This window comes from Mesorhizobium loti CJ3sym (assembly GCF_000472785.1).
Taxonomy (GTDB): Bacteria; Pseudomonadota; Alphaproteobacteria; order Rhizobiales; family Rhizobiaceae; genus Mesorhizobium; species Mesorhizobium loti_E.
Window position 1 is genome coordinate 1 of the sequence record NZ_AXAL01000025.1, and the last position, 56,005, is coordinate 56,005.

Here is a 56,005-nt window from a genome sequence, read left to right on the forward strand (position 1 = left end):
CGGCTCCAGCGGATGAAGCGGTTGTAGATCGTCTTGTGGGGACCATACTCGCTGGGCGCGTCGCGCCACCGAAGGCCGTTCCTGATCACGAAGATGATGCCACTGACGATCCGCCGATCATCGACCCTGGGCACTCCGTGAGACAGCGGGAAATGCCGCTCGATCCGGCGCATCTGCGCCTCCGACAGCCAGATCAAATCACTCATTGCAGCGCCTCCTCGCACCGCCAATGAATCAGCCGTTTGCTGTCTCCGCAAGAACTTTAATAGGTCCTGACCCTAGATCAGGCGGCCAGTACAGCCTTCGGCTCGACCAGCTCGTAGCCGAGTGCCTCGGCGACCGCGCGGTTGGTGATCTTGCCCTTGTGGACATTGAGGCCGTTGCGTAGGTGATGGTCGTCGACCAGCGCCTTCAGGCCCTTGTCGGCGAGTTGCAGGCCGTAGTGCAGCGTCGCGTTGTTGAGCGCATGGGCTGAAGTGACCGGCACAGCGCCTGGCATGTTGGCGACGCAATAGTGGATGACGCCGTCAACCTCGTAGGTGGGGTCAGCGTGAGTCGTCGCGTGCGAGGTCTCGAAGCAACCACCCTGGTCGATGGCGACGTCGACCAGCACGGAGCCCTTCTTCATGCCCGAAAGCATTTCGCGGGTGACGAGCTTGGGTGCCGCGGCGCCCGGGATCAACACGGCGCCAACGACGATATCAGCCGAAAAGCATTCTTCTTCAAGCGCTTCGACCGTGGAATAGCGGGTGTGGACGCGACCGGCGAAGAGGTCGTCGAGCTGGCGCAGGCGCGGGATCGAGCGATCGATGATGGTGACGTCGGCGCCAAGGCCGGCTGCCATGCGCGCCGCGTGCAGGCCGACAACACCGCCGCCGAGCACGGTAACCTTGCCCGGCAGCACGCCGGGCACGCCGCCAAGCAGCACACCGCGGCCGCCATTGGCCTTCTGCAGTGCCGTGGCGCCGGCCTGGATCGACAGGCGGCCGGCGACTTCCGACATCGGCGCCAGCAGCGGCAGGCCGCCGCGGTCGTCGGTCACGGTTTCGTAGGCGATCGCGGTCACGCCGGAAGCGAGCAGGCCCTTGGTCTGCTCCGGATCCGGAGCCAGGTGAAGATAGGTGTACAGGATCTGGCCTTCACGCAACTGCGCCCACTCATTGGGCTGCGGCTCCTTGACCTTGACGATCATGTCCGACTTGGCGAACACGTCGGCGGCGGTCTTGGCGATGGTGGCGCCGGCGACGCGATATGCATTGTCATCGGCGCCGATGCCGGCACCGGCGCCGGTCTCGACCAGCACTTCGTGGCCATGGGCGACGTATTCACGCACCGAGCCCGGCGTAAGGCCGACGCGGTATTCGTGGTTCTTGATTTCCTTGGGGCAGCCGACACGCATTTTCTTCTCCTGATCCGGGCCCTTTTGGGCTCACTCCCTGTATTGATAAAGTGAACCATGAATCGGGCTGCAGGTGTTTGCGAATGCGCTTGCGCAGGAAGGCCGGTTTCGATAATCGTTGCGCAAAATAGCAGAATATCAGCAGGATTCACGAAAAATGCCGCTCGACAGGATCGATATCGCCATTCTTGAGACTTTGCAGAAGGATGGCCGGATACCCAATGCGGCGCTTGCCGAGAAGGTTGGCCTGTCGCAGTCGGCCTGTTCGCGCCGGCTCGACAATCTCGAGAAATCCGGAACCATTCGCGGCTATCACGCCCGGCTGTCCAATGCAGCCCTCGGCCATCAGATGACGGCGATCGTGCACATATCCCTGTCGGGCCAGTTCGAGAAGACGCTGTCGGATTTCGAGGCGGCGATCAAGCGCTGCCCCAACGTGCTGTCCTGCCACCTTATGTCGGGCGAATACGACTATATCCTGCGCATCGCGGCGAAGGACCTCGTCGACTATGAGCGCATCCACAAGGAGTGGCTGTCGGCCATGCCGCATGTGACGAAGATCAACTCGTCATTCGCCTTGCGTGAGATCGTCGACCGCACGGCAATGGGTATGAAGCCGGAAATGGCTTAACGCCAAAGGCCGATCCGGCACCCCAATTTTGACCGCTTAGCTTTACGGCTCCGCTTATTGGTCGAGCGTCATATCTGCTCGGCCAGGGCAGAGGGCATTATATTGCTCAAGGGCCTCGCCATAACTAGAGACGGTAGACCCATTGAGTGGGCCATATTTGCTGCTTACTATGAGGTAATTAGCACCGTATTCTGCAGGATGCTTCCGTTTGCCAAGGAACCGAAGCCGACCCATTCCAATATATAGCATTGTGAACCATCCGCTTACACAGTCACCTTCAATATGATCTGTAAGATACTTTTCGTCTCCTTCGCCAAGTTTTACTTTTATGACCGCGTGGCGCGTGCCTATTCCAGAGCTGCTGACAATATCGACCTCATCCCCGACGCGCGGTCCGGACACCAACTTGCCGCTCGCAAAAGCCGGAGTTGCGATGCTTAATGAAAGCGAAAAAACGAAGATAGTTCTACAGAGATATCGCATCGCATCCTCCTAAAGAGCGAACGGACACTGTTGGATCCGCCCGGAACGCACGTCGAAACGTGCCTTCCGCAGCATGGTCTCCTGGAAGATCATGTTATTTGTCGATCAAGTCGGATTTTTGTCACGAGACATTTGCGCTGCGCGGAAGTATAGATATTTTCCGAAACAGGCCCTCAGGCCTCCGTCACAATCCGATCCATCGGAATGTCATGCGGCTGCGGATAGATGGTCGCTATACGCTGCAGTTCGTAGCCGACGCCGATGACCAGTGGCTTGAACGGCATGGCCGCCAGCGTGCGATCGAAGAAGCCGCCGCCATAGCCCAGCCGATAGTTTGCCGGGTCAACGCCGACGATCGGCGAGATGACGATGTCCGGTAGCACCGGATCGCCCTCAGCCGGGATCGGAATGTTCCAGATACCTTTTTCCAGCCGGTCGCCCGCTTTGTAGGCGCGAAAGATCAGCGGCTGTCCTTTCTCGATGACAATGGGCAGTGCAGTGCGGCCGCCGCGTTCATTGACGGATGCCATCCATGGCCGCAAATCCGGCTCACCCCTAAACGGCCAGTAGAGGCTCACCATGCGGCCGGCGATCTCGCCGATGATCGCATTGAGGCCTTCGGCAATGCGTTGCGACATGGCGGTGCGCGCGTCCGCCGGCACTGCGAGACGCGCCGCGATCAGTCGCTCGCGCTCGGCCTTGCGCCAGCGCCTGACGTCGGCCCAGTCCTTGGCGTCGTCATGATCGTTGGCCATGCCTCACTCCCGTGATTTCGTTTCGGGGAGGCTATACCCCCCATGAGCCCGCCAACATGTGCATTCACGACATGGGAAGGCGAGCTCTGGCAGCCCTCGGTGCAGGGCAGCCTTGCGCGCCACGACGTTGTTGCGATGCACAAAAACCACTACATAACCGGCAGACAAACCGGGGTGAATGAGATGAGTGAAGCCAGCCATCATGTCGTCGTTGTCGGCGCGGGTTTCGGCGGTCTCGAATGCACCCGCGCGCTTGCCGGCGCCCCGGTGCGCATCACCATGATCGACAAGCGCAACCATCATCTTTTCCAGCCGCTGCTCTACCAGGTGGCGACGACCGCGCTGGCAACCTCCGAAATTGCCTGGCCGATCCGCCATCTCCTGCGCAAGCGCAAGGACGTGACGACTCTGCTGGCCAATGTCACCGGCGTCGACCGTGCCGGCAAACGGGTGCTGCTCGATGACGGCAGCGCCGTCGCCTACGACACGCTAGTGCTCGCCACCGGTGCGCGCCACGCCTATTTCGGCCATGATGAATGGGAGCCTTTCGCGCCGGGCCTGAAGACGCTGGAGGACGCCACCACCATTCGGCGGCGCATTCTGCTGGCCTTCGAGCAGGCCGAGCGGGAAACCGATCCCGTCAAGCGCCAGGCGCTGCTGACCATTGCGATCGTCGGCGGCGGGCCGACCGGCGTGGAACTGGCCGGCACCATCATCGAACTGGCGCATGAGACGCTGCGCGGCGAGTTCCGCAACATCGATACGCGGCAAACGCGCGTGGTGCTGATCGAGGCCGGCGACCGCATCCTTGCCAATTTCGCGCCAAAACTCTCCCACTATGCCAGCAAGGCGCTAGAACGGCTCGGCGTGACGGTCGAGCTCGGGCGGGCGGTCACGCGCTGCGATGCCGAGGGCGTCGTCTTTGGCGACAAGCAATTGGCGGCCCGAACGATCCTGTGGGCAGCCGGCGTTGCCGCTTCGCCCGCCGCCGAATGGCTGGGAGCCAAGGCGGACCGCGCGGGCAGGGTGCTCGTCGAGCCTGACCTCAGCGTGCCCGGCAGTCCGGAGATTTTCGTCATTGGCGACGCAGCCCTCGTGCTGCGGCCAGATGGGCGGCCGGTGCCCGGTGTAGCGCCTTCCGCCAAGCAGGAAGGCCGACATGTTGCGGCCACCATCAAGGCCAGGCTCGGCGGTGACAATGCCGCGCGGCCATTTCACTACAAACACGCCGGCGATCTGGCGACGATCGGCCAACGCGCCGCCGCGATCGATTTCGGCTGGATCAAACTCACCGGCTGGCTCGCCTGGTGGCTATGGGGAATTGCACACATCTATTTTCTGATCGGCTTCCGCAACCGGCTTGCGGTTTCCCTGAGCTGGCTATGGATCTACGTCACGGGCCAGCGCAGCGCCCGGCTGATCACCCAGGGCGACGACGACAAGACCTGACTTTCTTCACTGTCCCATTCATCCGCGCGTCATCTCTGGCTGATGGACTGATGTCAGGATGCACGCGACTTCTTGAGTGGACTTGAGCCGATTTCGGCGCCAAGTTTGCTTCGGGGGCAGGGCGTCACGTCGTCGAAGAGGAGAAAACATGTCACAACTGCTCCATCCCGTCTCTCGCCGCAATTTCCTCGCTGGCGTCGCAGCCACAGGGGCGCTGATCGTGCTTCATCCCTTCTCGGCCCGTGCGCAGGCCAACCAGGCGCATCTTCGGATCATGGAGACCACCGATATCCATGTGAATGTGCTGCCTTATGATTACTACGCCGACAAAGCCAACGACACGATGGGCCTGTCGCGCACGGCATCACTGATTGACGCAGTGCGCAAGGAAGCCGCCAATTCGATGCTGATCGACAATGGCGACCTGCTGCAGGGCAACCCGATGGGCGACTACATCGCCTACGAAAAGGGCCTGAAGGACGGCGATCTCCATCCGATCATGAAGGGCATGAACCTGCTCGGCTACGAGTGCTCGACGCTCGGCAACCACGAGTTCAACTACGGCCTGTCGTTCCTGGACAAGGCGCTGGCCGGCGCCAATTTCCCGTTCGTCTGCGCCAATCTGATCCGCGGCACCGAGCTTGCCGCCAACCCGCGCGACGACAAGCTCTATCTCAAGCCCTATGTGATCCTCGACAAGAAGATCAAGGACGGTTCGGGCGCCGAGCAGCCGATCAGGATCGGCATCATCGGCTTCGTGCCGCCGCAGATCATGGTCTGGGACCTCAAGAATCTCGAAGGCAACGTCAAGACGCGCGACATTGTCGAGGCGGCCAAGGCATGGGTGCCGCAGATGAAGGAGGAGGGGGCTGACATCATCATAGCGCTCTCCCATTCCGGCATCGATGTGAAGCAGGGCGACATGATGGAGAACGCGTCGTTCTTCGTTGCCGGCGTCGATGGCATCGATGCCGTGTTCACCGGCCACCAGCATCTGGTCTTCCCAGGCAAGAAGGATTTCCAGTCGATCGAGGGCGTCGACACGCAAAAAGGCACCTTGCAAGGCAAGCCCACCGTCATGGGCGGTTTCTGGGGCTCGCATATGGGGCTGATCGACCTGATGCTGGAGCGCGACGGATCGAAATGGAGGGTCATTTCCGCTACCTCCGAGGCGCGGCCGATCTTCGAGCGCGTCGACAACAAGAACAAGCCGACGGTTCCCGATGACAATCGCATCGTCGCGGCGCTCGAACAGGACCATCAGGCGACCTTAGCCTATGTGCGCCGCCCGGTCGGCAAGACCTCAGCGCCTCTCTATTCCTATTTCTCGCTGGTTGCCGACGATCCGTCGGTGCAGGTCGTCAACCAGGCACAGACCTGGTACTTGAAGGACATTCTCAAGAGCACGCAGTGGAAGGATCTGCCGCTGCTGTCTGCCGCCGCTCCCTTCAAAGCCGGCGGGCGCAACGGCGCCGACTACTACACCGACGTGCCGGCCGGCGACATAGCCATCAAGAACGTCGCCGACCTCTATCTCTACCCCAACACCGTGCGGGCCGTCGAAATCAACGGTGCGCAGGTGAAGGAATGGCTGGAAATGTCGGCCGGCATCTTCAACAAGATCGAGTTGGGGAAGGCTGACCAAGCGCTCATCAACACCGATTTCCCATCCTACAATTTCGACGTCATCGATGGTGTCACCTACAAGATAGACCTGTCGCAGCCGCCGAAATACGATGCCAAGGGCGGCGTGGCGAATGCCGGCGCCAACCGCATCGTCGACCTGATGTTCGATGGCAAGCCGATTGATACAAATCAGAAATTCGTCGTTGCGACCAACAATTACCGGGCCGGTGGTGGCGGCAATTTCCCCGACATCAATGCCTCGAAGATCATCTACGAGGCGCCGGACACCAACCGCGACGTCATCGTTCGCTATATCGTAAGCCAGGGCACCATCAATCCGTCGGCCGACGACAACTGGTCGTTCGCGCCGCTGCCAGGAGCCAGCGTTGTGTTCGAGACAGGCGTCAAGGCAAAGGATTTTATTGCCCAGGTGAAGTCGCTGAAGATCGAATCGGCGGGAGAGGGCGAAGCAGGTTTCGCCAGATATCGCATCCTGCTCTGATACGGCCGTCCAGAACGGTTCGACGTTTCACCGAAACGCCGAACCGCTCTGTCTGTTTGTTTTGATGCAACGGCTCAGTTGGTCGCAGGCGTCAGCAGCAAGGCAGTCGCGGGAGCTTGCGGGCTGACTGGCTGCGTCGGCTCAAGCGACATGCCAGTCGGGTCGCTGGGCACGGTCAGCGGCGCCATCCCGGCTGGAGCATGGACCTCGTGGATGGTCGAGGTTGGTGTGTTGTCGATGAGATCACTGGCGCCAGGCGTCATGGTTGGGCTGATGCCGTGGCCCAGCGGATCGTTCATGACGGTGGGTGGGGCTGTGCGCCGTGCGTCGGCAGTGGATATGGCGGCAAGCAGCATGGCAATCACGGCAACAGTTCGCTTCAAGGAAGCCTCCTATGGTCAGAGGCGCTCGGCGTAGGGGTATTGGGCACGGGCGTCGGATGCGGCAGAACGCTCGCCATGCGATCGCGGTTTCATCACGTTCGCATGAAGGCGTCGCGATCGGCCGCTTTTGGCGTAGCCGGCAACGCCACTGCTCGGCGCATCCCCCGAAAAGCAGGCCACTGGCGACGCAATGGATGGGTGTGCCGGCTTACGCCTTGTAGACCACCTGGCGCACGTCGATATAGCTGGCGCGGAATCCGGCCTCGCAATAGTGCAGGTAGAATTCCCAGAGCTTCTTGAAGCGATCGTCGAAGCCGAGCGGCACGATCTTCTCCCACGACGCCCAGAAGCGATTGCGCCATTCGGCGAGGGTGCGCGCATAGTCATCGGGAAAAACGCGCTCACGCAGATGCGCGAGGCCATGATCTCTCCCGAGCGCCTTCAGGATCGACGGTGTCGGCAGCATGCCGCCAGGAAACACGTAGCGCTGGATGAAATCCGGCCGGGCGCGATAGGTGTCGTAGGCGGCTTCGTTGATGGTGATGATCTGCAGGCCCGCGGTGCCGCCGGGCTTCAGGCAGGCTTTCATCTTCGAGAAGAACACAGGCCAGTATTTCTCGCCCACGGCCTCGAACATCTCGATCGACGCGATGCGATCGTAAGTCCCTGTTTCGTCCCGATAATCCTGCAGCTTGATGTCGACCTTGTCGGCAAGCCCGGCCTTGGCGATGCGCGCCTTGGCGAAGTCGTGCTGTTCGCGGCTGATCGTCAGCCCGGTAACGCGGCAGCCGATTTCGCGCGCCGCGAATTCAGCAAAGCCACCCCAGCCACAGCCGATCTCCAGCACATGGTCCTTCCGGCTGATCCCTATATCCCGGGCCAGTGCCCGGTATTTGGCGGCTTGGGCGCTTTCCAGGTCGTTGGCGCCGTTGGCGTAGAGTGCCGATGAATAGGTCATGCTCGGGTCGAGCCATTCCTTGTAGAAGGCATTGCCGAGATCGTAATGCGCCGAGATATTGCGTTTCGAACCCGACCGCGTGTTCTCGTTGAACCAGTGGCGGATGCGCTGAACTGTGTTGATCAGCCAGCTCGCTCCGCCGGCAATCTTCTCGCCAAAGGCGGAGTTGACGACGAAAAGTTCGAGGAAACTGGTGACGTCGGGGCTCTCCCAATCGCCGTCCATGTAGGATTCGGCCACGCCGATCGTGCCGCCGGCAAAGGCACGGCCGGGCAGGCGCCAGTTCTTGAGCACCAGCTCGGCATCGGGACCGGGTGCCTTGCCGCCGACAAGGACGGCGCGGCCGTCCGGCATCCTGACCTTGAGTGAACCGCGCGGCAGGTTCATCGCCATCGACAGCACCATGCGCGCCTTGGCCGGCAGGCCCTTGACGATCTCAGCGAAATTGAACTCGTCGAGCCTGACCGCTTCGCCCGGCGTCGTGCCAGAAAGTTCGTTGTGAGCCATGTCACGCCCTTGAATTTTCGCGCTGCCGGCGCAATTGCCAACCGTGCGTCTCACAGTTCATACGCCGGGTTCGAACGTCGTTGCCTATCCGCGGTATTCGGCAGGAGCGGCAACGGGCAGACTCCAAAAACGCTAGCCCACTAACCAGAGTTTCAGCGTTTGCCGGTCAATCCCCGCGACAATCTTCCACATCGTTATGGGGAACTTCAAGAGGCAAGCCGATGGCTGGGCTGTGCCACGTGGCGTTTGGCGGCTGGTCCCTTTGTATCGGCTTGTTGTTGCCATGGCACCGGCATGGCTGATGCATCCTCAACAGCCCGGATATTTCGACGCGTTTGAAGGCGAGTGTCCAGTGGATGCTGGCATATCAAAAAACGCCTATGGTCGTCGCAACGCATGTGCGATAGCGTTAGCCATGCGTTATGTAATCGTCATTGCCGCCATCGCGTTCTTCCTGATCTGGGATGGCCTCTACAATCAGGGCCGGTATCTCGACATGTCTGTCAGGGAACTCTCCCATGTCGTGCGCTACGTCACCGGCAAAGCCTAGAGATATGCTCCAAGGATAGCGGCCAGGCGCCTCATCCAGGATGTTGTGCCCCGAGACGAGGTCCCTGCTGTCCAAGGCGCGTCGCAAGGACGCGTGGCGCCATGGACGGTTGACGCGAAGAGCCCATCGTCACAAAAGACCCCGGCATTCAGATCAGGAGGCGGGATTGATCCGGCATATCGTTTTCTTCAGCGCGAGGTGCAAGGAGGATGTGGAGGCGGTGCACACCGGGCTGTTGGCGCTCGGCAACATTCCTCATTCCAGCCTCTTCGAGGTCACGTTGAACACGAAGGTCGACCCACTGTCGGATGAAGTTGATGTCGTCGTCTATGCCGAATTCGCCAATGACGCGGCGCTCGCGGCTTACAAGGCACATCCGCTCTATGCGCAGACCACGGCCAAGGTCAAACCACTGCGCGAACTGCGCTATTCCGCCGATGTCGTGGCAGGCTGATCCAGGGCTTTTTCCAGCAGGCGCCTTTGCCGGCGCCCCACGAAATAGCCGGGCAGCACATGAAGACCGCCAGGCAGGTTGCCGGCTTTCCGCCAGTCTTTCATTTCAGCCAGTGCGACATCGAAATGACCCTGGGCAAATGCTTTCAGCGCGCCGCGCACCGTCAGATAGCTGAGCATCGATTCATAGTCGGGCGATCGATAGTCGGGACAGCGGGCAACGAAATCATCCAGCCCCCTGATATAACCGGCATGGTTTCGTGAGATCGAGTTCCCGGACCGGTACTTGAGGACGTCGGTGGCCGCGCCGAAGGCAATCCGATGTTGTCGCGCCAGGCGCAGCAGCAATTCCCTATCCTGATGGCGCCACAGGTCCGGATCATAGCCGCCGACCGCGGTGAAGGCCGCGCGGCGGACAGTCACGGTCGAATTGGTCAGCGGGATACAGTGGCAGAGCAGGAGCTGCCGCAGTTTTGCACTATCGGGCGTCGTACGCGGCAGTCGGTGCACCCGTTCGCCGCTGTCCGAAACGTCGCTGAAGCCATCTATGCTGCAGGCGATATCAGGGTTCGCGTCGAAGAAGGCGATCAGCCGGTCCAATCGCCCGGGGCGGAAGGCGTCGTCCGAATCAAGAAAGGCGATGAGTGGTGCGCTGGACAGGGCGGCGCCCTCGTTGCGAGCCCGGTTTGCACCGACTGACGTCGGCCTGCGGCGCCACGCCAGCCGCGGATCGTCGACAGTCGCCAGGTAGTGTTCGGTTCCGTCGGTCGATCCGTCGTCGATCACCACCAGTTCGATATCGGCTCGCCCATTGTCGAGAACAGAAGCCAAGGTGCGCGGCAGGCTGTCACGACGGTTTTTGGTCGGGATAACGACGGCAAGCCGTGGCGCGGCGACGCGAGCGCGCTCCAATGGAAAGGATGTCGGCTGAGCGGTCATAGCCGAAACTCGTGCATGGGGGTGCGGGTGCAGCCGAAGTCGGCCTTGAAGGGTTCGTCGCCGATGGTGAAATCGAAGGCCTTGCCGCCCTCGGCGGCCCATGCCGCCATGACCCGGTCCAGCGCCACGCGACCGGGAGAATGACGGGCGTGGGACGCATAGTTGCAGCCCAGCAGGATGTAGCGAAAGCAGTCGCCTTCGACCAAGCCGAAGACAAAGGCGATCGGATCATGCTTGGAGCCGAGGCGATAGGTTCGTGCAAGGCCGGAGCGCGCGCCGTTGGTGGCGACATCGATGTAGAATTCGAGACCGTGCACCGTCTGCAGCGGATCGTCGGCAAAGCGTCCGGCGCGGAAGTCGCTCGCCGCAACCAGGGCTTGACGCACGCCGTCCGGCTCGACCAGTTCCAGCTTCAGCCCGCCAGCTTCGGCAAGCCTGCGCGCCTTGCGGTCGAGATCAGCCTTGCGACGGGAACCGAGATTGATCCTGCGCCACTCGGCGTAAGGAAAAGCATAGCGCACCGCATGCGCACCGAAGTCGAGGGTGGACGGCTCGACCCCAAGCAGCAAGCGCCACTGGTGCAGATGGCTGTGATGGACAGGGCCGATTCTCAAGCCTGCATGGGCACCAAGCACTTCACGAAAGCGCTGCGCGGTCTTTGCGCCAACGGTGATGCCCTTGGCGATAACAGGACACACGTAGTCGGTGACACCGAGAAAGGCATATTCGATCGAAGCGGCCGCATCGCCGCTTTTGCGCCGGACGAGCGGGACGAGCAACTGGAGTTTGCCGTCGCGGTCCCGGCCGGTGACCACCAGCGGTTCGGCGTCATGCGCCGGAGCGATATTGCGGTAGAAAGCCGCGAGCCAGTCCGGGTGCTGGAAAGCTGATGCGGACGCATCTGAGTACAGCCGCCGGTACTCGTTCGAATCGAAATCGAAGCGATCGCTCGCGCCGAGGAGGATCGGCCTATCGGAACTTCGATGTTCTGGCGTGGCAAGGTCAAGCACGCTTCAGCCCCGTGAAAAGTCTTCTGAACGCCTGTTGCGGGACAAGCGCGGGATCGTCGAGGTCGATGCGGGGCCCAACCGGCAGGTCCACGGCACGCAAGGCTGCGTACAGCCTGTCTTCCGAAAGTCTCTGGGTCTCAACGCGCTGAGGAGGCGTCTCCCGGTAGATCGTGCTGTGGGAACCGTGCGCCGGATTGGTGTTGATCTCAAAGATCTGCGGACGCCCGTCGACCAGCGAGAAGTCGGCGCGTCCATAGTCGATGCCGGCAAGGTCGAATGCCCTGCGCAGCACCTCCTCATACAAATTGCCTTCGACGAACTGGCGCTCGTTTTCGAGGAATGTCTCGAACATCGGATGGGCGAGGAGACGTTTGGTATCCTGCACGTCCTTGGCCACCCAGTGGAAGTCGACGGCATTGTGATGGGCGATCAGCCGATGGCCGACGCGATAGGTGGCAAAGCGCTGCCAGACACCGGGGCTCACTTCCTGCCCGGCATATTCGATCACCATCTTGCCGGCCAGCGGTATCCCGTTCGCTTTCATCCGGCTCAGTGTTGCCTCAAGCGCCGGCTGGTCAGCGATCAATTCGAGGTCGGCCGAAAGGTGATCAAACTCATTGCGGATGAACACGGGAAAGCTATTCGGGCGTGGCTGGCTTTCACAACGCCAGGCCGAGAAGCGGTTGATGCCGGTCACATTCAGGGCTTTCAACAGGTCGTGGCGGCTCAGCACATGGGCGGGATGGTTGAGAACGCGCGCACCTCCGCGCTCAAGCCGGTTGGCGACCCTGGCAGCCAGTGCGATCTCGAAGTTAGAAAGCCGCTCGTGATCGGTGAAGATCCATGTGCCGGAACGCAGTTCTTTCTGCCGGAACAGTCGTTCGTAGCTCCAATGGCGTGCGTTGCCCAACTGGCGGACCAGATGGCGAACGGTATAGGAGTGGCTGCGCGTGGTGACGAGATTGATCAAGCACCATCCGGCGAGTTGCCGTCCTCCTGCAGCGCCAGAATTCCCATCGTGGGTCGCGATCCGTTCTTCGAGCCTGCAAGAACCGAAGCATAAAGGGCGAGGTTGAGCGCGACTGCCGAATCCAGCGAAAAATCCTGTGCGCGCCGACGCCCCCGCGCCACCAGCACATCCCTTGCGTCGCCATCGGCAAGCAACTGCAGCGTTCGCTCGGCGAGTTCTTCCCGCCGTCCTTCTGGCACCAGCGCCAATGCTTCGGGCCGACCGGCCACGTCAACCACCCCACCGACGGCATAGGCGACGACAGGCACGTCTGCCGCCATCGCTTCGAGCAGGATGCTGCCGAACATTTCGCGCCGGGAGGGCAGGATCATCACGTCGGAAATCTTGAGCGCTTTCTTGACCTCGGCCGGTGAGACAAATCCGGTGATGGTCCACCAGCCCGGCCTCGAGATCGCGGCGAGTGCGGTCTCGAGTTTGCGACGGCCGGGACCATCTCCGCAGATGAGCAGGAATATGCCTTCGTCGGACAGTCGCTCGACAAGTGCGGGCAAATCCTGCCAGCCTTTTTCGGCGCTGACACGGCCGATAAAGCTGACGATTGCGCGTCCGTCCGTGATGCCATGCTCGTCGCGAAAGACTTGAAGCGCCTCCGCGGCCGCTGGCTGGCGGAAAGCCTCGACGTCGACAGCATCGGGGATCACGTCGACGCGTGATGCATCAAGTCCCAATTCGTCCGCCGCGCTCCGGCCATATGTCTCCGTCAGCGCAACGATCCGATCCGCCGATTTCAAGGCCGCCCGCTCGATCCAGCGGGTGACGTCGTATGGCTTGCCCCTGAGCCGAAGCGCGCTCTGAAATCCAGACCACAAAGGCGTGTTCATCGAAACGACAAGCGGTATCTTCAGCCTGCCGACAATGATGGCGATGATCCGGCACCAGATCGAATGGTTGAAATGGATGTGGACGACATCGTAACGGCGCCGGGCCCAAAGAAGCTCCGGTATCGCGCCCAGAAACCAGCTGAAGCAAAGCATCGGGCCGGCCAGGAATTCGGGCAGCCAGAAGCCTGTGCATTTTACCCGCATCGTCGCGGACAGTTGCACATGCCTTGGGCTGCCAGGGATGTAGCTGGTGATAACCGTCTGAGCCGCGCCGGCCTTGTCCATGCCTTGCGCGATCGTCCATGTCTGGTTCTGCAATCCGCCGACCGGATCGAACGCAACCGGCCAATTGCCGGGCCGGTAGAAATGCGGCGTGATCCGCAAGATCCTGAGCATGCAGTTGCCCGCCATCCGTGGTTCCAGCCGTGCAAGCAAGGCAATGGGCGCCATTCGACGTCGAATCGCGACGTCGTGACAATTGTCCAAGACGGAATTCCCAACATCCCCCATGCGGGGGATATCCTTACGTCAATTCGCCTGGTGGCAGAAGAAGAAATTGGGACCTTTTCTGGTGGCTGTTGGCACGTGGCTGATTACGGTATCGCGATCAAGTCTTGAACCGATTTGCGGAATGATGCACACCGCGCCTCTATGACCCAAACAACAGCAGGCGGTATCCATCCGCTCGATCATCTGGTGCTGCCGACGCAGAACCTCGATGTGGCGCGAGCGCGGCTCAGTTCACTTGGCTTCGTCGTCGCCCCGACCGGCATCCATCCGTTTGGAACGGAAAACTGCTGCGTTTTCCTCGCCGACGGCACCTATCTGGAACCGCTTGCCATCGGCGACGAACAGGCTGCGAGGAAAGCCATTGCTGATGGCAACGTCTTCGTCGCGCGCGACCGTGCCTATCGCGAAAGCCGCGGCGACGAGGGATTTTCCGCGGTGGTTCTGGGAACCGACCATGCCGATGCCGACCATGCACGCTATGTCGAAGCCGGCCTTTCGGCGGGAGACACGCTGAGCTTTTCGCGCGCTTTCACGGACACATCAGGCAAAAGCGAGGTGGCATCATTCAAACTCGCCTTCGCCTCGGCCGGCGACGCAACCGACGCGTTCCTGTTTGCCTGTCAGCGCATCAATGCGCCAAAAGTGGACCGCTCAGCCTTGCAGGTTCACGCCAACGGCGCCAGCGGGATCCTCGAGGTGGTGGCGGTAAGCGACCAGCCCGCCGAACAGATCAGGCTGATTTCCGTGGCGGTGAACGATCCCGCTGTCGACGGCGAGGTGTTCCGCCTGCCGAATGCAGCCTTGAGCGTGCTTGACGCCAAATCTTTCACCGCTCGCTTTGGCATTCCGGCCGGATCCTCGACGAAACTTCGCTTCGCCGCGATCGTCTTTGCCGTCCGAAGCATCGATGTCACGTCGCGGCTGCTTGCAGCCAATTCCATCCAGCACGATATAGCGGGCAATGACATTGTCGTGCAGCCGGCATCCGGACAGGGCGCGGCTTTCATCTTCCGGGAGATCCAATGAGCAAGCCCCAAGCCCTCAATTCGACGGCACCCAATTCGTCGGTAACGGTCGGCAATGTCGTTTTCGACAACAATGGTGCTTTGGCGCTGATCGCCGGCCCGTGCCAGTTCGAATCACGCCAGCATGCCTTCGACATGGCCGGCGCGTTGAAGGAACTGACAGCCAAGCTCGGCATCGGCCTCGTCTACAAGACAAGCTATGACAAGGCCAACCGCACCTCGCTGTCGGCAACGCGCGGCGCGGGAATGGATGCGGCACTTCCGGTCTTCGACGAACTGCGCGAGGCGTTTTCACTTCCCATATTGACCGATGTCCACACTGAGGAGCAGTGCGCGATCGTCGCGCCGCATGTCGATGTGCTGCAGATTCCGGCCTTCCTGTCGCGCCAGACCGACATGCTGGTCGCGGCCGCCAAGACAGGCAAGGTCATCAATGTGAAGAAGGGCCAGTTCCTCGCCCCCTGGGACATGAAGAACGTGGTCGCCAAGATCACCGGCTCCGGCAACCTCAACGTCCTGACCACCGAGCGCGGCGCGTCCTTCGGCTACAACACGCTGGTGTCGGATATGCGCGCTTTGCCTGTCATGGCCGAGATCGGAGCGCCGGTGATCTTCGATGCCACGCATTCGGTGCAGCAGCCGGGCGGGCAGGGCGGCTCCTCCGGCGGTGAGCGCCGCTTTGTCGAGACCCTGGCTCGCGCGGCAGTTGCCGTCGGTGTTGCCGGCGTGTTCATCGAGACCCACCAGGATCCCGACAATTCGACGTCGTCCGATGGTCCCAACATGCTGCCGTTGAAGGATATGCCAGCGCTTCTGGAAAGGCTGATGGCATTCGACCGCATCGCGAAGGGTCGCTGAGCCAGGCGCATCCTGCCGGCGCTTGTGGTCGGCAACAGCCGGTTGTACGGTTGGCCGGCAAATGAGCGTTTTGGCAGGAGGAAGCCATGTCTGTCGCCCGCGTCACCGAAATAACCTCGTCGTCGAAGAAGAGCTTTCAGGATGCCATCGAAAAGGGTGTCGCCCGCGCGTCGAAAACCCTTAAGAACGTCGAAGGCGCCTGGATTCAGGACCAGAAGATCGTCGTCGAGGATGGCAAGATCGCTGCCTATCGCGTCAACATGAAGGTGACTTTCATCCTCGCGGAGTGATTGGCCGCCGCCGAAAAAGTCGGGAACTTTCGCCCGCGCCCCTCATTGTCAAAGCATAGTTCAACGACAACGAGGAGCATGATCATGACAACCCAGACAGGCCACACCGAGGCCATTGCCGCTTCGCGCGTCATCGGTACATCCGTCTACAATACCGAAGGCGACAAGATCGGCGGCATCGAGGACATCATGCTCGACAAGACGTCGAATGGCATCATGTTCGCGGTGATCGGTTTCGGCGGCTTCCTCGGCATTGGCGAGAAGTACCATGCCATTCCTTGGGCAAGTCTCGACTATGACGAGGACAAGGGCGGCTATATCGTGCCCTTCTCTAAGGATCAGCTGAAGGCGGCGCCCGCTTATTCGATCAACGAACTTGCCGGCGCGGATGGCGAGACAGCGCGAGATGCGTCCTATGACTACTACAAGGTCACGCCGTACTGGCATTGACGCGATCTGAATTAAAAAGGGCCTCGTTTCGACGAGGCCCTTTTGATTCAAGGCAGTGCTATTCCCTGATGTGCAGGGCCGGCAAAGGCGCGAAAGCCTTCGGTGGCGATTGCTGGCTGTCGCACGACGTCAGGAACGCCGCCGCGATCAGGAACAAACTCACGATACCGCTCAACTCCGACATGTTAGCTTAGTCATGGCGAAACTCCTCCCGTTTCGCCCCGCGCATAAAGACCATAACTCGAAATTCGCGTCTTATGGCATGACTTATGATGACAGAAATTTGCGCTTCGTGAATCAGCCGGGCGGCACTATTCGACCAGGGCCGGATTGCCTTTTGCGTCGCTTTGGCTAAGACGGGCGCGACCTTTCGTCAGATCAATCGGGGACATCGCAATGACCGCCATCATCGACATTGTCGGACGTGAAATCCTGGACAGCCGTGGAAACCCGACCGTCGAGGTCGATGTCGTGCTCGAAGACGGTTCGATGGGCCGCGCGGCGGTGCCGTCGGGCGCCTCGACCGGCGCTCACGAGGCGGTCGAGCTTCGCGACGGCGGCGCCCGCTATCTCGGCAAGGGCGTGCTCAAGGCCGTCGAGGCGGTCAATGGCGAGCTGTTCGAGGCGATCGGCGGCATGGAAGCCGAAAACCAGATCCATATCGATCAGACCATGATCGAGCTCGATGGCACGCCCAACAAGAGCCGGCTCGGCGCCAATGCCATTCTCGGTGTTTCGCTGGCGGTGGCCAAGGCCGCCGCCGACGCTGCAGGCTTGCCGCTCTATCGTTATGTCGGCGGCACCAAGGCGCATATCCTGCCGGTGCCGATGATGAACATCATCAATGGCGGCGCGCATGCCGACAACCCGATCGACTTCCAGGAATTCATGATCCTGCCGGTTGGCGCACCGACGCTGCGCGAAGCCGTACGCTGGGGTTCGGAAATCTTCCACACGCTGCGCAAGAAGCTGAAGGATGCCGGCCACAACACCAATGTCGGCGACGAAGGCGGCTTTGCCCCGAACCTGAAGAGTGCGCCGGTGGCGCTCGATTTCATCATGGAATCAATCGAGAAGGCCGGTTTCAAGCCGGGCGAAGAGATCGCGCTCGGCCTTGATTGCGCCGCGACCGAGTTCTTCAAGGACGGCAACTACGTCTATGAAGGCGAGAAGAAGACGCGTGATCCCAAGGCGCAGGCCAAATACCTGGCCAAGCTCGCCGCCGACTACCCGATCATTTCGATCGAGGACGGCCTGGCCGAGGACGATTGGGAAGGCTGGAAATACCTGACCGACCTGATCGGCAAGAAGACCCAGCTGGTTGGCGACGATCTGTTCGTCACCAACACGGCGCGGCTGCGCGACGGCATCCGCATGGGCGTTGCCAATTCGATCCTGGTCAAGGTCAACCAGATCGGCTCGCTGACGGAGACGCTCGACGCTGTCGAGACCGCGCACAAGGCTGCTTATACGGCCGTCATGTCGCACCGTTCGGGTGAAACCGAGGATTCGACCATCGCCGATCTCGCCGTCGCCACCAATTGCGGGCAGATCAAGACCGGTTCGCTGTCTCGCTCCGACCGCATGGCGAAGTACAACCAGCTGATCCGCATCGAGGAAGAGCTTGGCAAGCAGGCGCGCTACGCCGGCAAGTCGGTGATCAAGGGCTGATCCGAAAACGCCAATCCTGGATATTGCGCGAAGGGCGGGAGCATTCCCGCCCTTTTTCATTTTGCTGTCGCCGGGCCGGTCTCCGTAACCGTCCGTTAAGCACAATCGGGTGAAAAAGGGTCCGGGTCGCTTGAGTTTGCGGCCATGGGGAATCGGTCATGTGGACGCGTCAGCACAAGCAGAGAAATACCGGCCGGCTGATCATTCCCTCGCTTTGCGTCCTGTTCCTGGCCTATTTCGGCTTCCATGCCTATCACGGCGAATTCGGCATCAATTCGAAATATCAGCTGGAAGCCCAGACAGTTGCGCTGCAGGCGCAGCTCGATGCGGTCAAGGCGCGTCGGATAGAACTCGAACGACGCGTTCGGCTGATGCATGACGGTACGCTGGAGAAGGACATGCTCGACGAGCAGGCGCGTAGGGCGCTCAACCTGTCCCAGCCTGATGAAATCACCATCATGTTGCCGGCATCGTCGAAATAACTGTCTTTCAGTTAATCGTCAATATTTTCAACGATTTTAAGCGCTTAGGCGCATGCCAGCTATGCAAATTCGTCATGGCGCAACGCTCTGACGCGTGTTAGCCTTGCATAAATCGGTGGGGAGAGCTGATCTTCCCAGGGCAGATTTCATCCTGCCCTAATGTCCGCAAAGAGACGCCAACAGGGAGTGATGCATGGCCACCGCAGCCAGAAAAGCGCCTGCCAAATCGAAATCCGACGGCAAATCAGGGCTTTCCGCGCCCAAGCCCGCTGAATTCACCAAGGACGAAGAGCTCGCTGCCTACAGGCACATGCTGCACATCCGCCGCTTCGAAGAAAAGGCCGGCCAGCTCTACGGCATGGGCTTCATCGGCGGCTTCTGCCATCTCTATATCGGCCAGGAGGCGGTCGTCACCGGCATGAAGATGGCGCTGATCGACGGCGACCAGATGATCACAGCCTATCGCGACCATGGCCACATGCTGGCGATGGAGTTGTCGCCGCGTGGCGTCATGGCCGAGCTGACCGGGCGCCGCGGCGGCCTGTCGAGGGGCAAGGGCGGCTCCATGCACATGTTCTCCAAGGAGAAGCATTTTTACGGCGGCCACGGCATCGTCGGCGCGCAGGTGTCGCTCGGCACCGGTCTGGCCTTCGCCAACCGTTATCGCGACAACAACAACGTCTCGCTGACCTATTTCGGCGACGGCGCGGCCAACCAGGGCCAGGTCTATGAAAGCTTCAACATGGCCTCGTTGTGGAAGCTGCCGGTGATCTACATCATCGAGAACAACCGCTACGCCATGGGCACTTCGGTATCGCGCTCGTCGGCGGAAACCAATTTTTCGCATCGTGGCGCCTCGTTCAAGATTCCCGGCATCCAGGTCGACGGCATGGATGTGCGTGCCGTCAAGTCCGCCGGCGATCAGGCGACCGAATGGTGCCGCGCGGGCAACGGGCCGATCATTCTCGAAATGCAGACCTACCGCTATCGCGGTCACTCGATGTCGGATCCGGCGAAATACCGCTCCAAGGAAGAAGTGCAGAAGATGCGCTCCGACCATGACCCGATCGAACAGGTCAAGGCGCGGTTGACGCAGAAGAAGTGGGCGACCGAGGACGAGCTCAAGTCCATCGACAAGGAAGTCCGCGACATCGTCGCCGACGCCGCCGAATTTGCCCAGAACGATGCAGAGCCGGATCCGTCCGAACTCTGGACCGATATCGTACTGTAAGGGAGGGCCAGGACATGCCGATCGAAATTCTCATGCCCGCTCTCTCGCCGACCATGGAAGAGGGCAATCTTTCCAAGTGGTTGAAGAACGAAGGTGACAAGGTCGTCGCTGGCGACGTCATCGCCGAAATCGAGACCGACAAGGCGACGATGGAAGTCGAAGCCGTCGATGAAGGCACGATTGGAAAGATCGTGGTGCCTGCCGGTACCGAAGGCGTCAAGGTCAACGCGGTGATCGCCATTTTGCTGCAGGAAGGCGAAAGTGCCGCCGATGCCGGCAAGGCTGCGGCGCCCGCCAAGGCAGAAGCGCCGGCAAAGGCGGAAGCCCCGGCCGCGGCTGAAGACGCCACTCCGGCGGCTAAGCCGGCTCCTGTCGCAGCCGCGCCGAAAACGGAAATCGCCGCCGATCCCGACATTCCGGCCGGCACCGAGATGGTCTCGACGACGGTGCGCGAAGCCCTGCGCGATGCCATGGCCGAGGAGATGCGCCGTGACGGCGACGTCTTCGTCATGGGCGAGGAGGTCGCCGAATATCAGGGCGCCTACAAGATCACCCAAGGCCTGTTGCAGGAATTCGGACCGCGGCGCGTCGTCGACACGCCGATCACCGAGCATGGTTTTGCCGGCGTCGGTGTTGGTGCTGCGATGGCCGGGCTGAAGCCGATCGTCGAGTTCATGACATTCAACTTCGCCATGCAGGCGATCGACCAGATCATCAACTCGGCCGCCAAGACGCTCTATATGTCGGGTGGCCAGATGGGCGCGCCGATCGTGTTCCGCGGACCGAACGGGGCTGCCGCTCGCGTCGCCGCCCAGCACTCGCAATGTTATGCCGCCTGGTACAGCCACATTCCGGGCCTGAAAGTCGTGATGCCGTATACGGCCGCCGACGCCAAGGGCCTGCTCAAGGCGGCGATCCGCGATCCGAACCCGGTCATCTTCCTCGAGAACGAGATCCTCTACGGCCAGTCCTTCGACGTGCCGAAGCTGGATGACTTCGTGCTGCCGATCGGCAAGGCGCGTGTCCACAAGCAAGGCAAGGACGTCACCATCGTCTCCTTCGGCATCGGCATGACCTATGCGGTCAAGGCCGAGGCCGAATTGCGTGGCATGGGCATCGACGCGGAGATCATCGACCTGCGCACGATTCGTCCGCTTGACCTCGACACCATCATCGCCTCGGTCAAGAAGACCAATCGCCTGGTCGTGGTGGAAGAGGGCTATCCGCAGAGTTCGGTCGGCGATCATATCGCCAACCAGGTGTCGCAGCGCGCCTTCGATTTCCTCGACGCGCCGGTCATCACCATTGCCGGCAAGGACGTGCCGATGCCTTATGCGGCAAACCTCGAAAAGCTGGCCTTGCCGAATGTCGGCGAGGTCATCGAGGCGGTCAAAGCCGTCGCGTATCGCTGAACCGGGCGGGAGGACAAGAAATGCCAATCAACATCACCATGCCGGCGCTCTCGCCCACGATGGAAGAGGGCAATCTTTCCAAATGGCTCGTGAAAGAGGGTGACAAGGTTTCGCCGGGAGACGTGATCGCCGAGATCGAGACCGACAAGGCGACGATGGAAGTCGAAGCCGTCGATGAGGGCACCGTTGCCAAGCTTGTCGTTCCCGCCGGCACCGAAGGCGTCAAGGTCAATGCGCTGATCGCCGTGCTTGCCGCCGAGGGTGAGGATGCGAGTGCTGCCGCGAAGAGCGGCGGCGACGCCGCGCCGGCAAAAGCGGAGGCTTCGAAGGCCGAGGCTCCCAAGGCCGACGGGCCAAAGGCCGAGGCACCGAAGCCTGATGCTGTTGCTTCCGCACCCAAGGCTGAGGCGGCTCCAGTAGCCAACGGCCATGCTGCTGGCGAGCGCACCTTCGCCTCGCCGCTCGCACGCCGCATCGCCAAGGACGCCGGCGTCGATCTGTCCGCCGTGACCGGCACCGGTCCGCATGGCCGCGTGGTCAAGGCGGATATCGATGCGGCGATCGCCGGCGGCGCCAAGGCAGCACCCGCAGCCAAGGCCCCGGCCGGCGCGCCGGCTGCTGCTGCTCCGGCGGTGAAGGCGATGTCGGACGACCAGGTGCTGAAGCTGTTCGAGCAAGGCTCCTACGACCTCGTCCCGCACGACAATATGCGCAAGACCATCGCGCGGCGCCTTGTCGAGGCCAAGACCACCATTCCGCATTTTTACCTGACGCTCGACTGTGAACTCGATGCGCTGCTGGCGCTGCGCACGCAAATCAATGCCGCAGCTCCCGTCAAGAAGACCGAGAAGGGCGATGCGCCCGCCTACAAGCTGTCGGTCAACGACATGGTGATCAAGGCCATGGCCCTGGCGCTGAAGGCAGTGCCCGATGCCAATGCCTCATGGACCGAAAGCGCCATGGTCAAGCACAAGCACGCCGATGTCGGCGTTGCCGTGTCGATCCCCGGCGGCCTGATCACGCCGATCATTCGGCATGCGGATGAAAAGACGCTGTCCGTGATCTCCAACGAGATGAAGGACCTGGCCAACCGCGCCCGCAGCCGCAAGCTGAAGCCGGAAGAGTATCAGGGCGGCACCACGGCGGTGTCGAACCTCGGCATGTTCGGCATCAAGGACTTTGCCGCCGTCATCAACCCGCCGCATGCGACGATCCTAGCGGTCGGTGCGGGCGAAGAACGGGCGGTGGTCAAGAATGGCGAGATCAAGATCGCCACCGTGATGTCGGTGACGCTGTCGACCGATCATCGTGCCGTCGACGGAGCGCTGGGGGCCGAACTGCTGGTCGCCTTCAAGCGGCTGATCGAAAACCCGATGGGCATGCTGGTCTAGGAAGGAGAGGGCGGTGCGGAAATTCTTCACCAGCCTCTTCGCTTTCATCATCTCCGGATTCGTCGGCGGTCTGGTCGCCCAGCAACTGGCCGTCATCACGGATGCGCAAGAAGAATACATCATCGTCTTCATGTTCTCGGTGCTGGTGACGTTTGTCGTCACCTTCGTCTTCTTCGTGGCGCAGCTGATGAACGACCCGGTCGCGGCCGTGGCCAGGACGGGCAAGTGGACGTTGATCGTGTTTGTGGTGTTGCTCGCCCTGTTTGTCGCCCTGATCCTCTACAGCGACAGCAGCGCCGCGGTGGTCAGGAAAGACATGCCGATGGTTGCCGGGCTTGGTCTCCCGGGCTTAGTGACGATCATCGTGCATTGGCTGTTCGTACGCTGGCGCGTGAAGCGCGGCGTGACCACCATAAAGGCAGGTTGAACGCATGAAGACGGTGCTTTGCTACGGCGACTCGCTGACCTGGGGCTACAACGCCGAGGGTGGTCGCCACGCGTTTGAGGATCGCTGGTCAAGCGTGCTGCAGGCTGGGTTGGGCGAAGGCGTCCAGGTCGTTGCCGACGGCCTCAATGGCCGCACCACCGCCTTCGACGATCACCTGGCTGGAGCCGATCGCAACGGCGCGCGGCTGCTGCCGACGGTGCTGACGACGCATGCGCCAATCGATCTGATCGTCATCATGCTCGGCGCCAACGACATGAAACCGTGGATCCACGGCAATCCGGTCGCGGCCAAGCAAGGCATATCGAGGTTGATCGACATCGTGCGTGGCCATGATTATCCGTTCGACTGGCCGGCGCCGCAGATCCTGATTGTTTCGCCGCCTCTTGTCACTCGCACCGAGAATGCCGATTTCAAGGAAATGTTCGCCGGCGGCGACGATGCCTCGAAGCAGCTGGCGCCGCAATACGCCGCGCTCGCCGACGAGGCTGGCTGCGGCTTTTTCGACGCTGGCAGCGTCGCCACCACGACACCGCTCGACGGCGTCCACCTCGATGCCGAAAATACGCGAAACATCGGCAAGGCGCTGACACCGGTCGTGCGCGTCATGCTGGAATTGTGATTAAGGAGAAAAACCGTGGCTGAGAACTACGACGTCATCATCATCGGCTCCGGCCCCGGCGGCTATGTCACGGCGGTGCGTTCCGCCCAGCTTGGCTTCAAGACGGCGATCGTCGAACGCGAGCATCTCGGCGGCATCTGCCTCAACTGGGGCTGCATCCCGACCAAGGCGCTGCTGCGCTCGGCCGAGATCATGCACTATTCCGATCATCTGAAGGATTACGGGCTGAAGCTCGAGGGTGGCAAGATCAGCGCCGATACAGCCGCTGTCGTCGACCGGTCGCGCAAAGTTTCGCTTCGGCTGAATGGCGGCGTCGCCTTCCTGATGAAGAAGAACAAGGTCGACGTCATCTGGGGCGAAGCCAAGCTGTCGAAGCCCGGCGAGATTGTCGTCTCCAAGACGGCCAAGAAGCCGATGGAGCCGCAGCCGCCGGTGCCGAAGGGCGTCAAGGGCGAGGGCACCTACACCGCCAAGCACATCATCCTGGCGACCGGTGCGCGGCCGCGTGCGCTGCCCGGCATCGAACCGGACGGCAAGCTGATCTGGACCTATTTTGAGGCCATGGTGCCGAAGGAGATGCCGAAGTCATTGCTGGTAATGGGCTCGGGCGCCATCGGCATCGAATTCGCTTCCTTCTACCGCACCATGGGCGCCGAAGTGACGGTCGTCGAATTGCTCCCGGCGGTGATGCCGGTCGAGGATGCCGAGGTCTCGAAATTCGCGCAGAAGCAGTTCGAGAAGCAAGGCATGAAGATCATTCTCGAAGCCAAGGTGACCAAGGTCGAGAAGGGCGCGAACTCGGTCACTGCGCATGTCGAGATGAAAGATGGCAAGGTCGAGAAGATCACCGCCGACCGCATGATCTCGGCCGTCGGCGTCCAAGGCAACATCGAGAATCTCGGGCTTGAGGCGCTTGGCGTGAAGACGGACCGTGGTTGCGTCGTCATCGACGGCTACGGCAAGACCAACGTGCCGGGCATCTACGCCATCGGCGATGTCGCCGGTCCGCCGATGCTTGCCCACAAGGCCGAGCATGAGGGCGTGGTGTGCATCGAAAAGATCGCCAATTTTCCTGGCGTTCACGCCACGGACAAGCTCAAGATCCCGGGCTGCACCTATTGCAACCCGCAGGTCGCCTCCGTCGGCCTGACGGAAGCCAAGGCCAAGGCCGAAGGCAAGGACATCCGTGTCGGGCGCTTCCAGTTCGCCGCCAACGGCAAGGCGATTGCACTTGGCGAGGACCAGGGCTTCATCAAGACCATCTTCGACAAGAAGACCGGTCAGCTGTTGGGTGCCCATATGGTCGGTGCCGAGGTGACCGAATTGATCCAGGGTTTTGTCGTGGCGATGAACCTCGAGACGACCGAGGAAGAGCTGATGCACACCATCTTCCCGCATCCGACGCTGTCGGAGATGATGAAGGAAAGCGTGCTCGACGCCTATGGCCGCGCATTGAACGCATGATAGATTTGCCGCAAGAGACTCAGCCGCGAAAGCCCTGGGAACTCGACGGCAACGGTGGTCGTTTCCGGATGCATTGTTACGCGCGCAAGGAGAAGGCATATGCACTTGAACGGCGTGGGCTGGATCGCAGCCATCATCATTGGCGGCCTGGCAGGCTGGTTTGCCGAAATGGTCATGAAGAGCAACACCGGCATTTTCATGAACATTATCATGGGCATCGTTGGCGCGGTGGTGTTGAACGCCATCCTGCAGGCTCTCAACATCGGCGTGTTCGGCGTCGGCTGGACTGCCTATCTGATCACCGGCTTCATCGGTGCCTGCCTGCTGATTTTTGTCGGTCGCCTGGTGCGCCGCTAGTCAATATCGGTCCCGGCTATGCGAAAACGGTTGTAGCGGCATGCGCCGCTGCAGCCTTTTTCTTTGCGCCGAAAAGTCCTAGATGACGTAAAAGTGACGATCGCCGATGGGCGGTCGTCAGGAAAAGCCAGGGTTTGAGATGGTCACTGTCCTCGACACGATCGCCAATGCGCCGCGGCTGCGGCACCCCGAGAAGGCGCACAAGCCCGACCAGGAGGTGCTGCGCAAGCCTGACTGGATCCGCGTCAAGGCGCCGGTCTCGAAAGGATATGCCGAGACGCGCGAGATCGTGAAATCGCACAAGCTGGTGACGGTCTGCGAAGAGGCAGGCTGCCCCAACATCGGTGAGTGCTGGGAGAAGAAGCACGCCACCTTCATGATCATGGGCGAGATCTGCACGCGCGCCTGCGCCTTCTGCAATGTCGCCACCGGCATTCCGACCGCACTCGATGCCGATGAACCAGCGCGCGTCGCCCACGCCGTCAAGCAGATGGGCCTGACCCATGTCGTCATCACCTCGGTCGATCGCGACGATCTCGCCGATGGGGGCGCACAGCATTTCGCCGAGGTCATCCGCGCCATCAGGGTGGCGACACCCCTGACCACGATCGAAATCCTGACACCCGATTTCCTGCGCAAGGACGGCGCGCTGGAGATCGTGGTGGCGGCAAGGCCCGACGTCTTCAACCACAATCTCGAAACCGTGCCGTCGAATTATCTGAAGGTCCGGCCGGGCGCCCGCTATTTCCATTCGATCCGGCTGTTGCAGCGGGTCAAGGAACTCGATCCGTCGATCTTCACCAAGTCCGGCATCATGGTGGGCCTGGGCGAAGAGCGGAATGAAATCCTGCAGCTGATGGACGATTTGCGTTCGGCCAATGTCGACTTCATGACCATCGGCCAGTATTTGCAGCCGTCGAAGAAGCACCATCCGGTGATCCGCTTCGTCACACCGGAGGAGTTCAAATCCTTCGAGACGATCGGGCGGACCAAGGGTTTCCTGCTGGTGGCGTCGAGCCCGCTGACGCGTTCGTCGCACCACGCCGGCGACGATTTCGCCCGGCTGCGCGCGGCGCGGGAAGCACAGCTCCAAAAGACGCTCTGATGCATGTCGCCCAAAAGTGACCTCGGTTTTGGGAGAACGACATGCATAAAAACAAAGACCCTAAAGCGCGTCGCATGAATCCATTCCGACGCGACGCGCTTTAGAGCCGGTTCATGCCGAAATTCGAAGCCACCCGACGCCTTGCCCATACGCCAAAGCAGATGTTTGCGCTGGTTGCCGATATCGAGGCCTATCCGCAATTCCTGCCGCTGTGCGAGGCGCTGACGGTGCGCTCGCGCAAGGAGCGTGACGGACGCACCGTCCTCCTCGCCGACATGAGTGTCGGTTACAAGGCGATCCGCGAAACCTTTACGACGCAGGTGCTTTTGAAACCTGATGACAGCACCATCGAGGTCAAATACATCGACGGCCCGTTCAAATATCTGAGCAATGTCTGGCGTTTCGAGCCCGATGGTAACGGCTGCGCCGTTCGCTTCTTCATCGACTATGAGTTCAAGAGCCGCATCCTGGGCGCGCTGATGGGCACCATGTTCGACCGTGGCTTCCGGATGTTCGCCGAGGCATTCGAAAAGCGCGCCGAAATCGTCTATGGTGTCACACCGCAGGCCTAATTCTGCCTGAGCGCTTGCAGGCCCAGCTTCAGGGCGTTTCTCACTGTCTCGTGGCGGATGAATTCGCGGCCCTTGTGGCCAAACAGCTGGCGCTCGGCGACAACCGGCTGGCCAGCCAGGGCAAGGCCGAACCAGACGAGACCGACCGGCTTGTCGGCCGAACCTCCGCCTGGACCGGCAATGCCGGTAACGGCAAGAGAAAGGCTTGCGCGTGAATGCGCCAGCGCGCCGGCCGCCATCTCCAGCACCGTTTCGCGCGACACTGCTCCATGCGCGTCGAGCGTTTCGGCGGAAACGCCGAGCATCTCCATCTTGGCTTCGTTGGAATAGGTGATGAAGCCGCGGTCGACCACGGCGGAGGAGCCGGCAATGTCAGTCAGCGCGGCGATGATCAGGCCGCCGGTGCAACTTTCCGCCGTTGCCAGCATGATGCTGCGTTGCTGGCAGGCCAGCAGCAGGGCGTTTGCGAGCTCGGCGTTGCTCATTCCGGCACCTCGCCTGGAAACACCACGCTGGCGGTGGCGATCGCCGCAATGCCTTCCTCGCGGCCGATGAAGCCGAGCTTCTCGTTGGTTGTCGCCTTGATCGAGATGCGGTCGGCGGAAATGCCCAGCATCTGCGACAGGGCTGATGTCATCGCCTCGCGGTGCGGCCCGACGCGCGGCGCCTCGCAGATCAGCGTGATGTCGGCATTGGCGATGCGTCCGCCGCGCTGGCGTACCACTTTCGCCGCGTGTTCGACGAATATCCGCGACGCGGCACCTTTCCACTGCGGGTCGGACGGCGGGAAATGCGTGCCGATGTCGCCGGCGCCGCAGGTCGCCAGCAGCGCATCAGTCAAAGCGTGCAGCCCGACATCGGCATCGGAATGGCCGGACAGCTTCTTGTCATGCGGAAGGGAAACACCGCACAGGGTGACGTGGTCACCCGGCTCGAAAGCATGGACGTCGTAACCGTTGCCGGTGCGGATGTCGGGGAAGTGTGTTCGTTCGCTGGAAAGCCGCTGGTGCGCCATGGCGATGTCCCGTGCCCAGGTGAGTTTGATATTGTCCGGAGAGCCGGGAACGAGCTTGACTGGAATATGCGCCCATTCGGCGATGGCCGCATCGTCCGTGAAGTCCAGTCTGCCCAGCTGATAGGCCCTGTCGTGCGCCGCCAGGATCGGCCCATAGGGGAAACCTTGCGGTGTTTGCGCGGCGTGCAGTCCGCTGCGGGAAACGGTTTCCGCGACAACGCCCGACGCTGACTCGCGCTTCAACGTGTCGGCAACGGGCAGGGCGGGCAACGCCCCCTCGTTCTCGCCGATGGCGGCGATGGTGCGGTCGATCAACTCCGCGTCGACGAACGGGCGGACGGCATCGTGAATCAGAACATGGACGGGCGCGTGTTCTTTCAGCGCCAGCAGCCCTAGCCGGACGGATTCCTGCCTGGTTGGCCCGCCAATGACGGCAGTGACACGCTGGGCCTGGATGCCGGCCGCTTGCCGGAACAGGTCGTGGTCGTCGGCGTGGATGGCGACAACAATCTGGCCGGTTTGCGGATGCGCCAGAAACATCTCCAGCGTATGCGCAATGACGGCGCGCCCGCCGATGGTCTGGTACTGCTTGGGTCCGTTGGCCTGCCCGGCACGAGCGCCGCGGCCGGCGGCGACGATCACCACGGCAACCCCACCTCTCGCACTCGCGTTTTCGCTTGCGTCAGTCATGGCGATTGGCTTAGCGCACGATCCCCGAAAGTGTAATTGGTTTTCGGAAAAGATCGTGCGTCAAATATGAATTCCAAAGCGCCCTTCACACATACTGGAGGATGCGCGGCAATCTGGTCGCGGCAAAAGCCGAAGGCCGGCATTTTCCCAATTGCGCCTTAATGTGGCGTCATTCCGCGTTGCACATTGCGGCCGATATGGCTAGAGAATGTGCAACGAATAGACGTGCTTGGTTTTTGTGCATGGTTAACTCAGCCAAATTGGCCGCGCCTCTCGACGTCGGCGGCGTGGAAATCCGCAATCGCGTATTCCTGGCGCCGATGTCGGGGATTACCGACGAGCCTTTCCGCAAGCGCGCCCACGCGCATGGCGCTGGTCTGGTCGTGTCCGAAATGGTGGCGAGCGGCGAACTCGCCAAGGGCAGGGCCGGTTTCGACCTGCGCATACGTCATTCCGGCCTGCCCGTCCATATGGTGCAGCTTGCTGGCCGCGAGGCGACCCATATGGCCGAGGGCGCGCGTATCGCCGCCGGCGAGGGCGCCGACATCATCGACATCAACATGGGCTGCCCGGCCAAGAAGGTGACCGGCGGCTATGCCGGTTCGGCATTGATGCTGGACCTCGACCATGCCCTGTCGCTGATTGAGGCCGTGGTTGGCGCAGTCGAGGTGCCGGTGACGGTCAAGATGCGGCTTGGCTGGGATGAAGGCGCGCTCAATGCGCCTATCCTGGCGCGCCGTGCCGAGCAGGCAGGCGTCAAGATGGTAACGGTGCATGGCCGCACGCGCTGCCAGTTCTATCAGGGCAAGGCCGATTGGCGCGCTATCGCCCGTGTGAAGGAAGCGGTGTCGATTCCCGTCATTGCCAATGGCGACGTCTGTTCCCCTGCCGAGGCCGCCGACATTCTCGATCAATCCGGCGCCGATGCGGTGATGGTCGGTCGCGCACACTATGGCGCGCCCTGGATCGCCGGTGGCATCGCAGCCGCGGCAGCAGGCGAAACGGCGACCAACGTGCCGCGCAATCCCGCGGCATTGGCCGACTATGTCATCGCCCATTACGAGGACATGCTGGCGCTTTATGGCATCGAGAGCGGCTTGCGCCAGGCGCGCAAGCATTTGGGCTGGTATCTCGATCGCCATGTCGTTGGTGTCGCCGACGACGACCGAAAAGCCATCCTGACCGCGTTCGAACCAACCCGTGTCATTGCCTTGCTGCGAAATGTGTTTTCGCGCGATCCGCAATCCCTGAACCTGCGGAGTGCGGCATGAACGCCAACGCCACCCAGGGCACCGATATGGCGGAAGCCGCCCATATCGTGCTCAACACCATCCGCCGTCCGGTGATCATGGTCGATATGGATGGGTTCATCACCTACGCCAATGCCGATGCCGAGGACTTCTTCCGCTCGAGCGCGAATATGCTCGCCCGCAACACACTGTCGAAACTCATTCCTTTCGGCAGCCCTTTGCTGACGCTGGTCGACCAGGTGCGCGAGCGTCATGCTCCGGTCAACGAGTATCGCGTCGACGTGTCCTCGCCGCGTCTCGGCATCGAGAAAGTCGTCGATCTCTATGTCGCGCCTGTGCCGGAATTCCCGGGTTCCGTCGTCGTCATGTTCCAGGAACGGTCGATGGCCGACAAGATCGACCGGCAAATGACGCATCGCGGTGCTGCGCGTTCGGTGACCGGCCTGGCGGCGATGCTTGCCCATGAGATCAAGAACCCACTCTCCGGCATAAGGGGAGCCGCGCAGTTGCTCGAACTGTCCGCATCCGACGAGGACCGCGCCCTGACCCGGCTGATCACCGACGAGACCGACCGCATCGTCTCGCTGGTCGATCGCATGGAGGTGTTTTCCGACGAGCGGCCGATCGATCGCTACCCCGTTAACATCCACGTCGTGCTGGATCATGTGAAAGCGATTGCAAAGAATGGTTTCGCCAAGAAAATCAAGATCTTGGAGGACTATGATCCATCATTGCCTCCGGTTTTCGCCAACCGGGACCAGCTGATCCAGGTGTTCCTCAATCTGGTCAAGAACGCCGCCGAGGCGATCGGCAGCGACCCGCAGGGCGAGATCGTTCTGTCGACCGCCTTCCGGCCGGGCATTCGCGTTTCCGTTCCGGGCACGCAGGATCGCGTCTCGCTGCCGCTGGAGTTCTGCGTGCGCGACAATGGTTCCGGCGTCTCGGAGGATATCCTGCCGATCCTGTTTGATCCCTTCATCACCACCAAGCCGAACGGCTCAGGGCTTGGGCTGGCGCTGGTCGCCAAGATCGTCGGCGAGCACGGTGGCATCATCGAATGCGATTCGACGCCGCGCGGAACCACATTCCGCATCCTGATGCCGGCCTGGAAGGAAACGCCATTCGGCGCTGAAGAAGACGGTGAAGGAGACCGCAAATGACGGTTCGCGGCAATATTCTCGTCGCCGATGACGATGCGGCCATCCGCACGGTGCTCAATCAGGCCCTCTCGCGCGTCGGCCACGAGGTGCGCGTCACGTCCAACGCCTCGACCTTGTGGCGTTGGGTGGCGGCGGGCGAGGGTGACCTCGTCATCACCGATGTGGTGATGCCGGACGAGAACGCCTTCGACATGCTGCCCCGCATCAAGAAGGCGCGGCCGGAGCTGCCCGTCATCGTCATGAGCGCCCAGAACACCTTCATGACGGCGATCCGCGCATCCGAAACCGGCGCCTACGAATATCTGCCGAAGCCGTTCGACCTGACTGAACTGCTCAGCATCGTCAACCGGGCGCTTTCGGAACCACGCCGGCCGAAGATCGATACGCACCCCGAAGAACAGCCCGACGCGATGCCGCTTGTCGGACGCTCGGCTGCCATGCAGGACATCTACCGCATGCTGGCCCGCATGATGCAGACCGACCTGACGGTGATGATCTCGGGCGAATCCGGCACCGGCAAGGAGCTGGTGGCGCGCGCGCTGCATGAATATGGCCGCCGTCGAGGCGGCCCCTTCGTTGCCATCAACATGGCGGCGATCCCGCGCGACCTGATCGAATCGGAGCTGTTCGGCCATGAGAAGGGCGCCTTCACCGGCGCGCAGAACCGCTCCACCGGCCGCTTCGAACAAGCCGAGGGCGGCACACTGTTCCTTGACGAGATCGGCGACATGCCGATGGAGGCGCAGACGCGCCTTCTGCGCGTCCTGCAGCAGGGCGAATACACGACTGTCGGCGGCCGCACGCCGATCAAGACCGATGTGCGCATCGTCGCCGCCACCAACAAGGATCTGCGCACGCTGATCAACCAGGGACTGTTCCGCGAGGATCTTTTCTATCGTCTCAACGTCGTGCCGCTCCGCTTGCCCGCGCTGCGCGAGCGCTCGGAGGATGTCCCTGACCTCGTTCGCCACTTCTTCAAGCTGGGCGAGCTGGAGGGCCTGCAGACCAAGCGTATTTCTTCCGGCGGCATCGAACTCATGAAGCGCTATCCGTGGCCGGGCAATGTGCGCGAACTGGAAAACCTGGTTCGACGGCTCGCCGCGCTTTATTCGCAAGATGAGATTTCCGCCGAGATCATCGAGGCGGAGCTGAAGACTGGCGAGCGCCCCGTTGTGCCCGGCGGCGGCAACCTGATTCCCGACGATCTCTCCATCGGCCAGGCGGTCGAGCACTTCCTGCAGCGCTATTTCGCTTCTTTTGCCGGCGAATTGCCGCCCGCCGGCTTGTACCAGCGCATCCTGTCCGAAGTCGAATACCCGCTGGTCCTTGCCTCGATGACGGCAACCCGCGGCAACCAGATCAAGGCCGCGGAGCTGCTGGGATTGAACCGCAACACGTTGCGCAAGAAGATTCGCGAACTGGGCGTCAACGTCTACAAATCGTCGCGGCCGGGCTGAGCGCTGATCTGACGCCGGCTCTTTTCGGGGGACTGGGCGGTGAAAGATTCCCGTCGCGGTCACACTTGTTGCATAATCGCCACAATGCGTTGCATAGATCGAACGCAATCATTGGCTCAATACGGCGACATGACTCCGCAAGCACCTGCACTCAACCAACCGCTTTTCAGCGAACCCGGCGCACGCGACAGGCGCCGGCTGCTGGCGTTGCCCGGCGTGGTGGCGGTCATCGGCGCGCTGGTCATGGCCGCCATTTCGTTCACCATCCTGGTCGGTGCGACACCGATCGCGCCTGACGCCAAGACGACCTGGGCGCTGATTGCGCTCAATGCGGCCTTCGTGCTCTTCCTCATGGCACTGGTTGGACGCGAGGTGCATCGCATCGTTATGGCGCGCCGGCATGGCAAGGCGGCCTCGCGGCTGCATGTGCGCATCGTCGCCATGTTTGCTTTGGTTGCCGCCATTCCGGCCATCATGGTGGCGATCATCGCCTCGATCACGCTCGATATCGGTCTCGACCGCTGGTTCGAGATTCGCACCAAGACGATCGTCAATTCTTCACTCTCGATCGCCGATGCCTATGTCCAGGAAAATGCCCGCAATTTGCAGGGCACGACGCTGTCGATGGCCTATGATCTCGACGCGTCGCGCACGCTTTATGGTCTTGATCGCACAGGCTTTCTCGACCTCCTCAACAAGGAGGCTGTGGGTCGGTCGCTGGCCCACGCCGCGCTGATCAAGTCCGACGGCTCGTTCGTCATGAGCGCCCAGACCGATGCCGATTTCGCCATGCCGGAACCGCCGGAAGGCTCCGTCAGCACCGCCACCGACGGCAAGCCGGTTCTGATCGAGCCGCGCACCCGCAACATCATGGGCGCCATCGTCAAGCTACGCGAGATCGAGGGTGTTTACCTCTACACTATCCGGCTGGTTGATCCGGAGGTCATCAAGGCGCGGCAGATCGTCAGGTCCAACACGGACGAATATCGCAATCTCGAAGACAACAGGCGCACCTCGCAAGTGGCCTTCGCGCTGCCCTATCTCTCGCTGACGCTGATCATCATCCTGTCGGCCATCTGGACCGGTATCGCCGTCGCTGATCGGCTGGTGCGGCCAATCCGCCAGCTCATAGGCGCTGCCGACGAGGTGGCGACCGGGAATCTCGACGTCGCCGTGCCGGTGCGGCCATCGGACGGGGATGTCGCCTCGCTCGGCGACACCTTCAACAAGATGCTTCTGGAACTGAAATCCCAGCGCAACGAGATCCTGTCGGCCAAGGATCTGATCGATGAACGGCGGCGCTTTTCGGAAGCGGTGCTGGCCGGCGTCACCGCCGGTGTCATCGGCGTCGACCCCTATGGCATCATCACCATCGTCAACCGTTCGGCCGAATCGATGCTGGCCATCTCCGCCAGCGCGGCACTCGGGCAGAACCTTTCCGCCATTTTGCCGCATGTCGGCCGTGTCTTCGAGATCGGCCGCCAGTCGGGCAAGCCAGTCTACCGCGAGCAGGTGACATTCTTCCGCGCCGGCACTGAGCGCACCTTCAACGTGCAGATCACCATCGAGGCCGGCGACGACGGCTCGGAGGAGAAATCCTACGTCGTGACGGTCGACGACATCACCGATCTGGTTCAGGCCCAGCGTTCCTCGGCCTGGGCCGATGTGGCGCGGCGCATCGCCCACGAGATCAAGAATCCGCTGACGCCGATCCAGCTTTCGGCCGAGCGCATCAAGCGCCGCTACGGCAAGGTCATCACCGAGGACCGCGAGGTTTTCGATCAGTGTACCGACACCATCATCCGGCAGGTCGAGGACATCGGCCGCATGGTCGATGAATTCTCGGCTTTTGCCCGCATGCCCAAGCCCGAGATGAAGGCCATCGATTTGCGCGAATCGTTGCGCGAGGCTTCGTTCCTGGTCGAAGTCAGCCGCGCCGACATCACCTTCGAGCGCCTCTTCGGCACCGAACCGCTCAAGGGCACGTTCGACAGCCGGCTGATGGCGCAGGCTTTCGGCAATGTGATCAAGAATGCCGCCGAAGCGATCGACGGATTGGAACAGAAGGACGGTTCGCACGGCATAATCCGGATTCAAGCCGGCCGCCAGAATGGCGCGATTCGAATCGATGTCATCGACAATGGCAAAGGCCTGCCGCGGGAGAATCGCCAACGGCTGCTCGAGCCCTATATGACCACACGCGAGAAGGGCACCGGGCTTGGTCTCGCCATCGTCAAGAAGATCGTGGAGGACCATGGTGGCAGGCTGGAACTACATGATGCACCTGCGGATTTCCATGGCGGGCGTGGTGCGATGATCTCGATCATCCTGCCGCCCGCGGCCGCCACGCCGTCGCGCGGCGAGGCCAAGACGGAACACGAAAGAGAAACTGAAAAGGTCGGTAATGGCGTCTGATATTCTCATCGTCGATGACGAGGAAGACATCCGTGAACTCGTCGCGGGCCTCTTGAGCGACGAAGGTCACGAAACCCGTACGGCATTCGACGCCGACAGCGCGCTGGCGGCAATAGCTGATCGTGCGCCGAGGTTGATTTTCCTCGACATCTGGCTGCAGGGCTCGCGTCTGGACGGCCTGGCCTTGCTGGATGAGATCAAGACCATGCATCCCACCTTGCCGGTGGTGATGATCTCCGGCCACGGCAACATCGAAACGGCGGTCTCCGCCATCCGTCGCGGTGCCTATGATTTCATCGAGAAACCGTTCAAGGCCGACCGGCTGATCCTCATTGCCGAGCGCGCTCTTGAGACTTCGAAATTGCGGCGCGAGGTTTCCGACCTCAAGCAGCGCAGCGGCGAAACCTTCGACCTGATCGGTATGTCGTCGGCGATGAGCCAACTGCGCCAGACCATCGAGCGCGTTGCGCCGACTAACAGCCGCGTGATGATCATCGGCCCGTCCGGATCCGGCAAGGAACTGGCCGCGCGCGCCATTCACACGCTGTCGGCACGCAAGGGCTCACCGTTCGTGACGCTGAGCGCCGCCAACATCACGCCTGAACGCATGGAGATCGAGCTGTTCGGTACCGAATCGAACGGTGTCGAACGCAAGGTCGGCGCGTTGGAAGAAGCCCATCGCGGCATCCTCTACATCGACGAAGTGGCCGACATGCCGCGCGAGACGCAAAACAAGATCCTGCGCGTGCTGGTCGAGCAGCAGTTCGAGCGGGTAGGGGGCACCAAGCGGGTCAAGGTCGATGTCCGCATCATCTCCTCGACCTCGCAGAACCTGGAAGCGATGATTGCCGACGGCCGTTTCCGCGAGGATCTTTACCACCGTCTGGCGGTGGTTCCCGTGATGGTGCCAGGATTGGCCGAGCGGCGCGAGGACATTCCCTATCTCGTCGACAATTTCATGAAGCAGATCGCCCGCCAGGCCGGCATCAAGCCGCGCCGCATCGGCGACGATGCGCTGGCCGTGCTGCAGGCGCACAACTGGCCGGGCAACGTCCGCCAGCTGCGCAACAATGTCGAGCGCCTGATGATCCTGGCGCGCGGCGACGACGTCGACGCGCCGATCACCGCGGATCTGCTGCCGTCCGAGATCGGCGACGTCATGCCGCGCACGCCCAACCAGTCCGACCAGCACATCATGGCGCTGCCGCTGCGTGAGGCGCGCGAACAGTTCGAGAAGGACTATCTGATCGCCCAGATCAACCGCTTTGGCGGCAACATCTCGAAGACCGCCGAGTTCATCGGCATGGAACGTTCGGCCCTGCACCGCAAACTTAAATCGCTGGGCGTCTGACAGGCGCGACGTCCGTTCAGCCGCGCCTGGGCCAAGCATTTGTCGGTTACGGTAGCGGCGGAATCGCATAAGAAAGCTGGGACTTTTCTGAGGGACCACCCATGCCGCGCATTGCCTATGTCAACGGGCGCTACATCGCTCACGCGGACGCTTCCGTGCATATCGAGGATCGCGGCTATCAGTTCGCCGATGGTGTCTACGAGGTCTGCGAGGTGGCGCGTGGCTTCATCGTCGACATGCCGCGCCATCTTGCCCGGCTCAATCGCTCGCTGAGCGAACTGTCGATCGCCTGGCCGGTAACACCAGGCGTGCTGCCTCTCATCTTGCGCGAGGTGGTCAATCGCAACGATGTCGTCAACGGCCTTGTCTATCTCCAGGTGACGCGTGGTGTCGCCAGCCGCGATTTCGTTTTCCCGTCGGCGGATACCAAGCCGGCTTTGGTGGTGACCGCCAGGAAGGCCGATCCTGCCGCCGGCGCGAAACGGGCCGAGACGGGTATCGCGGTCATCACTGTGCCTGAGAACCGTTGGGATCGTGTCGACATCAAGAGCACCGGGTTGCTGCCCAATGTACTGGCCAAGCAGAAGGCCAGAGTGGCCGGCGCCCAGGAAGCCTGGTTCGTCGACACCGACGGTAACGTCAAGGAAGGCGGCTCGTCGAACGCCTGGATCGTCACCCGGGATGGCGTTCTGGTCACCAGGCCGGCCGAACATGGCATCCTGCGCGGCATCACCCGCACCACCATGTTCGAGGTCGCGGCGAAGCTCGGGCTGAAGATCGAAGAGCGCGGGTTTTCCGTCGCCGAGGCCAAGGCTGCACGCGAGGCGTTTATCAGTTCGGCGACGACGATTGCCATGCCCGTCGTGTCGATAGACGGCGATACCGTCGCCAATGGACACCCCGGCTCAATAACACTTTCGTTGCGGCAGGCCTTTTTTGACATTGCGGAAAAAAGTCCAGCCTGATAACCGCACAGGTGGAATGAACATCAATATATCTCGTTCTGCTTGTCGTTACTGACGACAAGACGGTGTTTGCGAGCTTGACATGCGCCCGACAATTTGGCGCATTGGCTTGCAAACCGAAGGGGATCGGCGAAAGACAAGAACAATGGCGGAACGATCGCAAAACCTTCAGGACCTGTTCCTGAATTCAGTTCGCAAGAGCAAGAACCCGCTCACCATCTTCCTCATCAACGGCGTGAAGCTGACCGGCGTGGTCACTTCGTTCGACAATTTCTGTGTCCTGCTGCGCCGCGACGGCCACTCCCAGCTCGTCTACAAGCACGCCATTTCCACGATCATGCCGAGCCAGCCGGTTCAGATGTTCGATGGCGAGGAAAGCCAGGGCGCCTGATTGGCACGTGACAAGGACGCGGACGGCACGGTTCGCGGAAAACCAGCACATCATCCCGGGACGGAAGCCAAGGGTCCGACCCGGGCTGTGGTCATTGTGCCTGTGCTTACCCGCCACCAGCGCAACGACGACGAGACGAACCGTCCAAGGCTGGTGCGTTCGGCCGAGGCCCGTCACGACGAAGCGGTCGGCCTTGCCCGCGCAATCAACCTCGATTTGATTCACACGGCGGTGGTGACCGTCAACGATCCGCGCCCTGCGACACTGCTCGGCAGCGGCAAGGTCGCCGAATTCGCCGAGATCGTCAAAGAGGGTCATGCGGAAGTGGTCATCGTCGACCATCCGCTGACGCCGGTGCAGCAGCGCAATCTTGAAAAGGAATTCAACGCCAAGGTGCTGGATCGTACCGGGCTGATCCTTGAAATCTTTGGCGAACGCGCACGCACCAAGGAAGGCACGCTGCAGGTTGAACTTGCCCATCTCAACTACCAGAAGGGCCGCCTTGTCCGCAGCTGGACCCACCTCGAGCGCCAGCGCGGCGGCGCCGGCTTCCTCGGCGGTCCCGGCGAAACCCAGATCGAGTCCGACCGGCGGCAGTTGCAGGAAAAGATCATCAAGCTCAAGCACGAGCTGGAAACGGTGCGCCGCACCCGCGACTTGCACCGCGCCAAGCGCAAGAAGGTGCCGTTCCCGGTGGTGGCGATCGTCGGCTACACCAATGCCGGCAAGTCGACGCTGTTCAACCGGCTGACCGGAGCCGACGTGCTGGCCGAGGACATGCTGTTTGCCACGCTCGACCCGACGCTTCGCCGGGTGCGGCTGCCACACGGCACGCCGATCATCCTGTCGGACACGGTCGGCTTCATTTCCGACTTGCCGACGCATCTGGTCGCCGCCTTCCGCGCCACGCTGGAAGAGGTGGTCGAGGCTGACCTTGTCATCCATCTGCGTGATATCTCGGATCCCGACACCGCCGCGCAGGCCGAGGATGTCGAACGGATCCTCGCCGATCTTGGCGTCGATGCCGGTGATGCCAAGCGCGTCATCGAGGTGTGGAACAAGGTCGACCTACTCGACGACGGCAATCGCGAGCGTCTGCTTGCCGATGGCGCTGACGCCAACAAGGCGCCGCCGATCGCCATCTCGGCCGTCACAGGCGAAGGCATCGATGCGCTGAAAGCGCTGATCGAGACCAGGATGTCGGGCGAGCTGGAGGAACTGACGGTGACGATCGAGCCGGCGCAGTTCGGCCTCGTCGACTGGCTCTACCGCAATGGCGACATCGTTTCGCGCACCGACAATGAGGATGGCAGCGCGACCATCTCGCTCAAGGCAACGCACACGGCCCGGCAAGAGATCGAAAGCCGATTGCATCGCAAGAACAAGGCGTAAGTTCGCTTACGTCTTGCCTTTGGCTTGCTGCCAGAGCGCTTCCATCTCATCCAGCGTGGCTTTTTCCAGTGTGCTTCCCGACGCCTCCAGCGCGCGTTCGACATAGTGAAAGCGCGAGCGGAACTTTTCATTTGTGCCGCTGAGCGCTGCTTCGGAATCGAGCTTGAGGTGACGGCCCAGATTGACGACGGCAAACAGCATGTCGCCGAACTCGTCCTTGATCTCGGCCGTTTCGCCCTTGGCCAGCGCCTCGCGCAATTCGCCGATCTCTTCCTCGATTTTGTCGAGGATGGGCGCCGCCTCGCTCCAGTCGAAGCCGACGCGGGCAGCCTTCTCCTGAAGTTTCAGCGCCCGCGTCAGGGCGGGCAGGGCGACGGGAACACTGTCCAGAAAGCCGCTGCCATTGTCTTCCGGGTCGAGGCCGCGGGCGAGGCGGGCGCTTCGCTTTTCGGCCTTCTCCTGCGCCTTGATCTTTTCCCACATGCCCTTGGCCATGCCGGCGCTGCGGGCTTTTTCGTCACCGAAGACATGCGGGTGGCGGCGGATCATCTTGGTGGTGATGGCCTGCACCACATCGGGGAAGGCAAATTCGCCCGCTTCCTGCGCCATCTGGGCGTGGTAGACGACCTGCAGCAGCAGATCGCCGAGCTCGTCGCGCAGATCGTCCAGATCGCCGCGCGCGATGGCATCCGCCACCTCATAGGCTTCCTCGATCGTATAGGGCGCGATCGTCGCGAAATCCTGCTCGATGTCCCAGGGACAGCCGGTCTTCGGCGCACGCAGCGCCGCCATGATCTCGATCAGGCGCGAAATGTCTTTGGATGGCGTCATACGCAGGATGCTATCCCGCAGCCCGACGCGCTGCCAACGCTGTCAGCCGGCGAGGGGGCCTTGTCCACAGGTGAACCGCTTCAGTCGAGTACGGAGACGATCGCCTTGGCGAGGTCATCCATGCCGTCCTCGGGCAGTCCGGCGACGTTGATGCGGCTGTCGCCGACCATGTAGACGCCATGTTCGGCACGCAGCCGCTCGACCTGTGCTTCCGTAAGGCCAAGCCGGGAGAACATGCCGCGATGGCTGGCGACGAAGTCGAAGCGGTCGGAGTTGGACTGCCGGCGCAGTGCCTCGGCGAAAGCCACGCGAAGCCTCAGCATGCGCAGTCGCATCTCTTCCAGCTCGGCTTCCCAGTCCGCACGCAAGACGGCGTCTTCCAGCACGATGCGCACCGCGGCAGCACCATGGTCCGGTGGCATCGAATACATGGCGCGCGCCGCTGACAGCATCTGGCTCATAGCCACATCCGCCTGCGCGCCGTCCCTGGCAAGGACCATCGCCGCACCGACACGGTCGCGGTAGACAGCGAAATTCTTCGAGCAGCTCGACGCAACGACCATTTCCGGAACTTTGGCCGCCAGCAGCCGCAGGCCAAGGGCATCGGCCTCGAGGCCGTCGCCAAAGCCCTGATAGGCGATGTCGACAAATGGCAGCAGCCCACGCTCGACGACCAGATCGGTGACAGCCTCCCACTGCGCTGAGTCCAGGTTCGCGCCCGTCGGGTTGTGGCAGCAGCCATGCAGCAGCACCACGTCGCCGCTCCTGGCCGTGCGCAACGCCGCCAGCATGTCGTCGAAACGAACCGCACCTGATGCCGCATCGAAATAGGGGTACTCGCGGATCTGCAGGCCGGCGGCACGCATCACCGGCATGTGGTTCGGCCAGGTCGGGTCCGACAGCCAGACGGTCGCGTCCGAACGCGTCCGCTTGAGCAATTCCGCCACCAGCCGCAGCGCACCGGAGCCGCCAGGCGCCTGAGCCGCGCGGATGCGCGTCATGTCGGCGCCCGGGCCGAATGCGAGCTTGGCCATCACCGCATTGAAGCCGGTATCGCCGGCGAGGCCGAGATAGGTCTTGGTGTCCTGGCTATTGAGCAGCCGCTTTTCGGCCTCGCGCACGGCGCGCATGACCGGCGTCTTGCCATCGCGATCCTTGTAGACGCCGACGCCCAGGTCGACCTTGTTGGGGCGTGGATCGGCGCGATAGAGGCCGATCAGGGCCAGGATCTTGTCGGTGGGAGCTGGCTGAAGGTCTTCGAACATCGCTATGGTTCCGTTGGCGCGGCGGAGTGATACGCAAATCGGACGTGATGCACCAGCGCTTTTAGTTGTGCGAAACAGACGGCGGTGCCCAAGGGTGTGGCCTTTCGATCGAAACGATAGCCGCTATTCTAATCACAGCGTATGCACCGCTTTGAAGGCGGCTTAGGGATGACTGCTTCATGCTGGTGCGGCTGACGATGATCTGCAACGGCGCCACGACTGCTACCCGGCGGGCGGCGTTCCCGGGGGACGAGCCGCTGGAGCCGCGATCGTTGGCACTGGCGAAGGCGATGCGCGGGACGTTGCGCCGCGCCGACCGGGAATGGACGGCGCCGGCGCTTCGCGCGCGCCAGACCGCCGAGGCGCTGGCGCTCGAAGCATCGGTCGAACCGCTTCTGGCGGACCAGGATCACGGCCGCTGGGCCGGCCGGAGTTTTGAGGAAGTCCAGGCGGAGCAGCCCGAGGGCATAGGCGCCTGGCTTACCGAGCCCAATGCGGCGCCGCATGGCGGCGAGTCGCTGGCCGAGGTTGCTCGCCGGACCTCCGACTTGATGGATCGGTTAATGGCGGAGCGTGGTCACACAATCGCCGTGACCCATGCCAGCATCATTCGCACAGCGATCCTGCACGTCCTCGGCGCGCCGCTTGCCGCCAGTTGGAAGATCGATATCGAACCGCTCAGCATCACCGATTTTCGCAGCGACGGCCGCAGATGGGTTCTGCGCGCCTGCGGTGTAACGACTCCCAAACCGTCGAAAACACTTCGCCCCTGAAAACCAAGCTGGGGGAGGGTACTGGCAAACCCGGCCCCTTCGGCGAACCCGCCAAAGAAAAAATCGCACCGCCGGGATTAAACTCCCCACATGCTCCGTAAACAGGACATGAAACGGTCGATGCCACGCTTTGACATCATAGGGCAGCTCGGATCGCTGCGGCGCTACGCACAGTCGCTGACGCGCGACAGTGCGGACGCCGAGGATCTCGTGCATGACGCGCTGGTGCGCGCCTATGAGCGGCGCGGCACCTTCCGCGCGGGTGGAAACCTGCGAGCCTGGCTGCTGTCGATCGTTCACAACGCGTTTGTCGACCGCATGCGCTCGCGCCGCTCGGAAGCGGTGCGCGTCGAACAGGCCGGACACCTCGCAGATTCCAGCACGCCGGCGCCACAGGAGCATTCGGTGCGCCTGGCGCAGGTACGGGACGCCTTTTTCAAACTGCCGGAAGAACAGCGTTCGGCGCTGCATTTGGTCGCCATCGAAGGGCTTTCCTATCAACAGGCGGCCAATGCTACCGGCGTGCCGCTGGGCACGCTGATGTCGCGCATCGGCAGGGCGCGCGCCGCCTTGCGCCGCATGGAAGACGCCGCCCCAGTGCGTGGCAAGAATCATCTCAGGATTGTGGGAGGTGAGCCATGAGCGCTCTTGTCGACCCCGTGACCGACACCGACCTCGACGCTTATGTCGACGACCAGATGGATGTTACCCGCCGCATCGAGGTCGAGGCATTCCTGTCGACCCGTCCGGAAACCGCCGCGCGCGTCATGTCGGATCTGCGGACGCGGGACGAACTGCGCGTGGCGCTTGCTGGCTCCAAGGGCATGGCGCGGCCGGCGACCGCTGACGCAGCGCGAAGGCTGGAGAGGGGGCTGGCGCGGGGCCGCATCTTCGGCGTGCTGCAGCGCGCTGCTGCCGTTGCCGCCTTCGTTGCCGCCGGCTGGCTGGCGAACGGCATCGTCGGGCCGATGTCGGTGACCAAGGTCGTCGCTTCACCGCAGCCGCCCGCCTATGTCGATGAGGCGGTGCGTGCACACAGGACGACGCTGGTGCGCGAAACCATGCCCTCGCAGCCGGAAGCGCCCAATTACGATACCGGCGAGATCCGTGCGGCGACGGCGATCGTCATGCCGTCGCTGCCGAAGGACTGGAAGGTGCGCGACGTGCAAATCTATCCCTCGCGCTTCGGCCCGAGCGTCGAGGTGGCCGTCGACACCAAGGACATGGGGTTGGTGTCGCTGTTTGCGATCCGGCCGGGAACCTTCGACGTGGTCAAGCCGACTGTCGCGCCCTCGGGGGATATTTCCTCAGCCTATTTCCAGATCGGCGAGGTCGCCTATGCGGTGGTCGCCAAGAGCGGGGTCCATGACCTCGACCGCGCCGCCGAGACGCTCGCCAGAACGCTTTACTGACCGATCCATAAAGGAGACTGCAAATGAACACGCCCAATCTGGGATATCGCGTTGGCACCGGCGCCCAAACCGGAGCCGTCTTTGACGAGGGCCTGCGCCAGCACATGCTGCGCGTCTACAACTATATGGGCCTTGGCCTGGTGGTCACCGGCCTGGTCGCCTTCCTGGTGTCGTCGACGCCGGCACTTTATGTGCCGATCTTCTCCAGCCCGCTGAAATATGTGGTGATGCTAGCGCCGCTCGCCTTCGTCCTGCTGTTTTCGTTCAAGATGCAGACCATGTCGGCGGCCAGCGCCCAGGCGATGTTCTGGGCCTTCTGCGCGGTGATGGGTCTGTCACTGGCCTCGGTGTTCCTGGTCTTCACCGGCACCAGCATCGCGCGCACCTTCTTCATCGCCGCCACCATGTTCGGCGCCACCAGCCTCTATGGCTACACGACGAAGCGCGACCTGACGCAATTCTCGTCGTTCCTGATCATGGGCCTGATCGGCGTGGTGATCGCCAGCATCGTCAACATCTTCCTCGGCTCGACCGCACTGCAGTTCGCCATTTCGGTGATCGGCATTGCCGTCTTCATCGGCCTGACGGCCTGGGACACACAGACGATCAAGGAACAGTATGCCGAGAATTTCGACGCGGAATCGCGCCAGAAGCTGGCTGTCTTCGGCGCCTTCTCGCTTTATCTGAACTTCATCAACATCTTCCAGCTGCTGCTGAACTTCACCGGCGAGCGGGAGTAACGACTATCCGCTGTGGGCAAGGGCGGGGTTCTCGCCCTTGATGCGGAGAGGTGGCCGGAGGAGAGATCCTCCGGCCACAATTCGTTTCGGCAACACCTTGAGTCCCCAGAAGCTTTTGCTAGTCTGCCGCCTGCTTCAACACCAGCCCGGGAGGACATGTGGCACAGGACAGCCAAACGCTTCATGGCGACGGCATCTCGGCTGTCATAGTCGGGCAGGGTGCCGAACTGGTTTCGCTACGGGATGCGCAGGGATTTGAGTTCCTGTGGCAGGCCGGGCCGGAGTGGCGGCGTCATTCGCCGGTGCTGTTCCCGATCGTCGGCCGGCTGAAGGGCGACCAACTGCGCCATCGCGGCAAGACCTATCCGATGACGCAGCACGGCTTCGCGCGCGACAAGCCGTTTGTCTGGGCGGAGAGGGGCACTCGGTCCTGTACGCTGGTTCTGACCGACGACGCCGACACGCGCGCGCACTACCCTTTCGCCTTTCGCCTTGCCGTGACCTACACACTGAGCCGCCAGCAGCTTGGTGTGGCCTTGGAGGTCACCAACACCGGCGACGAGACGTTGCCGGCATCGGTTGGGGCACATCCCGCGTTCAACTGGCCATTGCTGCCGGAATTGCCCAAGGAGGCCTATCGGCTGACCTTTGCCAATGACGAGCCGGCACCGATCCGCCGCCTGAAGGATGGCCTGTTGCTGCCATCATCGCGGCCAACGCCCATCGAAGGCAGGACGCTTGCACTGTCCGAGCGGCTGTTCGATGACGATGCCGTTATCCTGGATCGGCCCGCCAGCACCAGCGTACGCTACACCGCCGACCGTGGTCCTGCGATCGAAATGTCATGGCAGGGAGCAGAGGAGCTCGGCATCTGGTCCAAGCCGGGCGGCGCGCCGTTCCTGTGCATCGAGCCCTGGCACGGCGTGGCAAGCCCGGCCGATTTCGACGGCGAATTCACCGACAAACCTGGCGTGATTCTGATCGAACCGGGCGCGAAGCGGTCGCTGAGCTACCGGATCAGCTTGGAGCAGGGGCCGTTGTGACCAGCGGACGACCAGACGGAAAACCATGGGACATCAAATCAAACTTGGCTTCATCGGTACGGGCGCGCTTACTGCAGCCATTGTCACCGGGCTCAAATCGCTCGAGGGCGATCCGGTCTCGGTGGTGTTGTCGCCGCGCAATGAAGAGATCGCAGCGGATCTCGCTTCCCGCTATCCGAATGTTGATGTCGCCGCCGACAATCAGGCGGTGCTCGATGCATGCGACACCGTCATGCTAGCGGTGCGGCCGCAGATTGCCCACCAGGTGCTGCCCGAATTGAAGTTTCGGCGCGACCATCACCTCATCAGCCTGATCGCCACCCTGTCGCGTGAGGAAATCGTCGGCTTGACCGCACCCGCGAGCCGCGTGACAAAGGCGCTTCCCATGCCGATGATCGCTCACCGGCTCGGAGCGACGATCGTTTACCCGCCCGATCCGGACGTGACGGGGTTGCTGGGCGGGCTGGGGAAGGTGATCGAGGTCGAGAGTTCCAGCGAATTCGATGCGTTGAGCGTCGTGACCGCAACCTATGCGACGTATTTCAAATACCTCGATACGATTCATCGCTGGCTGAAAGCGCATGACGTTCCGGACGCCAAGGGGCGCGATTATATCGCCGCGCTCTTCAATGCACTTGGCCACGCTCCGGATGCGGCGCCTGATGCGGACTTCACCCATCTGGCCCAGGACTATGCGACCCGTGGCGGCATTAATGAGCAGGTCCTGAACGAACTCACGGCCCGTAACGTCTTCGATGCGCTGGCGGAAAGCCTGGACGGCGTCCATCGTCGCATTTCAGCGGCCGGCGCCACATAAAAGCCACGCGGAGACCTGACCGCCGAAAGAGAAGCCAGCTCTCAAACCTGCCGGACGATGGCGCCGATCACATTGACGAGAAGACGCGCAGCGGTGAGGGCGGACAGGCCGTCAATGTCGGCGGGCGGATAGAGCTCGACAAGGTCGAATCCAGCGATCCTGGCCCGCTTGCCGAGGCCCGCGATCAGGTCGATCACCTGTGTGTAGGTGAGGCCGCCCGGCGTACGCGCCGCCACGCCCGGCATGATGCCGGGATCAAGACTGTCGCAATCGAAGGTGACGACGACCCGTGCGCCTTCCGGAACATGCCTGAGCGCCCCCTTCACACCTTGAGTATGAACCTCGCGCGCGGTCACGAAACGGCTGCCATAGTGCTGCGCTGCTTCGATTTCAGCGCGGCGCGCGCTGCCGACGCTGCGCAGGCCGACCTGCACCATGCCGGCGACATGCGGCATCTCGCTCGCTCGCCGCATCGGGCTCGAATAGCCGTAGCGTTCGCCATGCACCTCGTCGCGCCAGTCGATATGGGCGTCGATCTGCAGGATCCAGACCGGTCCGTGGTCGGCAAAGCCGGCAAGGAACGGAATGACGACGGAATCATCGCCGCCAAGCAGGATCGGGACGGCCGGTAAGGACAGGACTTCGCGCGTCTTCGCCTCGATCCGGGCGCGGTTGCCGGCATTGTCATGCAGGATGGTCAAGATGTCGCCGGCGTCGACGCAGGAGATCGGCTTGCCGTCGAACAGCGGCCCGCCGAGATCGAAATCCCAATGCTCGACGAGCGAAGCATCATCCTTGCTGGCTGCGCGGATCGCGTCGGCCGCCAAGGCATGGCCGCTGCTGTGCTTGCCGGGATAGGTGCTGCCGTGGCCGGCTCCGAAGATCACCGCACGAGGCGTGCGGCCATCGGCGAGGCGATCGGGAAAGCCGAGAAACGATGCGGTCATTTTCTTGATGGTCCTGATGATATTGGGTGGGAGGTTAGCACGCGTGACGACACATTTCGCTGTCTCCGGGCCCACGTCTGAAAGTCGCATAAGATAGATTATGGAACTATCGTATTGACCAGGGGATGGGAATTGCCGCTGATTTTCATAGGCTTGGCACTACCGATGCGTGTTGCGTTGAGCGGATCGCCAACGCTACGCTGCAAGAATGACGACAACAAAGCGTGAGATCGAAGTGGCGATCGAGGTGTTCGTACATGGATACAGCACCGACAAAAGCCGCACGTTTCCTTACGAGGCCAGCCGCGTCGGGTCATTGTGGCTGATACGAGATGCCGCGCGCAAGAATCCGCGCGACTACCGCAACGAGGAATGGGGCGTCCATGACGCTGCTGTACCCCCGCATGGGCTACGAGCGCATCGGCACACCACTGATATTCCAACCGAAGAAGCGAACAGAGAAATGAAAAAACGTGGTTATGGCGCTGATTCATAAGGAATTTCGATCACCATGCCATCATAGGCCGGCACTACGGTGTCCGGCGTCTCGGCCATCACCGTAGCGTAGTCCAACGGCACGTGCATGTGCGTCAGGACAGAGTGTTTCGGCGCCAGCCGTTCGATCCATTCAAGCGCCTGGCCAAGCGATATGTGGCTCGGGTGCGTCTTGTATTGCAGCGCGTCGATGATCAGGACATCAAGGCCGCGCAGTCGCTTGGCGGTGGCGTCGGGGAAGTCGCTGATATCAGGGCAATAGGCCAGCCCGCCAATGCGGAAGCCCAGCGAAATGATGTCGCCATGGATCTGCGGCAAGGGCTCGAAGGTGAGGGCACCCCCCTCTCCTTCGATCACAACAGGCGTGGCGTGGTCGATGATATGGGCGCTGACGATCGGCGGATAGGAACTGCCTGGTGGCGTCTCGAAGCAGTAGCCGAACGCCTGGCGCAGCCGCAGCATTGTCGGCTCGTCGGCATGGACATCGATCCGGTGACGCTGATCGTGGACGAAGCCGCGCAGATCATCGATGCCGTGAATGTGGTCGGCGTGCGGATGCGTGTAGACAGCAGCGTCGATGCGCCTGACCGCTGCCATCAGCATCTGCTGACGAAAATCCGGTCCGGTATCGATGACGACTGTCGTCCGAGCGCCATTCGCCGTGATCCGCTCGACCAGCACAGCAGTGCGCATACGCCGGTTCTTTGGATTGCCCGGATCGCAATTGCCCCAGTCACCAGTGATGCGCGGTACCCCTGGCGACGAGCCGCAGCCGAGAATGGTGAGGCGCAGCCGGTCAGTCATGCTCTAGGCGCTCCGTAGATCCGGACGCGGCATTTTCTCAAACAGCCGGAAGAAATTGTTGGTCGTCAACGTTGCGATTTCCTGCACGCTGACGCCGATCGTCTCCGCCAGCACCTTGGCGGTGTGTGCGACATAGGCAGGCTCGTTGCGCTTGCCGCGAAACGGGATGGGCGCGAGATAGGGCGCATCGGTTTCGACGAGCAGCCGGTCGTGCGGTAAATCGGCGGCGATGGCGCGCAGCGCCGGCGAGTTCTTGAACGTCAGGATGCCCGAAAACGAGACATAGCCGCCGAGCGCGGCGCCGACTTCGGCCAGCCGGCGTCCCGAGGAGAAACAATGCAGGATGAAAGGGAAGGCGCCCTTCCCTGTTTCATCCTCGAGAATAGCCGCCATGTCGTCGTCGGCATCGCGTGAATGGATGACGAGCGGCAGCCCGGTCTCGCGGGCAGCGGCAATGTGGGTGCGAAAGCCCTGTGCCTGAGCATCGCGCGGCGCCTTGTCGTAGAAATAGTCGAGCCCGGCCTCGCCGATCGCCACCACCTTGGGGTGAGCCGACAGACGCACGAGCTCGGCAGTGGTGACGTCGAGTTCTTCGGCGGCATTGTGCGGATGGGTGCCGACGGAGCAATAGACCTCGTCGAAAGTCACCGCGATTTCAAGGATTTGCTGAAAGCGCTTCACACGGGTCGAGATCGTCACCATGCGGCCGATGCCGGCCGCTTTGGCGCGGGCGACAATGGCCGCCCGCTCCTCGGCGAAATCTGGAAAATCCAGATGGCAGTGGCTGTCGACAAGCATCAGGCGTTCGCGCCCGGCTGTTCGACGTAACGCGGAAAGACGCCTTCCGGTGCAGGCAATGCCGTGCCGGAAACCAACGCATGGTCGGCATGGACATGCACGAAATCGCGCTTGTCCGCCGGCACCGCCAGCAGGTCGAGCAGCTTCGTCGCCGAGCCCGGAATGTAGGGTTGGCTCAGAAGTGCGACGCGACGAACGATTTCGGCGGTCGTCCACAGCACCGTTTCCATCCGCGCCGGGTCGGTCTTCTTCAGCGCCCAGGGCTCCTGAGACGTGAAATAACGATCAGCTTCGGCGGCTACGCCAAAGATCGCCGCCAACGCCAGATGGATGCCCTGCTCCGCCATTGCCTTGCGCGCCGTGCCAAGCGCTTCCACCGCCTGGTCAAGGATCGCCCTGTCGGCTTCGGTCAACTCGCCACGCTGCGGCACCACACCACCGCAATTCGCAGCGATCATCTTCAGCGAGCGTTGCGTCAGATTGCCGAGACCGTTGGCGAGGTCGGCATTGGTGCGGTTGACGATCGCTTCATGGCTGTAGCTGCCGTCCTGGCCGAACGGCACCTCGCGCAGGAAGAAGTAGCGCACTTGGTCGACACCGTAATGCTCGACCATGGTGAACGGGTCGATGACGTTGCCGACCGACTTCGACATCTTCTCCCCGCGGTTGAACAGGAAGCCGTGGCCGAAAACGCGCTTCGGCAGCGGGATGCCCGCCGACATCAGGAAGGCCGGCCAGTAAACCGCATGGAAGCGCACAATGTCCTTGCCAATGATGTGCGCATCGGCTGGCCAGAAACGCCATTTCTCATCATTTTCATTGGGATAGCCGACGCCTGTGATGTAGTTTGTCAGCGCGTCGACCCAGACATACATCACGTGCTTCTCGTCGCCCGGCACGGGCACACCCCAGTCGAATGTGGTGCGCGAGATCGACAAATCCCTCAGTCCGGATTTGACGAAGCTCATCACCTCATTGCGGCGCTCGGCGGGGCCGATGAAGTCCGGTTGGCTTTCATAGAGCGCAATGAGCTTGTCCTGATAGGCCGACAGCCGGAAGAAATAGCTCTCTTCCTCGACCCATTCGACCGGCGTTCCCTGCGGCCCATAGCGGATATTGTCGGGACGGACCTCCGTCTCCTCCTCGCCATAATAGGCTTCGTCGCGCACCGAGTACCAACCGGCATAGCCGCCCTTGTAGATGTCGCCATTGCCGTCCATCGCCTTCCAGATCGCCTGCGAGGCCGCGTAATGCCGCTCTTCGGTGGTCCGGATGAAATCGTCGTTGGAGGCGTTGAGCGCGGTCGCCATGCGCTTGAAATCGGCCGCGTTGCGATCGGCCAGTTCGCGCGCCGAAATGCCTTCGCGTTTGGCCGTCTGCAGCATCTTGATGCCGTGCTCGTCCGTACCGGTGAGGAAGAAGACCTGCTTGCCGTCGAGCCGCTGGAAGCGTGCGAGCGCATCGGTCGCGATCAGCTCGTAGGCATGGCCGATATGCGGCTTGCCGTTCGGATAGGAAATCGCGGTCGTGATGTAGAATGTGTCGCGTGACATGAATGAACCATCATGAATGTCTGAATGGAAGCCGTGGCGGTGGATATCGCATCGGAATGGCGATTGCCATCCCGAGCCCGATGCATGCCGCCCAAAAGTGGCCCCGGTTTTGGGGCAACGGCATGCATCAAAAAAAGGCCGTCACATTCGCATCGCAGAATTCAGGCGGTCGATCATGGTCAAGGCATGCTGCTTTTTGTCGAGATTGTAGGTGTCGGTTTCAGATATAGCTTCCAGCGCCTCATGCCAAGTGTCCGCCAGGTTTTTGGCCCGCGCGAGATCGCCCGACAGCGCAGCCTGGCTTGCCGCGTCCGACAGGAGGTCGAGCGCCCGGCGGTTGAAGATATCGAACTGGATCGCCTGGTCGCGTCCGGCAACGACTTCGGCGAGCCGATGGGCCCCGTTGACGTCGCTCTTTCCCTTCGCCACCAGCGCATCGAGCGTCTGGGCGATCTCCAGCCCGCCATACTGCGTCAGCAGTATCGCGTTGCGGGCGCTGCCCCCTGCCCGCTCGACAAGTGCTGCCCGCGCGGCCGGATCGTCCGGTGGCGGCGGGTCGGCGGTTTTCAGCACCGCCAGCAAATCGTCGGTGTCGAGCGGCGTCAGGCGCACCACCTGGCAGCGCGAACGGATCGTCGGCAGCAGGCTGCCCGGGGCGTGGACGATGAGAATGAACAGCGTTCGTGCCGGCGGCTCCTCGAGATTCTTCAGCAAGGCATTGGCGGCATTGGTGTTCATGTCGTCGGCCGGGTCGACGATGACAACCCGGTAGCTGCCGTCATGCGAGGTCAGCGACAGGAAGCGGTTGACCTTGCGGATCTCGTCGACGGTGACCACGGTCTTGAAGCTCTTGGTCTTGTCGTTCAGCGGGCGGGTCAGATGCAGTACGCCCGGATGCGCCCCGGTCGCGATCTGGCGAAACAGCGGCGAGGCCGGATCGGGAGCGGCAAGGCTTTCCGGTGCCTGCGCGAAGGCTGGGTGCTTCAGCAGGTGATGCGCCAGATGGAAGGCCAGCGTCGCCTTGCCGATGCCGACCGGTCCGGAAAAGATCAGCGCATGCGGCAGCTTTCCCGACCGATAGGCGGCGGCGAGCATGCCGGCTGCTTGCCCGTGCCCGACCAGACGCGGCGTTTCCGACGGTTCGGGCACGCCGTCCAGCGTGTCATGCTGTTCGGGCGCAATGCGTTCGAAGATCATACCGGTGCGGCCTGCCTGTTGCGCGCGGGCGCCCTCGCCTCTAATGCCGCGAACACGGCCGCGGTGACGACGTGCTCCACCGTATCGGGGTCGGCGGACGCGTCGATGACGATGCAGCGTCCCGGCTCGGCCTCAGCGATTGCCAGAAAAGCATCGCGCCGTGCCTGATGGATAGCGAGCGTCTCCTTCTCGAAGCGGTCGGCCTCCGCTTCGGCGCCGCGCCGCTGCGTTGCTCGCCTCAGGCCCTCGGCCGGATCGATATCCAGGATCAGTGTCATATCGGGCATCATGCCGTTTATGGCGACCTGCTCCAGCGCTTGCATGAATGCCGGGTCGATCCCGCCGGTGACGCCCTGATAGACACGCGAGGAATCCAGAAAACGGTCGCACAGCACGACGGAGCCGCGCTCGACCGCCGGCCGGATGAGCTGCTCGACATGGTCGGAACGGGCGGCGGCAAAGAGCAGCGCCTCCATCTTCGGTCCGAATGGCTCCGCCGCACCCGACAGCAGCACATGCCTGACTGCCTCGGCGCCCGGCGAGCCGCCGGGTTCGCGCGTCAGCAGGACATCATACTTCTTGGCGCGCATCTTCTTCGCCAGCCGCTCGATCTGCGTCGACTTGCCTGCGCCTTCGCCGCCTTCGAAGGTGATGAAAAATCCGCGCGCCAATCGAAAGGGCCTTTGTCCATGTGGATTGTTGCACTCTAGATAGTCCGCGTTCGGGAAAACGTCCATGCTGTCGGATTCTTGCTTTTATGCATGTCGTTGTCTCAAAACCGTGGCCACTTTTGAGCGACACGCATTATCGCAGCCAGCCGATTGCCAGTTCCTTGACGGCATCGAGCGCGCGCTGCGGCAACGTGCCGATACTGATCGATTCAGCGGCGAAAAGCGGCGTCTCCTGGCTCAGCGTGTCGCCGATAAAGACGCGCAGCGCACCCACCGGCTGGCCCTCCTCCACGGGTGCCGCAACCGGGCCGGTGTAGACGATCCTGGCCGTCAGCTTGTCGCGGTTGGTGATCGGCAGGAAGATGTCGATCGGCCCCTTTGCCTTCAGCGTCACGCCGGACTTCGCACCGCCAAAAACCTGGGCCTCGCCGACCACCTCGTCCTTGGCGAAGATCTCGGTCTTCTGGAAGGAGCGCGCGCCCCAGTCGAGCAGCTTTCGCGCCTCCTCGGCACGCTCCTTGTCGTTGGCCAACCCGCTCATCGCCATGATCACTCGCGTGCCGTCATGGCTGACCGAAGCGACGATGCCGAATCCCGACGCCTCGCTCGCGCCGACAGCCAGGCCATCGGCGCCGATATCCATCGCCAGCAGCGGGTTGCGGTTCTTCTGCGAGATCTTGTTCCAGGTAAAATCCTTCAGGCCATAGTAGCGATAGAAATCCGGGTAATCGCGCCACAGATGCAGCGCCAGCAACGCCAATTCGCGCACCGTCGTCTGCTGGCCGTCGGCCGGCAGGCCGGTCGAATTGACGAAAGTCGATGTCTTGAGGCCGATCTGGTGGGCGCGCTCGGTCATCTCAGCGGCAAAATTGTCCTCGGACCCGGCCATGCCTTCGGCGATGACGATGCAGCCGTCATTGGCCGCCTGCACGGTCACTCCCTGGATCAAATCCTCGAGCCGGATCGCCGATTTGAGCTTGGCAAACATCGTCGATGTTCCCGACGGGGCGCCGCCCTTGCGCCAGGCGTTTTCGCTCACGACGAACGTGTCGTCGAGTTTGAGGCGTCCGGATTTCAGCGCGTTGAAAACCACTTCCATGGTCATCAGCTTGGCCATCGAGGCCGGCGGGATCGGCTTGTCGGCATCTTTCGAGAACAGCACCGTGCCGGTGTCGGCATCGATCATGAAGGCCTGTGTGGCCTTGGTCTCGAAAAGCTGCGCTTGGGCTGGAGCGAGTGAAAGCAGAAAGCCGAGGAGCAAAAACCCGGCAAAAGGCTGGAGCAAGCGAAACTGCATGAAATTCAATCCGTTGGCCGGTCCCTCCGGCAAGCCCGCGAAACTATCGGGCTTTTTCCAGGATGGATCAACTGTGACGGATCAACTGTTCAGCGGAAATCGGGCTGGTAATTCAGTTGCGCACTGCAAGCGCATCGGGTGCGCCATGCGACCATGCGGCCTGCAGCAACTCGTCCAGGCCGCCATGGCCGTACGGATAGAGATTGACCGCATACCAGTCATTGCCGTTGAGATCGGAACGCTGGATCTCTGTTCTGCCGAAGGGTTCAAGTGCCGCGGCCACGCGCTTGGCTTCGGTGGCGTTGTCAAACGTACCAGCAGCAACATAGTCGGCGTTGGCGGGCGAGGCTTGCGGGCTGGACTTCTTCCACGACCGCAGGATGTCGGCGGGCGACATGCCGCTGTCATCCAGCGCGGCAAACACATCGGCGCGCCGCACACGTTCATCCGCATAGTTCAGCGAGGCCATGGCGAAGGGCGACTGCGGCGGCAGGCCGATCGCCGGGCGCTCGGGTACGATCGGCCCGAAACTGGGCAGCGCCAGATCGCCGAATGCGGGTGCCTGCGCCGACAGGGACGGCTGCGCGTCGAACGCTTGCCCCGAATTCGTCAACTGGCCTGGGAACGGTACGGCGGCGGCACCCACGGGCACGCTTGGCGACGGTCCATTCATGGCCACCATGACGCCGGTTGGCAAGCCATCCGACGGATCCGGAATCCTGTTGCCTGGATGGTAGGAGGCCATCAGGTATTGATCGTCATTGCCGTCGAGCGGTGCGCGGCCGACATATTCGACCTTGACCTTCGCGGTGCCGACCTTGGCGTAGTCGAGCATCTGCGCGGCACGCTCGGAGACATCGATGATGCGGCCCTCGTGATAGGGGCCGCGGTCGTTGACGCGCACGATAACCGAACTGCCGGTTTCGAGGTTGGTGACGCGGGCATAGCTTGGCAGGGGCATGGTCGGGTGCGCCGCCGTCAGATGCGTCATGTCGTAGACTTCGCCATTGGCGGTTAGCCGGCCGTGGAAGGCGTCGCCATACCAGGAAGCCAGGCCGACCTTCGCGTAGCCCTTCTTGTCTTCCTTTGGATAGTACCACTTGCCGCGCACCTGGTAGGGCTTGCCGAGCTGGTCGCGGCCGCCGCCGCGGCGCATGAATTGGACGCGCGGGCTCGCCTTCACACCATATTCGGTTTCGGCGAAATATTCCTTGGAACGAGGCTTGGGATTGACCATCCCCTTAGGCTCAGGCTGCGACGCGCAAGCCGCCAGCAAGGCAGCCGACGCCGCAAGCAGAGTAAGCGTGGAAGCGCGACGAAGACGCTGATGCGTCGTAGCCTGCATTTTCCTGAAATCCCCTACAGTCTCAATCAAGACGCCGTCGTTTGAACAGCAGAGGAGCCAAAGCACTCACTCGACAATACCAACGGCGCCTTGAACCCCGATCCTTTGTGCGCAGGAATTGTTTATTACGGTATTAACCGATTGTGGCCGGAACCGGGCAGGATTGTGACGATGAGGGCCGCACGGTGGCCTTCCGCCAAACATGCGCGCTTCACGCATGCCGGTTGACAGGCCTTTGCCGAGCACACTAGAGCATTCGCACGTGACGGACAGTCACTGGAGGAATGGCCGAGCGGTTTAAGGCACCGGTCTTGAAAACCGGCGTGGGTGCAAGCTCACCGTGGGTTCGAATCCCACTTCCTCCGCCATCAAAGCCTGACATGGCGCCGACTGTCACCATTTCACCAGGGAACCGTGCGGCCGAGATAGTCGACATATTGCAAACCCGGGGTGCCCTGCTTCGAAAGCAGGACGTTCACCAGGCTAGGCACGCTCTCCTCGATGCTCAACCGACCATCCGGTCCTCCCAATTCGGTGCGGACCCAGCCGG

The 56,005-nt window shown here is 62.1% G+C and carries 57 protein-coding genes and 1 tRNA gene (1 of these 58 cut by a window edge); 36 read left to right on the plus strand and 22 right to left on the minus strand.

Annotated features, from left to right (window positions below; translation table 11 throughout):
• Both A3A9_RS0128135 and ald read right to left on the minus strand, forming a co-directional pair.
• On the minus strand, positions 1 to 206 hold a 206-nt coding region (locus A3A9_RS0128135), incomplete at its 3' end, for a transposase (protein WP_027061622.1).
• Between the two features lie 77 nt (positions 207 to 283).
• Complete coding sequence (gene ald / locus A3A9_RS0128140; RefSeq protein ID WP_027061623.1) at positions 284 to 1,399, minus strand: alanine dehydrogenase; 1,116 nt, start codon at positions 1,397 to 1,399, stop codon at positions 284 to 286.
• 157 nt (positions 1,400 to 1,556) lie between these two features.
• On the opposite strand from ald, the gene A3A9_RS0128145 reads away from it, so the two are divergent.
• Entirely contained in the window at positions 1,557 to 2,030 is a 474-nt protein-coding gene (locus A3A9_RS0128145; protein WP_010909317.1) for an Lrp/AsnC family transcriptional regulator, read from the plus strand.
• Between the two features lie 656 nt (positions 2,031 to 2,686).
• Here the strand turns inward: A3A9_RS0128145 and A3A9_RS0128160 are convergent.
• Positions 2,687 to 3,268: a 5-formyltetrahydrofolate cyclo-ligase gene (locus A3A9_RS0128160; RefSeq protein WP_027061624.1), complete on the minus strand. Its 582-nt coding sequence runs from the start codon at positions 3,266 to 3,268 to the stop codon at positions 2,687 to 2,689.
• A 183-nt stretch (positions 3,269 to 3,451) separates the two neighbouring features.
• On the opposite strand from A3A9_RS0128160, the gene A3A9_RS0128165 reads away from it, so the two are divergent.
• The gene (locus tag A3A9_RS0128165; protein WP_027061625.1) at positions 3,452 to 4,717 is read left to right on the plus strand and encodes an NAD(P)/FAD-dependent oxidoreductase; all 1,266 of its coding nucleotides are present in this window, start codon (positions 3,452 to 3,454) and stop codon (positions 4,715 to 4,717) included.
• A 148-nt stretch (positions 4,718 to 4,865) separates the two neighbouring features.
• Positions 4,866 to 6,845 carry a bifunctional 2',3'-cyclic-nucleotide 2'-phosphodiesterase/3'-nucleotidase gene (locus tag A3A9_RS0128170; protein WP_027061626.1) on the plus strand — a complete coding sequence of 660 codons (1,980 nt, stop codon included), beginning with the start codon at positions 4,866 to 4,868 and terminating at the stop codon, positions 6,843 to 6,845.
• Positions 6,846 to 6,919: 74 nt separating this feature from the next.
• Here A3A9_RS0128170 and A3A9_RS0128175 read toward each other — a convergent pair whose 3' ends face one another.
• The gene (locus tag A3A9_RS0128175) at positions 6,920 to 7,228 is read right to left on the minus strand and encodes a hypothetical protein (protein WP_152536195.1); all 309 of its coding nucleotides are present in this window, start codon (positions 7,226 to 7,228) and stop codon (positions 6,920 to 6,922) included.
• Positions 7,229 to 7,436: 208 nt separating this feature from the next.
• The gene (locus A3A9_RS0128180; protein WP_027061628.1) at positions 7,437 to 8,693 is read right to left on the minus strand and encodes an SAM-dependent methyltransferase; all 1,257 of its coding nucleotides are present in this window, start codon (positions 8,691 to 8,693) and stop codon (positions 7,437 to 7,439) included.
• A 415-nt stretch (positions 8,694 to 9,108) separates the two neighbouring features.
• On the opposite strand from A3A9_RS0128180, the gene A3A9_RS46345 reads away from it, so the two are divergent.
• Together A3A9_RS46345 and A3A9_RS0128190 are read left to right on the plus strand one after the other, a co-directional pair.
• Entirely contained in the window at positions 9,109 to 9,243 is a 135-nt protein-coding gene (locus tag A3A9_RS46345) for a hypothetical protein (protein WP_275451202.1), read from the plus strand.
• Positions 9,244 to 9,409: 166 nt separating this feature from the next.
• A complete protein-coding gene (locus A3A9_RS0128190; RefSeq protein WP_027061629.1) occupies positions 9,410 to 9,697 on the plus strand; it encodes a Dabb family protein in 288 nt (95 codons plus the stop codon).
• Here the strand turns inward: A3A9_RS0128190 and A3A9_RS41910 are convergent.
• The 4 genes from A3A9_RS41910 to A3A9_RS0128210 are packed head-to-tail and all read right to left on the minus strand — an operon-like array spanning position 9,670 to position 13,907.
• Complete coding sequence (locus tag A3A9_RS41910) at positions 9,670 to 10,737, minus strand: glycosyltransferase (protein ID WP_082222253.1); 1,068 nt, start codon at positions 10,735 to 10,737, stop codon at positions 9,670 to 9,672. The genes A3A9_RS0128190 and A3A9_RS41910 overlap by 28 nt on opposite strands.
• The gene (locus A3A9_RS0128200) at positions 10,632 to 11,645 is read right to left on the minus strand and encodes a GNAT family N-acetyltransferase (protein WP_027061630.1); all 1,014 of its coding nucleotides are present in this window, start codon (positions 11,643 to 11,645) and stop codon (positions 10,632 to 10,634) included. Before A3A9_RS0128200 ends, A3A9_RS41910 begins: the two co-directional genes overlap by 106 nt.
• On the minus strand, positions 11,638 to 12,615 hold the full coding sequence (locus tag A3A9_RS39645; protein ID WP_051371220.1) for a hypothetical protein: 978 nt from the start codon (positions 12,613 to 12,615) through the stop codon (positions 11,638 to 11,640). Before A3A9_RS39645 ends, A3A9_RS0128200 begins: the two co-directional genes overlap by 8 nt.
• Entirely contained in the window at positions 12,612 to 13,907 is a 1,296-nt protein-coding gene (locus A3A9_RS0128210; protein ID WP_161634550.1) for a glycosyltransferase, read from the minus strand. Before A3A9_RS0128210 ends, A3A9_RS39645 begins: the two co-directional genes overlap by 4 nt.
• Positions 13,908 to 14,147: 240 nt before the next feature.
• Here A3A9_RS0128210 and A3A9_RS0128215 point away from each other — a divergent pair, with 240 nt between their 5' ends.
• From A3A9_RS0128215 to A3A9_RS0128290, 15 genes are all read left to right on the plus strand, one after another.
• Positions 14,148 to 15,032 carry a VOC family protein gene (locus tag A3A9_RS0128215; protein ID WP_027061632.1) on the plus strand — a complete coding sequence of 295 codons (885 nt, stop codon included), beginning with the start codon at positions 14,148 to 14,150 and terminating at the stop codon, positions 15,030 to 15,032.
• Entirely contained in the window at positions 15,029 to 15,889 is an 861-nt protein-coding gene (kdsA, locus tag A3A9_RS0128220) for a 3-deoxy-8-phosphooctulonate synthase (protein WP_027061633.1), read from the plus strand. Before A3A9_RS0128215 ends, kdsA begins: the two co-directional genes overlap by 4 nt.
• 86 nt (positions 15,890 to 15,975) lie before the next feature.
• Complete coding sequence (locus tag A3A9_RS0128225; RefSeq protein WP_027028899.1) at positions 15,976 to 16,179, plus strand: dodecin family protein; 204 nt, start codon at positions 15,976 to 15,978, stop codon at positions 16,177 to 16,179.
• A gap of 84 nt (positions 16,180 to 16,263) precedes the next feature.
• Entirely contained in the window at positions 16,264 to 16,629 is a 366-nt protein-coding gene (locus A3A9_RS0128230; protein WP_027028900.1) for a PRC-barrel domain-containing protein, read from the plus strand.
• 396 nt (positions 16,630 to 17,025) lie between these two features.
• A complete protein-coding gene (eno, locus tag A3A9_RS0128240) occupies positions 17,026 to 18,300 on the plus strand; it encodes a phosphopyruvate hydratase (protein ID WP_027028901.1) in 1,275 nt (424 codons plus the stop codon).
• Positions 18,301 to 18,458: 158 nt separating this feature from the next.
• Positions 18,459 to 18,782, plus strand: coding sequence for an FtsB family cell division protein (locus A3A9_RS0128245; protein ID WP_027061634.1), 324 nt, complete (start codon positions 18,459 to 18,461; stop codon positions 18,780 to 18,782).
• Between the two features lie 193 nt (positions 18,783 to 18,975).
• Complete coding sequence (gene pdhA / locus A3A9_RS0128250) at positions 18,976 to 20,013, plus strand: pyruvate dehydrogenase (acetyl-transferring) E1 component subunit alpha (RefSeq protein ID WP_027061635.1); 1,038 nt, start codon at positions 18,976 to 18,978, stop codon at positions 20,011 to 20,013.
• Between the two features lie 14 nt (positions 20,014 to 20,027).
• A complete protein-coding gene (locus tag A3A9_RS0128255) occupies positions 20,028 to 21,425 on the plus strand; it encodes a pyruvate dehydrogenase complex E1 component subunit beta (protein WP_027061636.1) in 1,398 nt (465 codons plus the stop codon).
• Between the two features lie 20 nt (positions 21,426 to 21,445).
• Positions 21,446 to 22,816 carry a pyruvate dehydrogenase complex dihydrolipoamide acetyltransferase gene (locus A3A9_RS0128260; protein ID WP_027061637.1) on the plus strand — a complete coding sequence of 457 codons (1,371 nt, stop codon included), beginning with the start codon at positions 21,446 to 21,448 and terminating at the stop codon, positions 22,814 to 22,816.
• Between the two features lie 13 nt (positions 22,817 to 22,829).
• Entirely contained in the window at positions 22,830 to 23,243 is a 414-nt protein-coding gene (locus tag A3A9_RS0128265) for a hypothetical protein (protein ID WP_027061638.1), read from the plus strand.
• Between the two features lie 4 nt (positions 23,244 to 23,247).
• A complete protein-coding gene (locus tag A3A9_RS0128270; RefSeq protein ID WP_027061639.1) occupies positions 23,248 to 23,883 on the plus strand; it encodes an SGNH/GDSL hydrolase family protein in 636 nt (211 codons plus the stop codon).
• A 15-nt stretch (positions 23,884 to 23,898) separates the two neighbouring features.
• On the plus strand, positions 23,899 to 25,347 hold the full coding sequence (gene lpdA / locus A3A9_RS0128275) for a dihydrolipoyl dehydrogenase (RefSeq protein ID WP_027061640.1): 1,449 nt from the start codon (positions 23,899 to 23,901) through the stop codon (positions 25,345 to 25,347).
• Positions 25,348 to 25,446: 99 nt separating this feature from the next.
• Positions 25,447 to 25,704 (plus strand): GlsB/YeaQ/YmgE family stress response membrane protein, encoded by a 258-nt coding sequence (locus A3A9_RS0128280; protein WP_027028909.1) that lies wholly within the window; start codon positions 25,447 to 25,449, stop codon positions 25,702 to 25,704.
• A gap of 139 nt (positions 25,705 to 25,843) precedes the next feature.
• On the plus strand, positions 25,844 to 26,809 hold the full coding sequence (gene lipA / locus A3A9_RS0128285) for a lipoyl synthase (RefSeq protein WP_027061641.1): 966 nt from the start codon (positions 25,844 to 25,846) through the stop codon (positions 26,807 to 26,809).
• A gap of 113 nt (positions 26,810 to 26,922) precedes the next feature.
• Positions 26,923 to 27,381 (plus strand): type II toxin-antitoxin system RatA family toxin, encoded by a 459-nt coding sequence (locus A3A9_RS0128290; RefSeq protein ID WP_027061642.1) that lies wholly within the window; start codon positions 26,923 to 26,925, stop codon positions 27,379 to 27,381.
• Here the strand turns inward: A3A9_RS0128290 and A3A9_RS0128295 are convergent.
• On the minus strand, positions 27,378 to 27,866 hold the full coding sequence (locus A3A9_RS0128295; protein ID WP_027061643.1) for a CinA family protein: 489 nt from the start codon (positions 27,864 to 27,866) through the stop codon (positions 27,378 to 27,380). The genes A3A9_RS0128290 and A3A9_RS0128295 overlap by 4 nt on opposite strands.
• Positions 27,863 to 29,086, minus strand: a complete 1,224-nt coding sequence (locus A3A9_RS0128300; protein ID WP_027061644.1) for a bifunctional 2-C-methyl-D-erythritol 4-phosphate cytidylyltransferase/2-C-methyl-D-erythritol 2,4-cyclodiphosphate synthase — start codon at positions 29,084 to 29,086, stop codon at positions 27,863 to 27,865. The genes A3A9_RS0128295 and A3A9_RS0128300 overlap by 4 nt, the downstream gene beginning before the upstream one ends.
• 242 nt (positions 29,087 to 29,328) lie before the next feature.
• Between A3A9_RS0128300 and dusB the strand changes: the two genes are divergently transcribed.
• The 8 genes from dusB (at position 29,329) to hflX (ending at position 39,467) form a co-directional block, all read left to right on the plus strand.
• A complete protein-coding gene (dusB, locus tag A3A9_RS0128305; protein WP_027061645.1) occupies positions 29,329 to 30,357 on the plus strand; it encodes a tRNA dihydrouridine synthase DusB in 1,029 nt (342 codons plus the stop codon).
• On the plus strand, positions 30,354 to 31,496 hold the full coding sequence (locus A3A9_RS0128310; protein ID WP_027028915.1) for a two-component system sensor histidine kinase NtrB: 1,143 nt from the start codon (positions 30,354 to 30,356) through the stop codon (positions 31,494 to 31,496). Before dusB ends, A3A9_RS0128310 begins: the two co-directional genes overlap by 4 nt.
• Complete coding sequence (ntrC, locus tag A3A9_RS0128315) at positions 31,493 to 32,953, plus strand: nitrogen regulation protein NR(I) (RefSeq protein WP_027061646.1); 1,461 nt, start codon at positions 31,493 to 31,495, stop codon at positions 32,951 to 32,953. The genes A3A9_RS0128310 and ntrC overlap by 4 nt, the downstream gene beginning before the upstream one ends.
• Before the next feature lie 84 nt (positions 32,954 to 33,037).
• Positions 33,038 to 35,368: an ATP-binding protein gene (locus A3A9_RS0128320; RefSeq protein ID WP_430515898.1), complete on the plus strand. Its 2,331-nt coding sequence runs from the start codon at positions 33,038 to 33,040 to the stop codon at positions 35,366 to 35,368.
• Positions 35,358 to 36,719 (plus strand): sigma-54-dependent transcriptional regulator, encoded by a 1,362-nt coding sequence (locus A3A9_RS0128325; RefSeq protein ID WP_027061648.1) that lies wholly within the window; start codon positions 35,358 to 35,360, stop codon positions 36,717 to 36,719. Before A3A9_RS0128320 ends, A3A9_RS0128325 begins: the two co-directional genes overlap by 11 nt.
• Positions 36,720 to 36,820: 101 nt before the next feature.
• Positions 36,821 to 37,684 (plus strand): D-amino-acid transaminase, encoded by an 864-nt coding sequence (locus tag A3A9_RS0128330; protein ID WP_027061649.1) that lies wholly within the window; start codon positions 36,821 to 36,823, stop codon positions 37,682 to 37,684.
• 145 nt (positions 37,685 to 37,829) lie between these two features.
• The gene (gene hfq, locus A3A9_RS0128335; protein WP_006202172.1) at positions 37,830 to 38,075 is read left to right on the plus strand and encodes an RNA chaperone Hfq; all 246 of its coding nucleotides are present in this window, start codon (positions 37,830 to 37,832) and stop codon (positions 38,073 to 38,075) included.
• Entirely contained in the window at positions 38,076 to 39,467 is a 1,392-nt protein-coding gene (hflX, locus tag A3A9_RS0128340) for a GTPase HflX (protein WP_027061650.1), read from the plus strand. It abuts the gene before it with no gap.
• Positions 39,468 to 39,473: 6 nt separating this feature from the next.
• On the opposite strand, the gene mazG is transcribed toward hflX, so the two are convergent.
• On the minus strand, positions 39,474 to 40,298 hold the full coding sequence (gene mazG, locus A3A9_RS0128345) for a nucleoside triphosphate pyrophosphohydrolase (protein WP_027061651.1): 825 nt from the start codon (positions 40,296 to 40,298) through the stop codon (positions 39,474 to 39,476).
• Between the two features lie 80 nt (positions 40,299 to 40,378).
• Positions 40,379 to 41,563: an aromatic amino acid transaminase gene (locus A3A9_RS0128350; protein ID WP_027061652.1), complete on the minus strand. Its 1,185-nt coding sequence runs from the start codon at positions 41,561 to 41,563 to the stop codon at positions 40,379 to 40,381.
• Positions 41,564 to 41,742: 179 nt separating this feature from the next.
• Between A3A9_RS0128350 and A3A9_RS0128355 the strand changes: the two genes are divergently transcribed.
• The 6 genes from A3A9_RS0128355 (at position 41,743) to A3A9_RS0128380 (ending at position 46,348) form a co-directional block, all read left to right on the plus strand.
• On the plus strand, positions 41,743 to 42,336 hold the full coding sequence (locus A3A9_RS0128355; protein ID WP_027061653.1) for a histidine phosphatase family protein: 594 nt from the start codon (positions 41,743 to 41,745) through the stop codon (positions 42,334 to 42,336).
• Between the two features lie 108 nt (positions 42,337 to 42,444).
• On the plus strand, positions 42,445 to 42,978 hold the full coding sequence (locus A3A9_RS0128360; protein WP_027061654.1) for a sigma-70 family RNA polymerase sigma factor: 534 nt from the start codon (positions 42,445 to 42,447) through the stop codon (positions 42,976 to 42,978).
• Positions 42,975 to 43,748 (plus strand): anti-sigma factor family protein, encoded by a 774-nt coding sequence (locus A3A9_RS0128365; RefSeq protein WP_027061655.1) that lies wholly within the window; start codon positions 42,975 to 42,977, stop codon positions 43,746 to 43,748. Before A3A9_RS0128360 ends, A3A9_RS0128365 begins: the two co-directional genes overlap by 4 nt.
• Before the next feature lie 23 nt (positions 43,749 to 43,771).
• Complete coding sequence (locus A3A9_RS0128370; protein ID WP_027028926.1) at positions 43,772 to 44,488, plus strand: Bax inhibitor-1/YccA family protein; 717 nt, start codon at positions 43,772 to 43,774, stop codon at positions 44,486 to 44,488.
• A 158-nt stretch (positions 44,489 to 44,646) separates the two neighbouring features.
• On the plus strand, positions 44,647 to 45,531 hold the full coding sequence (locus tag A3A9_RS0128375) for an aldose 1-epimerase family protein (protein WP_027061656.1): 885 nt from the start codon (positions 44,647 to 44,649) through the stop codon (positions 45,529 to 45,531).
• A 25-nt stretch (positions 45,532 to 45,556) separates the two neighbouring features.
• A complete protein-coding gene (locus A3A9_RS0128380) occupies positions 45,557 to 46,348 on the plus strand; it encodes a pyrroline-5-carboxylate reductase (protein ID WP_027061657.1) in 792 nt (263 codons plus the stop codon).
• A gap of 41 nt (positions 46,349 to 46,389) precedes the next feature.
• Here the strand turns inward: A3A9_RS0128380 and A3A9_RS0128385 are convergent, their stop codons facing one another.
• A complete protein-coding gene (locus tag A3A9_RS0128385; protein WP_027061658.1) occupies positions 46,390 to 47,295 on the minus strand; it encodes an agmatinase in 906 nt (301 codons plus the stop codon).
• Between the two features lie 208 nt (positions 47,296 to 47,503).
• Between A3A9_RS0128385 and A3A9_RS45895 the strand changes: the two genes are divergently transcribed.
• Entirely contained in the window at positions 47,504 to 47,791 is a 288-nt protein-coding gene (locus tag A3A9_RS45895) for a hypothetical protein (protein WP_245279142.1), read from the plus strand.
• Here A3A9_RS45895 and A3A9_RS0128390 read toward each other — a convergent pair.
• The 7 genes from A3A9_RS0128390 to A3A9_RS0128420 all read right to left on the minus strand — a co-directional run bounded on the left by A3A9_RS0128390 (position 47,773) and on the right by A3A9_RS0128420 (position 55,455).
• The gene (locus A3A9_RS0128390; RefSeq protein ID WP_027061659.1) at positions 47,773 to 48,594 is read right to left on the minus strand and encodes an MBL fold metallo-hydrolase; all 822 of its coding nucleotides are present in this window, start codon (positions 48,592 to 48,594) and stop codon (positions 47,773 to 47,775) included. The genes A3A9_RS45895 and A3A9_RS0128390 overlap by 19 nt on opposite strands.
• Positions 48,595 to 48,597: 3 nt before the next feature.
• On the minus strand, positions 48,598 to 49,392 hold the full coding sequence (locus tag A3A9_RS0128395) for a TatD family hydrolase (RefSeq protein ID WP_027061660.1): 795 nt from the start codon (positions 49,390 to 49,392) through the stop codon (positions 48,598 to 48,600).
• Positions 49,392 to 50,945: a methionine--tRNA ligase gene (gene metG / locus A3A9_RS0128400; RefSeq protein WP_027061661.1), complete on the minus strand. Its 1,554-nt coding sequence runs from the start codon at positions 50,943 to 50,945 to the stop codon at positions 49,392 to 49,394. Before metG ends, A3A9_RS0128395 begins: the two co-directional genes overlap by 1 nt.
• A gap of 141 nt (positions 50,946 to 51,086) precedes the next feature.
• Positions 51,087 to 52,142, minus strand: coding sequence for a DNA polymerase III subunit delta' (locus A3A9_RS0128405; protein ID WP_027061662.1), 1,056 nt, complete (start codon positions 52,140 to 52,142; stop codon positions 51,087 to 51,089).
• The gene (gene tmk, locus A3A9_RS0128410; protein ID WP_027061663.1) at positions 52,139 to 52,813 is read right to left on the minus strand and encodes a dTMP kinase; all 675 of its coding nucleotides are present in this window, start codon (positions 52,811 to 52,813) and stop codon (positions 52,139 to 52,141) included. Before tmk ends, A3A9_RS0128405 begins: the two co-directional genes overlap by 4 nt.
• 133 nt (positions 52,814 to 52,946) lie before the next feature.
• A complete protein-coding gene (locus tag A3A9_RS0128415; protein WP_027061664.1) occupies positions 52,947 to 54,110 on the minus strand; it encodes a D-alanyl-D-alanine carboxypeptidase family protein in 1,164 nt (387 codons plus the stop codon).
• 112 nt (positions 54,111 to 54,222) lie between these two features.
• Positions 54,223 to 55,455, minus strand: a complete 1,233-nt coding sequence (locus A3A9_RS0128420; RefSeq protein WP_027061665.1) for a septal ring lytic transglycosylase RlpA family protein — start codon at positions 55,453 to 55,455, stop codon at positions 54,223 to 54,225.
• Between the two features lie 278 nt (positions 55,456 to 55,733).
• Here A3A9_RS0128420 and A3A9_RS0128425 point away from each other — a divergent pair.
• Positions 55,734 to 55,823: transfer RNA gene (locus A3A9_RS0128425), tRNA-Ser, on the plus strand.
• 33 nt (positions 55,824 to 55,856) lie between these two features.
• Here the strand turns inward: A3A9_RS0128425 and A3A9_RS45900 are convergent.
• A protein-coding gene (locus A3A9_RS45900; RefSeq protein ID WP_245279143.1) for an SDR family NAD(P)-dependent oxidoreductase crosses the window boundary here: on the minus strand, positions 55,857 to 56,005 show its 3' portion. It continues 253 nt past the right edge of the window; 149 of the gene's 402 nt are visible here — the last part of the coding sequence; its start codon lies beyond the right edge, outside the window; its stop codon occupies positions 55,857 to 55,859.

Excerpts from the sequence above, each read along its gene's own strand:
- A3A9_RS0128310 (WP_027028915.1), top strand. The coding sequence starts at position 30,354 with ATGAACGCCAACGCCACCCAGGGCACCGATATGGCGGAAGCCGCCCAT.
- A3A9_RS0128170 (WP_027061626.1), top strand. The coding sequence starts at position 4,866 with ATGTCACAACTGCTCCATCCCGTCTCTCGCCGCAATTTCCTCGCTGGC.
- A3A9_RS0128260 (WP_027061637.1), top strand. The coding sequence starts at position 21,446 with ATGCCAATCAACATCACCATGCCGGCGCTCTCGCCCACGATGGAAGAG.
- pdhA (WP_027061635.1), top strand. The coding sequence starts at position 18,976 with ATGGCCACCGCAGCCAGAAAAGCGCCTGCCAAATCGAAATCCGACGGC.
- A3A9_RS0128210 (WP_161634550.1), bottom strand. The coding sequence starts at position 13,907 with ATGGCGGGCAACTGCATGCTCAGGATCTTGCGGATCACGCCGCATTTC.
- A3A9_RS0128385 (WP_027061658.1), bottom strand. The coding sequence starts at position 47,295 with ATGACCGCATCGTTTCTCGGCTTTCCCGATCGCCTCGCCGATGGCCGC.
- hfq (WP_006202172.1), top strand. The coding sequence starts at position 37,830 with ATGGCGGAACGATCGCAAAACCTTCAGGACCTGTTCCTGAATTCAGTT.
- kdsA (WP_027061633.1), top strand. The coding sequence starts at position 15,029 with ATGAGCAAGCCCCAAGCCCTCAATTCGACGGCACCCAATTCGTCGGTA.
- A3A9_RS0128245 (WP_027061634.1), top strand. The coding sequence starts at position 18,459 with ATGTGGACGCGTCAGCACAAGCAGAGAAATACCGGCCGGCTGATCATT.
- A3A9_RS0128295 (WP_027061643.1), bottom strand. The coding sequence starts at position 27,866 with ATGAGCAACGCCGAGCTCGCAAACGCCCTGCTGCTGGCCTGCCAGCAA.
- A3A9_RS0128360 (WP_027061654.1), top strand. The coding sequence starts at position 42,445 with ATGAAACGGTCGATGCCACGCTTTGACATCATAGGGCAGCTCGGATCG.
- mazG (WP_027061651.1), bottom strand. The coding sequence starts at position 40,298 with ATGACGCCATCCAAAGACATTTCGCGCCTGATCGAGATCATGGCGGCG.
- A3A9_RS0128420 (WP_027061665.1), bottom strand. The coding sequence starts at position 55,455 with ATGCAGGCTACGACGCATCAGCGTCTTCGTCGCGCTTCCACGCTTACT.
- A3A9_RS46345 (WP_275451202.1), top strand. The coding sequence starts at position 9,109 with ATGCGTTATGTAATCGTCATTGCCGCCATCGCGTTCTTCCTGATCTGG.
- A3A9_RS0128355 (WP_027061653.1), top strand. The coding sequence starts at position 41,743 with ATGCTGGTGCGGCTGACGATGATCTGCAACGGCGCCACGACTGCTACC.
- A3A9_RS0128365 (WP_027061655.1), top strand. The coding sequence starts at position 42,975 with ATGAGCGCTCTTGTCGACCCCGTGACCGACACCGACCTCGACGCTTAT.
- A3A9_RS0128330 (WP_027061649.1), top strand. The coding sequence starts at position 36,821 with ATGCCGCGCATTGCCTATGTCAACGGGCGCTACATCGCTCACGCGGAC.
- A3A9_RS0128325 (WP_027061648.1), top strand. The coding sequence starts at position 35,358 with ATGGCGTCTGATATTCTCATCGTCGATGACGAGGAAGACATCCGTGAA.
- A3A9_RS0128225 (WP_027028899.1), top strand. The coding sequence starts at position 15,976 with ATGTCTGTCGCCCGCGTCACCGAAATAACCTCGTCGTCGAAGAAGAGC.
- A3A9_RS0128160 (WP_027061624.1), bottom strand. The coding sequence starts at position 3,268 with ATGGCCAACGATCATGACGACGCCAAGGACTGGGCCGACGTCAGGCGC.
- A3A9_RS41910 (WP_082222253.1), bottom strand. The coding sequence starts at position 10,737 with ATGGGCCGCCGAGGGCGGCAAGGCCTTCGATTTCACCATCGGCGACGA.
- A3A9_RS0128280 (WP_027028909.1), top strand. The coding sequence starts at position 25,447 with ATGCACTTGAACGGCGTGGGCTGGATCGCAGCCATCATCATTGGCGGC.
- A3A9_RS0128350 (WP_027061652.1), bottom strand. The coding sequence starts at position 41,563 with ATGTTCGAAGACCTTCAGCCAGCTCCCACCGACAAGATCCTGGCCCTG.
- A3A9_RS0128390 (WP_027061659.1), bottom strand. The coding sequence starts at position 48,594 with ATGACTGACCGGCTGCGCCTCACCATTCTCGGCTGCGGCTCGTCGCCA.
- A3A9_RS0128255 (WP_027061636.1), top strand. The coding sequence starts at position 20,028 with ATGCCGATCGAAATTCTCATGCCCGCTCTCTCGCCGACCATGGAAGAG.
- eno (WP_027028901.1), top strand. The coding sequence starts at position 17,026 with ATGACCGCCATCATCGACATTGTCGGACGTGAAATCCTGGACAGCCGT.
- metG (WP_027061661.1), bottom strand. The coding sequence starts at position 50,945 with ATGTCACGCGACACATTCTACATCACGACCGCGATTTCCTATCCGAAC.
- A3A9_RS0128290 (WP_027061642.1), top strand. The coding sequence starts at position 26,923 with ATGCCGAAATTCGAAGCCACCCGACGCCTTGCCCATACGCCAAAGCAG.
- A3A9_RS0128395 (WP_027061660.1), bottom strand. The coding sequence starts at position 49,392 with ATGCTTGTCGACAGCCACTGCCATCTGGATTTTCCAGATTTCGCCGAG.
- ald (WP_027061623.1), bottom strand. The coding sequence starts at position 1,399 with ATGCGTGTCGGCTGCCCCAAGGAAATCAAGAACCACGAATACCGCGTC.
- A3A9_RS0128165 (WP_027061625.1), top strand. The coding sequence starts at position 3,452 with ATGAGTGAAGCCAGCCATCATGTCGTCGTTGTCGGCGCGGGTTTCGGC.
- A3A9_RS0128370 (WP_027028926.1), top strand. The coding sequence starts at position 43,772 with ATGAACACGCCCAATCTGGGATATCGCGTTGGCACCGGCGCCCAAACC.
- A3A9_RS0128230 (WP_027028900.1), top strand. The coding sequence starts at position 16,264 with ATGACAACCCAGACAGGCCACACCGAGGCCATTGCCGCTTCGCGCGTC.
- A3A9_RS0128300 (WP_027061644.1), bottom strand. The coding sequence starts at position 29,086 with ATGACTGACGCAAGCGAAAACGCGAGTGCGAGAGGTGGGGTTGCCGTG.
- A3A9_RS0128180 (WP_027061628.1), bottom strand. The coding sequence starts at position 8,693 with ATGGCTCACAACGAACTTTCTGGCACGACGCCGGGCGAAGCGGTCAGG.
- A3A9_RS0128270 (WP_027061639.1), top strand. The coding sequence starts at position 23,248 with ATGAAGACGGTGCTTTGCTACGGCGACTCGCTGACCTGGGGCTACAAC.
- lipA (WP_027061641.1), top strand. The coding sequence starts at position 25,844 with ATGGTCACTGTCCTCGACACGATCGCCAATGCGCCGCGGCTGCGGCAC.
- dusB (WP_027061645.1), top strand. The coding sequence starts at position 29,329 with ATGGTTAACTCAGCCAAATTGGCCGCGCCTCTCGACGTCGGCGGCGTG.
- ntrC (WP_027061646.1), top strand. The coding sequence starts at position 31,493 with ATGACGGTTCGCGGCAATATTCTCGTCGCCGATGACGATGCGGCCATC.
- A3A9_RS0128415 (WP_027061664.1), bottom strand. The coding sequence starts at position 54,110 with ATGCAGTTTCGCTTGCTCCAGCCTTTTGCCGGGTTTTTGCTCCTCGGC.
- A3A9_RS0128380 (WP_027061657.1), top strand. The coding sequence starts at position 45,557 with ATGGGACATCAAATCAAACTTGGCTTCATCGGTACGGGCGCGCTTACT.
- A3A9_RS0128145 (WP_010909317.1), top strand. The coding sequence starts at position 1,557 with ATGCCGCTCGACAGGATCGATATCGCCATTCTTGAGACTTTGCAGAAG.
- A3A9_RS0128405 (WP_027061662.1), bottom strand. The coding sequence starts at position 52,142 with ATGATCTTCGAACGCATTGCGCCCGAACAGCATGACACGCTGGACGGC.
- A3A9_RS0128215 (WP_027061632.1), top strand. The coding sequence starts at position 14,148 with ATGACCCAAACAACAGCAGGCGGTATCCATCCGCTCGATCATCTGGTG.
- A3A9_RS45895 (WP_245279142.1), top strand. The coding sequence starts at position 47,504 with ATGACGACAACAAAGCGTGAGATCGAAGTGGCGATCGAGGTGTTCGTA.
- A3A9_RS0128320 (WP_430515898.1), top strand. The coding sequence starts at position 33,038 with ATGCGTTGCATAGATCGAACGCAATCATTGGCTCAATACGGCGACATG.